The 52,541-nt window shown below is 72.8% G+C and carries 57 protein-coding genes, 1 tRNA gene and 2 pseudogenes (2 of these 60 cut by a window edge); 27 read left to right on the top strand and 33 right to left on the bottom strand.

Going from position 1 to position 52,541, the window contains the following annotated elements:
* The 5 genes from ACZ4VA_RS07145 to ACZ4VA_RS07125 all read right to left on the bottom strand — a co-directional run.
* On the bottom strand, positions 1 to 470 hold the 5' portion of the coding sequence (locus tag ACZ4VA_RS07145; RefSeq protein WP_468080207.1) for a BlaI/MecI/CopY family transcriptional regulator. 298 nt of this gene lie to the left of the window's left edge; the window shows 470 of its 768 coding nt (coding positions 1–470); the start codon lies at positions 468 to 470; its stop codon lies off the left edge, out of view.
* 690 nt (positions 471 to 1,160) lie between these two features.
* Positions 1,161 to 1,970, bottom strand: a complete 810-nt coding sequence (locus tag ACZ4VA_RS07140) for an SDR family oxidoreductase (RefSeq protein ID WP_468080205.1) — start codon at positions 1,968 to 1,970, stop codon at positions 1,161 to 1,163.
* Positions 1,971 to 2,553: 583 nt separating this feature from the next.
* On the bottom strand, positions 2,554 to 2,829 hold the full coding sequence (locus ACZ4VA_RS07135) for a DUF5133 domain-containing protein (protein WP_356167969.1): 276 nt from the start codon (positions 2,827 to 2,829) through the stop codon (positions 2,554 to 2,556).
* Between the two features lie 150 nt (positions 2,830 to 2,979).
* Complete coding sequence (locus tag ACZ4VA_RS07130; RefSeq protein ID WP_468080202.1) at positions 2,980 to 3,441, bottom strand: ANTAR domain-containing protein; 462 nt, start codon at positions 3,439 to 3,441, stop codon at positions 2,980 to 2,982.
* The gene (locus tag ACZ4VA_RS07125; protein WP_402378716.1) at positions 3,438 to 3,797 is read right to left on the bottom strand and encodes a helix-turn-helix transcriptional regulator; all 360 of its coding nucleotides are present in this window, start codon (positions 3,795 to 3,797) and stop codon (positions 3,438 to 3,440) included. The genes ACZ4VA_RS07130 and ACZ4VA_RS07125 overlap by 4 nt, the downstream gene beginning before the upstream one ends.
* 131 nt (positions 3,798 to 3,928) lie before the next feature.
* On the opposite strand from ACZ4VA_RS07125, the gene ACZ4VA_RS07120 reads away from it, so the two are divergent.
* The 3 genes from ACZ4VA_RS07120 to ACZ4VA_RS07110 are packed head-to-tail and all read left to right on the top strand — an operon-like array spanning position 3,929 to position 5,547.
* The gene (locus tag ACZ4VA_RS07120; RefSeq protein WP_468080200.1) at positions 3,929 to 4,951 is read left to right on the top strand and encodes an ANTAR domain-containing protein; all 1,023 of its coding nucleotides are present in this window, start codon (positions 3,929 to 3,931) and stop codon (positions 4,949 to 4,951) included.
* Positions 4,948 to 5,304 (top strand): STAS domain-containing protein, encoded by a 357-nt coding sequence (locus tag ACZ4VA_RS07115; protein ID WP_355786994.1) that lies wholly within the window; start codon positions 4,948 to 4,950, stop codon positions 5,302 to 5,304. The genes ACZ4VA_RS07120 and ACZ4VA_RS07115 overlap by 4 nt, the downstream gene beginning before the upstream one ends.
* Before the next feature lie 57 nt (positions 5,305 to 5,361).
* The gene (locus ACZ4VA_RS07110) at positions 5,362 to 5,547 is read left to right on the top strand and encodes a hypothetical protein (protein ID WP_355786997.1); all 186 of its coding nucleotides are present in this window, start codon (positions 5,362 to 5,364) and stop codon (positions 5,545 to 5,547) included.
* A gap of 39 nt (positions 5,548 to 5,586) precedes the next feature.
* Here the strand turns inward: ACZ4VA_RS07110 and ACZ4VA_RS07105 are convergent, their stop codons facing one another.
* Complete coding sequence (locus tag ACZ4VA_RS07105; protein ID WP_355787000.1) at positions 5,587 to 5,925, bottom strand: DUF6233 domain-containing protein; 339 nt, start codon at positions 5,923 to 5,925, stop codon at positions 5,587 to 5,589.
* A gap of 91 nt (positions 5,926 to 6,016) precedes the next feature.
* On the opposite strand from ACZ4VA_RS07105, the gene ACZ4VA_RS07100 reads away from it, so the two are divergent.
* Positions 6,017 to 7,033, top strand: a complete 1,017-nt coding sequence (locus ACZ4VA_RS07100) for a DNA polymerase Y family protein (RefSeq protein WP_468080197.1) — start codon at positions 6,017 to 6,019, stop codon at positions 7,031 to 7,033.
* A gap of 154 nt (positions 7,034 to 7,187) precedes the next feature.
* On the opposite strand, the gene ACZ4VA_RS07095 is transcribed toward ACZ4VA_RS07100, so the two are convergent.
* Positions 7,188 to 7,658, bottom strand: a complete 471-nt coding sequence (locus ACZ4VA_RS07095; RefSeq protein ID WP_356167957.1) for an STAS domain-containing protein — start codon at positions 7,656 to 7,658, stop codon at positions 7,188 to 7,190.
* Between the two features lie 313 nt (positions 7,659 to 7,971).
* On the opposite strand from ACZ4VA_RS07095, the gene ACZ4VA_RS07090 reads away from it, so the two are divergent.
* Together ACZ4VA_RS07090 and ACZ4VA_RS07085 are read left to right on the top strand one after the other, a co-directional pair.
* Positions 7,972 to 9,264, top strand: coding sequence for a PP2C family protein-serine/threonine phosphatase (locus ACZ4VA_RS07090; protein WP_356167954.1), 1,293 nt, complete (start codon positions 7,972 to 7,974; stop codon positions 9,262 to 9,264).
* Positions 9,265 to 9,471: 207 nt separating this feature from the next.
* Positions 9,472 to 10,251 (top strand): hypothetical protein, encoded by a 780-nt coding sequence (locus tag ACZ4VA_RS07085; RefSeq protein WP_468080194.1) that lies wholly within the window; start codon positions 9,472 to 9,474, stop codon positions 10,249 to 10,251.
* An 82-nt stretch (positions 10,252 to 10,333) separates the two neighbouring features.
* On the opposite strand, the gene ACZ4VA_RS07080 is transcribed toward ACZ4VA_RS07085, so the two are convergent.
* Together ACZ4VA_RS07080 and ACZ4VA_RS07075 are read right to left on the bottom strand one after the other, a co-directional pair.
* A complete protein-coding gene (locus ACZ4VA_RS07080; protein ID WP_468080192.1) occupies positions 10,334 to 11,053 on the bottom strand; it encodes a DUF6585 family protein in 720 nt (239 codons plus the stop codon).
* Positions 11,054 to 11,310: 257 nt separating this feature from the next.
* Positions 11,311 to 11,910 (bottom strand): peptidase dimerization domain-containing protein, encoded by a 600-nt coding sequence (locus tag ACZ4VA_RS07075; RefSeq protein ID WP_468080190.1) that lies wholly within the window; start codon positions 11,908 to 11,910, stop codon positions 11,311 to 11,313.
* A gap of 32 nt (positions 11,911 to 11,942) precedes the next feature.
* On the opposite strand from ACZ4VA_RS07075, the gene ACZ4VA_RS07070 reads away from it, so the two are divergent.
* The 3 genes from ACZ4VA_RS07070 (at position 11,943) to ACZ4VA_RS07060 (ending at position 14,036) form a co-directional block, all read left to right on the top strand.
* Positions 11,943 to 12,815 carry a LysR family transcriptional regulator gene (locus ACZ4VA_RS07070; protein WP_468080188.1) on the top strand — a complete coding sequence of 291 codons (873 nt, stop codon included), beginning with the start codon at positions 11,943 to 11,945 and terminating at the stop codon, positions 12,813 to 12,815.
* A 78-nt stretch (positions 12,816 to 12,893) separates the two neighbouring features.
* The gene (lexA, locus tag ACZ4VA_RS07065; RefSeq protein WP_355795539.1) at positions 12,894 to 13,571 is read left to right on the top strand and encodes a transcriptional repressor LexA; all 678 of its coding nucleotides are present in this window, start codon (positions 12,894 to 12,896) and stop codon (positions 13,569 to 13,571) included.
* A 210-nt stretch (positions 13,572 to 13,781) separates the two neighbouring features.
* Positions 13,782 to 14,036 carry a DUF6158 family protein gene (locus tag ACZ4VA_RS07060; protein WP_356167941.1) on the top strand — a complete coding sequence of 85 codons (255 nt, stop codon included), beginning with the start codon at positions 13,782 to 13,784 and terminating at the stop codon, positions 14,034 to 14,036.
* A gap of 68 nt (positions 14,037 to 14,104) precedes the next feature.
* Here ACZ4VA_RS07060 and ACZ4VA_RS07055 read toward each other — a convergent pair whose 3' ends face one another.
* Both ACZ4VA_RS07055 and ACZ4VA_RS07050 read right to left on the bottom strand, forming a co-directional pair.
* Positions 14,105 to 15,193, bottom strand: coding sequence for a glutamate--cysteine ligase 2 (locus ACZ4VA_RS07055; protein ID WP_468080185.1), 1,089 nt, complete (start codon positions 15,191 to 15,193; stop codon positions 14,105 to 14,107).
* Between the two features lie 59 nt (positions 15,194 to 15,252).
* The gene (locus ACZ4VA_RS07050; protein ID WP_355794944.1) at positions 15,253 to 15,597 is read right to left on the bottom strand and encodes a hypothetical protein; all 345 of its coding nucleotides are present in this window, start codon (positions 15,595 to 15,597) and stop codon (positions 15,253 to 15,255) included.
* A gap of 225 nt (positions 15,598 to 15,822) precedes the next feature.
* Between ACZ4VA_RS07050 and ACZ4VA_RS07045 the strand changes: the two genes are divergently transcribed.
* Positions 15,823 to 16,749 carry a coiled-coil domain-containing protein gene (locus ACZ4VA_RS07045; RefSeq protein ID WP_356239888.1) on the top strand — a complete coding sequence of 309 codons (927 nt, stop codon included), beginning with the start codon at positions 15,823 to 15,825 and terminating at the stop codon, positions 16,747 to 16,749.
* Between the two features lie 111 nt (positions 16,750 to 16,860).
* Here ACZ4VA_RS07045 and ACZ4VA_RS07040 read toward each other — a convergent pair whose 3' ends face one another.
* Positions 16,861 to 17,679, bottom strand: a complete 819-nt coding sequence (locus ACZ4VA_RS07040) for an NAD(P)H-dependent oxidoreductase (protein WP_389389955.1) — start codon at positions 17,677 to 17,679, stop codon at positions 16,861 to 16,863.
* A 97-nt stretch (positions 17,680 to 17,776) separates the two neighbouring features.
* On the opposite strand from ACZ4VA_RS07040, the gene ACZ4VA_RS07035 reads away from it, so the two are divergent.
* Positions 17,777 to 18,730, top strand: a complete 954-nt coding sequence (locus ACZ4VA_RS07035) for an MmyB family transcriptional regulator (protein ID WP_468080181.1) — start codon at positions 17,777 to 17,779, stop codon at positions 18,728 to 18,730.
* 58 nt (positions 18,731 to 18,788) lie between these two features.
* Here ACZ4VA_RS07035 and ACZ4VA_RS07030 read toward each other — a convergent pair whose 3' ends face one another.
* Positions 18,789 to 19,427 carry a LysE family translocator gene (locus ACZ4VA_RS07030; RefSeq protein WP_468080179.1) on the bottom strand — a complete coding sequence of 213 codons (639 nt, stop codon included), beginning with the start codon at positions 19,425 to 19,427 and terminating at the stop codon, positions 18,789 to 18,791.
* A gap of 528 nt (positions 19,428 to 19,955) precedes the next feature.
* On the opposite strand from ACZ4VA_RS07030, the gene ACZ4VA_RS07025 reads away from it, so the two are divergent.
* The 5 genes from ACZ4VA_RS07025 (at position 19,956) to ACZ4VA_RS07005 (ending at position 25,010) form a co-directional block, all read left to right on the top strand.
* Positions 19,956 to 21,317, top strand: a complete 1,362-nt coding sequence (locus ACZ4VA_RS07025; protein ID WP_356167927.1) for a cytochrome P450 family protein — start codon at positions 19,956 to 19,958, stop codon at positions 21,315 to 21,317.
* Positions 21,318 to 21,460: 143 nt separating this feature from the next.
* Positions 21,461 to 22,012, top strand: a complete 552-nt coding sequence (locus ACZ4VA_RS07020; protein WP_355796205.1) for a cysteine hydrolase family protein — start codon at positions 21,461 to 21,463, stop codon at positions 22,010 to 22,012.
* Positions 22,009 to 22,941 carry a GlxA family transcriptional regulator gene (locus ACZ4VA_RS07015; RefSeq protein WP_388905122.1) on the top strand — a complete coding sequence of 311 codons (933 nt, stop codon included), beginning with the start codon at positions 22,009 to 22,011 and terminating at the stop codon, positions 22,939 to 22,941. Before ACZ4VA_RS07020 ends, ACZ4VA_RS07015 begins: the two co-directional genes overlap by 4 nt.
* A 178-nt stretch (positions 22,942 to 23,119) precedes the next feature.
* Entirely contained in the window at positions 23,120 to 23,350 is a 231-nt protein-coding gene (locus ACZ4VA_RS07010; RefSeq protein WP_356167922.1) for a putative leader peptide, read from the top strand.
* A 220-nt stretch (positions 23,351 to 23,570) separates the two neighbouring features.
* Complete coding sequence (locus ACZ4VA_RS07005; RefSeq protein ID WP_356167919.1) at positions 23,571 to 25,010, top strand: sulfatase family protein; 1,440 nt, start codon at positions 23,571 to 23,573, stop codon at positions 25,008 to 25,010.
* Between the two features lie 29 nt (positions 25,011 to 25,039).
* Here the strand turns inward: ACZ4VA_RS07005 and ACZ4VA_RS07000 are convergent, their stop codons facing one another.
* The gene (locus ACZ4VA_RS07000) at positions 25,040 to 26,227 is read right to left on the bottom strand and encodes a N(5)-(carboxyethyl)ornithine synthase (protein ID WP_355794104.1); all 1,188 of its coding nucleotides are present in this window, start codon (positions 26,225 to 26,227) and stop codon (positions 25,040 to 25,042) included.
* A 541-nt stretch (positions 26,228 to 26,768) separates the two neighbouring features.
* Here ACZ4VA_RS07000 and ACZ4VA_RS06995 point away from each other — a divergent pair.
* A complete protein-coding gene (locus ACZ4VA_RS06995; protein WP_468080175.1) occupies positions 26,769 to 28,277 on the top strand; it encodes an MFS transporter in 1,509 nt (502 codons plus the stop codon).
* A gap of 13 nt (positions 28,278 to 28,290) precedes the next feature.
* Here the strand turns inward: ACZ4VA_RS06995 and ACZ4VA_RS06990 are convergent, their stop codons facing one another.
* The 5 genes from ACZ4VA_RS06990 to ACZ4VA_RS06970 all read right to left on the bottom strand — a co-directional run bounded on the left by ACZ4VA_RS06990 (position 28,291) and on the right by ACZ4VA_RS06970 (position 30,697).
* Complete coding sequence (locus ACZ4VA_RS06990) at positions 28,291 to 28,608, bottom strand: hypothetical protein (protein WP_356167913.1); 318 nt, start codon at positions 28,606 to 28,608, stop codon at positions 28,291 to 28,293.
* A gap of 63 nt (positions 28,609 to 28,671) precedes the next feature.
* On the bottom strand, positions 28,672 to 28,893 hold the full coding sequence (locus ACZ4VA_RS06985) for a DUF6199 family natural product biosynthesis protein (protein WP_388905129.1): 222 nt from the start codon (positions 28,891 to 28,893) through the stop codon (positions 28,672 to 28,674).
* A gap of 205 nt (positions 28,894 to 29,098) precedes the next feature.
* A complete protein-coding gene (locus tag ACZ4VA_RS06980) occupies positions 29,099 to 29,902 on the bottom strand; it encodes a DUF899 domain-containing protein (protein ID WP_356175458.1) in 804 nt (267 codons plus the stop codon).
* Positions 29,874 to 30,257 (bottom strand): ArsR/SmtB family transcription factor, encoded by a 384-nt coding sequence (locus ACZ4VA_RS06975; protein ID WP_355794940.1) that lies wholly within the window; start codon positions 30,255 to 30,257, stop codon positions 29,874 to 29,876. The genes ACZ4VA_RS06980 and ACZ4VA_RS06975 overlap by 29 nt, the downstream gene beginning before the upstream one ends.
* The gene (locus ACZ4VA_RS06970; RefSeq protein ID WP_355794937.1) at positions 30,254 to 30,697 is read right to left on the bottom strand and encodes an SRPBCC domain-containing protein; all 444 of its coding nucleotides are present in this window, start codon (positions 30,695 to 30,697) and stop codon (positions 30,254 to 30,256) included. The genes ACZ4VA_RS06975 and ACZ4VA_RS06970 overlap by 4 nt, the downstream gene beginning before the upstream one ends.
* Before the next feature lie 173 nt (positions 30,698 to 30,870).
* Between ACZ4VA_RS06970 and ACZ4VA_RS06965 the strand changes: the two genes are divergently transcribed.
* Positions 30,871 to 31,857 (top strand): NAD-dependent epimerase/dehydratase family protein, encoded by a 987-nt coding sequence (locus ACZ4VA_RS06965; RefSeq protein ID WP_452924327.1) that lies wholly within the window; start codon positions 30,871 to 30,873, stop codon positions 31,855 to 31,857.
* 15 nt (positions 31,858 to 31,872) lie between these two features.
* On the opposite strand, the gene ACZ4VA_RS06960 is transcribed toward ACZ4VA_RS06965, so the two are convergent.
* From ACZ4VA_RS06960 to ACZ4VA_RS06940, 5 genes are all read right to left on the bottom strand, one after another.
* The gene (locus ACZ4VA_RS06960) at positions 31,873 to 32,832 is read right to left on the bottom strand and encodes an alpha/beta hydrolase (protein WP_389389946.1); all 960 of its coding nucleotides are present in this window, start codon (positions 32,830 to 32,832) and stop codon (positions 31,873 to 31,875) included.
* Between the two features lie 220 nt (positions 32,833 to 33,052).
* Positions 33,053 to 34,051 carry a type I glyceraldehyde-3-phosphate dehydrogenase gene (gene gap / locus ACZ4VA_RS06955; RefSeq protein ID WP_356175468.1) on the bottom strand — a complete coding sequence of 333 codons (999 nt, stop codon included), beginning with the start codon at positions 34,049 to 34,051 and terminating at the stop codon, positions 33,053 to 33,055.
* Between the two features lie 97 nt (positions 34,052 to 34,148).
* A complete protein-coding gene (locus ACZ4VA_RS06950; protein WP_356175471.1) occupies positions 34,149 to 35,105 on the bottom strand; it encodes a GlxA family transcriptional regulator in 957 nt (318 codons plus the stop codon).
* A gap of 103 nt (positions 35,106 to 35,208) precedes the next feature.
* A complete protein-coding gene (locus ACZ4VA_RS06945; RefSeq protein WP_468080169.1) occupies positions 35,209 to 36,198 on the bottom strand; it encodes a magnesium and cobalt transport protein CorA in 990 nt (329 codons plus the stop codon).
* Positions 36,199 to 36,306: 108 nt separating this feature from the next.
* Entirely contained in the window at positions 36,307 to 37,242 is a 936-nt protein-coding gene (locus ACZ4VA_RS06940; protein ID WP_468080167.1) for a LysR family transcriptional regulator, read from the bottom strand.
* Between the two features lie 109 nt (positions 37,243 to 37,351).
* Here ACZ4VA_RS06940 and ACZ4VA_RS06935 point away from each other — a divergent pair, with 109 nt between their 5' ends.
* Together ACZ4VA_RS06935 and ACZ4VA_RS06930 are read left to right on the top strand one after the other, a co-directional pair.
* Positions 37,352 to 38,188: an inositol monophosphatase family protein gene (locus ACZ4VA_RS06935; RefSeq protein WP_468080165.1), complete on the top strand. Its 837-nt coding sequence runs from the start codon at positions 37,352 to 37,354 to the stop codon at positions 38,186 to 38,188.
* Between the two features lie 81 nt (positions 38,189 to 38,269).
* Complete coding sequence (locus tag ACZ4VA_RS06930) at positions 38,270 to 38,899, top strand: NAD(P)-dependent oxidoreductase (RefSeq protein ID WP_355794581.1); 630 nt, start codon at positions 38,270 to 38,272, stop codon at positions 38,897 to 38,899.
* Positions 38,900 to 39,019: 120 nt separating this feature from the next.
* On the opposite strand, the gene ACZ4VA_RS06925 is transcribed toward ACZ4VA_RS06930, so the two are convergent.
* On the bottom strand, positions 39,020 to 40,573 hold the full coding sequence (locus tag ACZ4VA_RS06925; protein ID WP_468080163.1) for an FG-GAP repeat domain-containing protein: 1,554 nt from the start codon (positions 40,571 to 40,573) through the stop codon (positions 39,020 to 39,022).
* A 115-nt stretch (positions 40,574 to 40,688) separates the two neighbouring features.
* Positions 40,689 to 42,087, bottom strand: a pseudogene (locus tag ACZ4VA_RS06920) (M1 family metallopeptidase).
* A 177-nt stretch (positions 42,088 to 42,264) separates the two neighbouring features.
* Here ACZ4VA_RS06920 and ACZ4VA_RS06915 point away from each other — a divergent pair.
* The gene (locus ACZ4VA_RS06915) at positions 42,265 to 42,537 is read left to right on the top strand and encodes a DUF3253 domain-containing protein (protein WP_355782170.1); all 273 of its coding nucleotides are present in this window, start codon (positions 42,265 to 42,267) and stop codon (positions 42,535 to 42,537) included.
* A gap of 21 nt (positions 42,538 to 42,558) precedes the next feature.
* Here ACZ4VA_RS06915 and ACZ4VA_RS06910 read toward each other — a convergent pair whose 3' ends face one another.
* On the bottom strand, positions 42,559 to 43,419 hold the full coding sequence (locus ACZ4VA_RS06910; protein WP_355782167.1) for an SDR family oxidoreductase: 861 nt from the start codon (positions 43,417 to 43,419) through the stop codon (positions 42,559 to 42,561).
* Positions 43,420 to 43,530: 111 nt separating this feature from the next.
* Positions 43,531 to 43,842, bottom strand: coding sequence for an NIPSNAP family protein (locus tag ACZ4VA_RS06905; protein WP_356175491.1), 312 nt, complete (start codon positions 43,840 to 43,842; stop codon positions 43,531 to 43,533).
* A 276-nt stretch (positions 43,843 to 44,118) separates the two neighbouring features.
* On the opposite strand from ACZ4VA_RS06905, the gene ACZ4VA_RS06900 reads away from it, so the two are divergent.
* The 3 genes from ACZ4VA_RS06900 (at position 44,119) to ACZ4VA_RS06890 (ending at position 45,766) form a co-directional block, all read left to right on the top strand.
* Entirely contained in the window at positions 44,119 to 44,592 is a 474-nt protein-coding gene (locus ACZ4VA_RS06900) for an ATP-binding protein (RefSeq protein WP_356175494.1), read from the top strand.
* 127 nt (positions 44,593 to 44,719) lie between these two features.
* Positions 44,720 to 45,334: an RNA 2',3'-cyclic phosphodiesterase gene (gene thpR / locus ACZ4VA_RS06895; RefSeq protein WP_388905145.1), complete on the top strand. Its 615-nt coding sequence runs from the start codon at positions 44,720 to 44,722 to the stop codon at positions 45,332 to 45,334.
* 123 nt (positions 45,335 to 45,457) lie between these two features.
* Positions 45,458 to 45,766 (top strand): hypothetical protein, encoded by a 309-nt coding sequence (locus ACZ4VA_RS06890; protein ID WP_356239923.1) that lies wholly within the window; start codon positions 45,458 to 45,460, stop codon positions 45,764 to 45,766.
* Positions 45,767 to 45,804: 38 nt separating this feature from the next.
* On the opposite strand, the gene ACZ4VA_RS06885 is transcribed toward ACZ4VA_RS06890, so the two are convergent.
* Both ACZ4VA_RS06885 and ACZ4VA_RS06880 read right to left on the bottom strand, forming a co-directional pair.
* A complete protein-coding gene (locus ACZ4VA_RS06885; RefSeq protein ID WP_468080159.1) occupies positions 45,805 to 47,205 on the bottom strand; it encodes an FAD-dependent oxidoreductase in 1,401 nt (466 codons plus the stop codon).
* Between the two features lie 549 nt (positions 47,206 to 47,754).
* Positions 47,755 to 48,183 (bottom strand): DUF7144 family membrane protein, encoded by a 429-nt coding sequence (locus tag ACZ4VA_RS06880; protein WP_388905148.1) that lies wholly within the window; start codon positions 48,181 to 48,183, stop codon positions 47,755 to 47,757.
* A 268-nt stretch (positions 48,184 to 48,451) separates the two neighbouring features.
* Here ACZ4VA_RS06880 and ACZ4VA_RS06875 point away from each other — a divergent pair.
* Positions 48,452 to 48,525, top strand: a tRNA-Met gene (locus ACZ4VA_RS06875).
* 72 nt (positions 48,526 to 48,597) lie between these two features.
* Here the strand turns inward: ACZ4VA_RS06875 and ACZ4VA_RS06870 are convergent.
* Entirely contained in the window at positions 48,598 to 49,488 is an 891-nt protein-coding gene (locus ACZ4VA_RS06870; RefSeq protein WP_468080157.1) for an NAD(P)-dependent oxidoreductase, read from the bottom strand.
* A gap of 81 nt (positions 49,489 to 49,569) precedes the next feature.
* A complete protein-coding gene (locus ACZ4VA_RS06865; RefSeq protein ID WP_468080155.1) occupies positions 49,570 to 49,992 on the bottom strand; it encodes a PPOX class F420-dependent oxidoreductase in 423 nt (140 codons plus the stop codon).
* A gap of 379 nt (positions 49,993 to 50,371) precedes the next feature.
* Between ACZ4VA_RS06865 and ACZ4VA_RS06860 the strand changes: the two genes are divergently transcribed.
* Entirely contained in the window at positions 50,372 to 50,713 is a 342-nt protein-coding gene (locus tag ACZ4VA_RS06860; protein WP_468080153.1) for an alpha-amylase, read from the top strand.
* Positions 50,714 to 50,800: 87 nt separating this feature from the next.
* On the opposite strand, the pseudogene ACZ4VA_RS06855 reads toward ACZ4VA_RS06860, so the two are convergent.
* Positions 50,801 to 50,920: pseudogene (locus tag ACZ4VA_RS06855) on the bottom strand (HAD domain-containing protein); the annotation flags it as partial.
* Between the two features lie 394 nt (positions 50,921 to 51,314).
* On the opposite strand from ACZ4VA_RS06855, the gene ACZ4VA_RS06850 reads away from it, so the two are divergent.
* On the top strand, positions 51,315 to 52,541 hold the 5' portion of the coding sequence (locus ACZ4VA_RS06850; RefSeq protein ID WP_388905151.1) for a discoidin domain-containing protein. The gene runs 1,320 nt beyond the window's last position; 1,227 of the gene's 2,547 nt are visible here — the first part of the coding sequence; its start codon is at positions 51,315 to 51,317; the stop codon falls past the right edge of the window.

Here is a 52,541-nt window from a genome sequence, read left to right as displayed (position 1 = left end):
GGGGCCGCGGTCTTCGCGGCCGGCTTCGCGGTCGAGGAGGCCTTCGTCGAGGAGGTCTTCGCGGACGGGGAGGACTTCTTGGCCGCGGGGGCCTTGGCGGGAGCCTTGGTGGCGGGCTTCTTGGCCGCGGGCTTCCGGGCGCTCGCGGAGGCCGCCTTCTTCGCCTTGCTCTGCTTCGGCTCGGACTTGGCCTGCTTCGGTTCGGCCGTCGCCTGGTGGGGCACGGTCGGCGTGGTCTTGGTGTCCAGCCGCGCGACCGACTCGGCGGCGGCGATGTTCCCGGCGCTGAGCGCCTGCTGCATGGTGACCAGCACGGTGTGGTCGTGCCGCAGGGCCTGGAGCTGCTCCTGAAGGGCCTCGATCTCGGTACCGATGCGCTCCTGCTCCTTGACGTTCCGCTCCAGGTCGCCCGTCACCTGGGCGATGTACTGCGACGTCAGTTCGGTGGAGCGGGCTTGGGTGTCGGTCATGTCAGCGGCCTTTCTCGAATTCGCGGCCCCGGCGTGTGAATGAGGGCACCTGGGCCACGAAGGGATGGGGGTTGTCTCCCGTTTGCGATGACTGGACTCGGCTGCAGTCGCAACCACTGCGGCAGGCACCAGCCTAGAGATAGTACGCATGAGTGGAAGGGAATGTGCCCTGCTCAGTGATGCCCACCTCAATTCACCGGCTTCACAAGCCGGGTGAGGGGGGCGGCCCGCGGGGGTGCCGGCAGGGGGTACATGTCGCTTTCCGTACGCGTCCATGAACCCCCCTGACCTGGGAAGTCAGTTGATGGGAAGGGGAGTCGGTCATATTCCGTCTGCAAAGCCGGAGGCTCGCTTTCCCTGAAGTGACGGACCTGCCGGGGTGAACAGAAGTACCCATGTCGAAGTGACACTTCTCAGGTCACTCACACATCGGCGACTCGGTATGAGGATGTGGAAGAGCTGTGCGCGGTCTCCCTGATGACATGCGAGAGGCGCACCTTCCCGAACCGGTGACCGAGTCACCGGTGAGCCGGTACCACTGACGCCGGCGGGAAGGTGCGCCTCTTGTGTGCGACCCCGGTGGCATTCCTCAAGTCCCCTTGCCAGAACTCGAGTTGACGTGACGGACGGTGAAGTCGGGGGTCACGGACACCCGGTCATGTCAGGGGCGCCCGCGATGTGTCCCCTGACTCAGGGGCGCCGCCAGTCGTCGCTCTGGAGGTGCGAGCCGGCCTGCGGACCCATCCGTACCATCCCGCCGTCCGCCACCCAGGAGGCACCGGTGACGTACGAGGCGTCCGGACCGGCGAGGAAGGCGATCACGGCGGCCACCTCGCGCGCGTCGCCGGGGCGGCCCAGAGGGATGCCGGGCCGGCGCTCGGTGTGCACGTCGGTGTCCTCCTGCCCGGTCATGGGTGTGGCGATCTCACCGGGTGCCACCGCGTTGACGGTGATGCCGTGCTCACTCAGTTCCAGTGCCATCACCTGGGTGAGCAGACCCAGGCCGCCCTTGGCCGCGCAGTACGGGGCGGCGCCCACCCGGGGCTGGTGCTCGTGCACGGAGGTGACATTGACGATACGGCCGCCCTCACCCTGGGCGATCATGAGGCGGGCCGCACGCTGACCGCACAGGAACGGACCCACGAGGTCGACGTCGAGGACGCGTCGTACGTCGTCGAGCCGCAGGTCGAGGAAGGGTGTGGCGGTGCCGGTGCCCGCGTTGTTGACCAGCACGTCGAGGCGGCCCAGTCGGTCGGCCAGCTCGTCGATGATGTCGGCGGCCTCGGGGAGCCGGGTGAGGTCGAGTCGGGCCACGGCGGCGCGCCGGCCGAGGGCGCGGACCTCGTCGGCCGTCCTCTCGGCGCCCTCGTGGTCGCTGTGCCAGGTGATGCCGACGTCCATGCCCGCCTCGGCGAGCCGGACCGCGGTGGCCCGGCCGATGCCGGAGTCGGCGCCGGTGACGATGGCCGCCTTGGCGGGGGAGTCGGGGGACGCGCTCATCGATGCCTCCTCGCGGCCGTGCCCGTGCGCGCCGACTGACCTCGGCCACCGCTGTCACGGCCGTACATGTGTGGGGGAACGGGGTGTCGCAGTACCCGGGGGCGTACCGGCGAAACGACGGCCGATGTCCGCCGACTACTGATTGCTGACTGCCGGGTGCCGGGTGGCGGCCATCGACTGCCGGCGCGGGCGAGGCTCGTGCGCCTCACGAACCCCGGCGCGGGTGTGTGCCTGACAGTCAGGAGATGTCTCGTGCCGTGGTCATCCTCGTCTGCTCCTCGTCCGGTCATGTGCGACGCGCGCCCGGTGTGCGCCCGCGTCATCGGCTGACCCGGCATGGGTTCCCGTCCCGGGCCGCCGGTAACTGGCGCGGAGACGACCGTGCCCGGTCGGCGCAACAAACCGGCAGAGGATCCCGTGCGACGTGTCATGTCGCGGCGTACACGGAAATGGCCCGGCGCACATGAAAGACGCGCGGCGCACGCGGAAGAGGTGCGGTCCGAGTCCTTCCGCACTTCGGACCGCACCTCTTCACGGGACTTCCGCCACCGGCGCCGTGTGCCCCACGGGGGTGGTTCGACGGCTAGAGAGCGGCCAGGCTCTCCTCGTCGGCGGTGCGGCTGCCCGCCATGGGCGCGGTGACGACGGAGTCGTCGAACGGGCGGGCGCCGGGCAGCCGGTGGCGGGCGGCGATGAGGGCGGCGTCGATGTCACGCGTGCCGGTGGCGACGCACAGGGTGTACGTGACGTCGTCGAGGCGTCGGCGGGCCTCCTCGTTGCCGTCCTCGGCGTGCAGCGCGCTGAGGGCTTCGTACTGGGAGATGAGGTTCGCCAGAACGGCGGGGTGGGCCATCAGCATGGTCGTTCTCCTTCACAACGACGCCTTGGACAGGCGGTGTCCGCGGTGGGGGCACAGCCCGGATACCCCGGTCGGTGCCTCTCACGCCTCAACTCTCACTTTCTTCCGCAGGCGCCCGTCGGCCCACGGCGGCAGCCCGGTCCTGTCCGGTCACGTCCCCGTCTCCCGCGTGCCCAGTTCGTGCTCCAGTCGCTCGCGTACCTCGGCGGGCAGTTCGCCGGTGCGCGCCCAGTCGACGATCAGTTCGGCCACGTGCCGCAGCTTGATGTTGGTGTTCTGCGAGATGTTCCGCAGTACCTCCCAGCCCGCGTCGGGTGAGAGCCGGCCCACCGCCAGGACGACGCCGATGGCCTGGTCGACGACGGCGTGCGAGCGCACCGCCTCCTGGAGTTGGAGGTTCTCGTCCTCCAGGCGCGACATCCGCACCGCGTCCTGCTCCGCCCGCGGGGACGACTGCCCGCCGGCAGGCTCCGCTGCCGCCGGGGCTGAGGTGTCGGAGGTCAGCGATTCCCTCAACTCCCGTCCGGTTGAGCCGCGTACGGCGTCGCCGTCCTGCGGCCCGGGGGACCGTCCGTCCCTCCGGGCGCCGTCGCGGGGCGGTGTCGTGGTCATCGCTCGGCTTCCCGGGGCTGTCCCTGTGTCCCCGCCGTCTGCAGTTCCCGGGGTCGCCCGTCGTGCTGAGCGATGAGTGTCAGCAGGTCCGAGACGGTGAGCCCGGCGTCGGCGGGGTGACGAAGGATGGTGCCCCGTTCGATGCGGTACGAGTTGGAGCGCCCCTGCCGGGTGTGCGTGAGATAGCCGTCCCGTTCCAGGTCGGACACGATCTTCTGGACGGCTCGCTCCGTCAGCCGGCAGCGCGCGGCGATGTCGCGGATGCGGGTCGTGTTGTCGTCGGCGATCGCGGCCAGAACGCGGGCGTGGTTCGTGAGGAACGTCCAGCCGACGTGCGTCTCAGGTACTCCTCCCATGCCGCCAGGATAGGACGTTCGATTCGCGTATACAAAAGGGTGAAAGAGATTTCCTGTATCTCTTGACGTGTACGCTGTGCCGGGCCGAGTCTGGAGAGGCGGAGACGGTGGATGCCTTGGGAGCGACTGCCATGCAACAACGTGCGCATCCCGCGCAGCTCATGAGCGGAGACGGCCACGTCTCCGCGGCCCCCGCCTCGCCGGCGCGCGCGGGCGGACCCCCGCAGCTGACGGTCCGGGCGGTCCCCGCCGGTGACCGGACGGTCGTCACCGTGCGCGGTGAGATCGACATGGACACCGAGGAGATGCTCGAACACCGGCTGGGTGCGGCCCTCGCCGGTTCGGCCGGTGGCATCGACCTCGACATGGGCGGGGTCGTCTTCTGCGACTGCTCCGGGCTCAACGTGCTGCTGCGTCTTCGCCGACGGGCTCTGGAGGCAGGCAGGACGGTCGTCGTCCGGACGGCCGGTGTCGCCGTGCACAGGCTGCTCTCGATCACCGGCGCCGTACCCCTGTTCACCTGCGCGGGTGAGGGCGAGGGGCCCGACCGGAGCGGCGACGCGTACGCACCGGCCGGCGCCGCACACCCCGCGGGGGGAGAGCCGGAGGGGACGCCTGAGCCTGTCGTACGAGACGAAGGGCCCGGTGCCGCACGCCCCGAGGGCGGGGAGCCGGAGCCCATGCCTGAGCCTGTCATACGGGACGCGGAGCCCGGTGTCACGCGTCCCGTCAGCGGTAAGCCGATGCCCGGCCCTGCCGCGGCGGACGCGGTGGCGCATGCCGACGTCCGCGGCGGGGACGCCGGCACTCGCGCCGACACAGCCCCGGCATCCGGTGACGTGAGGAAGTCCGGGAGCGGCGTCGGGCAGGAGCCGTCCGTCGAACTCCGGCAGTTGCGGCGGGCGATGCGGGCACGGCCCGTCATCGACATGGCCCGCGGGATCCTCATGGCGTCCTTCGGACTGAGCGCCGAGGCCGCCTGGAGCGTCCTGGTGTCGGTCTCGCGGAACACCGACACCGAACTGCACGACGTGGCCGGCGATCTGGTGGACGCCATCACGGCGGACGCCCTCCCCGAGCGGGTCCGGCGCCAGCTGATGACGGCCGTCGCCAAGGTCCATGTGCCCGTGGCGGCCCGCGGAGGGGTGGGATGAGCCCGGTGCCGCCCGGACGACTGTCGGTCACTCGTTCCACCACTCCCGACGGCGTGACGGTGCTGGCGCTCGACGGTGAGGTCGACCACACCACCGGCGGGGAGTTCCGGCGCGCCTTCCGGGCGCCGCGCGACCTCGCGAGTCCGCGCACCGTGGTGGACCTGAGTCAGGTGTCCTTCATGGACTCGGCCGGCGTCAACGCCCTGATCCTCGCTCACCGGAACGCCGTCGCCGCCCAGGGCTGGGTGCGCCTGGCCGCTCCGTCGCAGTCGGTCCTGCGGGTCCTGCGGATCGTCGGGGTCGACTCCGTGATCGACTGCCACGGCTCGCTCCAGCAGGCGCTGCGGAACTGAGGCCGCCGGACCGGCGGCCGGGTCGCGGGCGGGGGAGCGGCGTCGTAGACAGAGGGCATGAGCGAGCGTGAGACGTACCACCCCGGCCAGATCGTGCCGGACAGCGGCATCTACGAGTGCGACTGCGGTGGTGAGCACCACTGGAGCACGGACGTGCGCGGTCACCGGTTCCCTCCGCTGCCCGCGGGCTGCGCGGGGGAGTACTGGGCACTGAAGACGGAAGCGCACCCGGACGAGGGGTGACGGCGCCATCCCGCGGAGAGCGGGCCCGCCGCACGCGCCCTACTCCAGGATGCCGAGCTCCAGTTGCGGTTCGCAGTGGGTGCACGCCCGCAGTCCCGAGGCGAGCAGGCTGCGCGCCTCCTCGCGGCTGACGGGACGGCGCCGTTTGCCCGCCGCGTAGCAGTCGCCCGCGTGGAGTTCGACGGGCAGGCGGCCCTCGCCGATGCCCAGCTCGACGATCCAGTCCGGCGCGGCGGGGCGGCTGCTGCGGCCCTGTTCCCGCTCGGCCTCCCTGCTCCGGACGGCCGCGATCTTCCGGTCGATGCGCTCCAGCCACATGGCGTGCCAGACCCGCAGGGTCAGCAGGCGTGCCAGGTCGGGCGGCAGGTCATCGAACATGTATCCGATTCTAGATCCAGACCGGCGGGGCCTCGCCACCTCGCGTGTTCGAATTTATGTTCGATAGTCTGGGGAGCAGGAGGTGGGTGTCATGACCGCAGGTACGGAGGCACACCGGACGTCGGGGGTGGCGAGCGTGATGCATGTGCGCTGCCCGGACGCCGTGCCGGAGGAGGTCTACCGGCAGGTCCTGGAGCAGTTGTCGGAACTCTCTCCCGTGGTGCAGGCCCTGCCGCCGACCGCCGCCCTGGTGGAGCTGAAGGGTGCCCTGCGCTACCACGGCACGGACGCCCGCAGGCTGGGGGAGGTGCTGCGCATCCGGACCATCTCCCGGCTGGGCGTCGACGTCCGCGTCGGCGTCGGCCCGACGATCACCGTCGCGGCCACCGCCTCGGGCCAGGTCGCCGCACCCGGGGGCGTCCTCGCGGTGACGCCCGACCAGGTGACGGACTGGCTGGGCCCCCTGCCCGTCGAAGCCCTCCACGGCATCGGGCCGCGCCAGGCGGCCGCGCTGCGGGATTACGGCGTGCACTGTGTCGGCCTGCTGGCCTCGGTCCCTCCGGCGACCGTGCAACGCGTCCTGGGCGGCCGTGCGGGACGGCTCGCCGCCGACCGGGCCCGCGGCATCGATCCCCGCCCGGTCGCGCCCCGCGCCCTCCCCGCCTCGGCCCGCGTGCAGCGGTCCTTCACTCAGCACACCCTGGACGGCGCCGCTGTCCGCGCGGCCCTGCTGGACCTCGTCGTCGAGCTCGGGCACCGGCTGCGCCGACGGGGCCAGGCGGCCCGCGGCCTGACGCTGACGCTCCGGTTCGCCGGGGGTACGTCCTGGGAGCGGACCCGTCGCCTGCCGGCCGCCTCGGCCCACGACGAGGACCTGCGGATGACCGCCTACCGCCTGATCGACGCCGCCGGACTCCAGCGCGGCCGTCTGACGGGCGTCGCGCTGAGGGCCGAGGACCTCGTCGACGCCGGCCAGGTCGCCGAGCAGATCAGCCTGGACGGGGCGCGCGAGGCCCGGCTGGTCGCGGAAGAGGTCAGCGACCGCATCCGCGACAAGTTCGGTCCTGACGCGATCGGACCGGCCGCCCTGCTCGGCAAGGCTTCCTAGGCGTACCTGGCGACCGCGGAGTCCGAGGTCGCGATCGCCGAGGACCGGCTTCGCTCCCCGCCGGAGGCGATCGCCTCGACGGGTGGCCGTCTCGCGCGCCGGTGCCGGGTGAGTGAGTACTCCGCCCGTCCGCGACCAGGCCAGAAAGGTTTCTTCAGGAGGTGGGCGAATCCGGCCCGTCGTGCCCGTGCGGGTCGTGCCCCCGCGTGCTGTGCCCGTGTCCGGGGCCGAGCGCGTCGCGCCCTCGTCCGTGCGTGTCGTGTGCGTGCCCGGCGGGCCGGTCGCGGGCCGTGTCGCGCAGGGGCAGGCGGGTGAGCGAGCCGGTCGAGTCCAGGACCGCTTCGACGCTGGGGCTGGTGCGGGTGATCAGTAGGCTGACGCCGATCATGTGCAGGGCGTCGCTGACCCCGAGGAGCGTGTAGAGGCCGCCCGCGTCGCAGAAGGCGACATCCGAGAGGTCGACTTCGAGATCTCCGCCGGTGAGCTCGGGAACGGCCCGCCCGATGGCCTCCCGGAGCCGGGGGCCCGTGTGCACGTCGAGTTCGCCGGAGACGCGCAGCAGAATGCCGCCCGGCCCCTGTTCGGCCTGGCGGACCTGCAGTCGCCGTACCGTCTCCCGGCGCACACCCGTCACTTTCCGACCGGCCGTGCCGGTCATGACTGCAGTCGGCCGCTGCTTTCCCAACGGCCATGGCTCCTCCCGGCGTGCCGGCGGAGCCGCGGCTCTCCTTCCCCGCAATACGCCTCGCATGCCTCGGGGAGGGCGATCGTCCCGATCGGCGTGGCTGGCACGTGACGGGCGCGGCCCTGCCCGCTGCGACGAGAGGGGCGCGTACAGCATGCAACGAACGAGGCCGCCGACGCACTCGAACGCCCGCGCGAGGTGAGCGACGTACGGTGGCTGATAGGGAAGCGGACCCGGCGGGAAGGCTGGGCGGGTGGACGACTTCGACGTGGATGTGGCGCTCCAGCAGGCGCTGGACCGTCTCACCCTCCTGAACGACATCGCCGACGCGCTGTCGAGCACGCTGGACGCGGTGGAGGGGCTGCGCCGGGTGTGCCGCATCGTGGTGCCGCGGCTGGCCGACTGGGTGATGGCGGACCTGCTCGACGAGGAGGGCCGGCTGGAGCGGATCTGCCTGACCCACCACGACCCGGCCGTCCTCCTGGCCGATCCGACCGGAGCGCTGCCCGAGGTGCCGGCCGTCGCGACCGGTCCGCTGTCCCGGGTCCTGCTGGGTGCCGGACCACTTCTCCTGTCGGCCGAGGACGTGCCGACAGCCGACCAGGCGAGCGATCCGCTGCACGCGGTGAATCTCGAACTCTTCGCCCGGCTGGGCGGGGACAACCTCATCGTCGCGCCGCTGCGTGCCCGGCGCCGGGTGCTCGGGGCGTTCACCATCGTCCGCCACACCGGCCGTCCGGCCCTGCGGGAGGCGGACCTGGCGCTGGTCGAGGACCTCACGCACCGGATCGCGCTGGCTTTGGACAACGCCCGCCTGCACAGGGAGACGCAGAGGATCGCCGAGCGGCTGCAGCGCTCCCTCCTGCCCGAGCTGCCCGACATCCCCGGGCTGGAGATCACCGCCCGTTACGCGCCCGCCGCCACCGGCGCGGACGTCGGAGGCGACTGGTACGACAGCTTCCTTCTGCCGCGGGGCGACACCACCCTGATCATCGGCGACGTCACCGGCCACGACCTGCGGGCGGCCGTCACCATGAGCCAGCTGCGCAACATGCTGCGTGGCATCGCGTGCGACCGGCAGGAGCCACCCGCAAAGATCCTGCACCGCTTCGACATGGCGGTGAGCACCTTGTACGAGCACACGACGGCGACCTGCATCTACGCCCTGCTCAAGGGACCTTCCGGCGGGCCGTGGCAACTGCACTGGGCCACGGCCGGGCATCCGCCGCCGCTGCTGATCACCGATCAGGGCGACACCCACTATCTCGAAGACGCCCACGGCCTGCTGCTCGGCGTCCGTCCCGCCGAGGGACGTGTGGACGCCCAGCACCCGCTCCAGCCCGGCAGCACGATCCTGCTCTACACCGACGGTCTTCTCGAACGGCGCGGTGAGAACCTCGACGACGGCCTCACCCGGCTGCGCCAGCACGCCGCGGCCCTGCACAGCCGACCGCTCGACGCCCTGTGCGACGAACTCCTCACCGGGCTCGCCGCCGACTCCACCGACGACGTGGCCCTCCTCGCGCTCCGCCTGCCCACGACCTGACGAGCAGTCACCTCGCGGCGCGACACCGTCCGCAGTCACGCGAGTGACTGGCGATGCCTACGGCGCTGGAGTCGCGGTGCGCCGCACGCCCGCCCGCAGTGACGTTCTCCGGCCGTGGTACGCAGTACACAGAGGCAGGAGACGGGCAACGGGACGGGTGGGGCGTGAGCCTGGTGGGCACGATCGCGGGACGGGGCTCTGTCTGACATGAACCGGATCTCCGGGCCCTCCGGCCGGGCGTGGGCGGCGCTGGCGGTGCCGCTCGCCCTCATCCTGCTGATCCTGTCGGCCCAGGGCCCCCTGTCGCACGAGCGGAGCGGACGCCTGCACGCGCTGGGCGGGGCCCTGAAGGACGTGTCCTTGCCCGGCGGGGTGACCGCCGCCCTCTCCGAGTGCGGCAGTACCCGCTCTCCCCGGCCGGTGCCGAGGGGGGAGGGCGAGGAGCCCGCCGCCGTGCCCTCGCTGTCCATCGGGTCCTACGAGTACTCGGGCAAGGGCCCGCACGCCGACGGGTTGTCGACCTTCACCGTCACGGTGCGCCTCGATCCCGGCCCCCGGCCGCTGTTCCTGCCCGACACGGGCAAGGGCACGGTCGCGAGGGGACAGGCCACCATCGACATCCAGGGGCCGCGCGGCGAGGGCCGTATCGCTTCCGCGCGCGGCCTGACGGCACGGGTGGTGCGGGGCCCGGCCGGCAAACCCGTGCCCCGGCCGGAGTCGGGTGTCCACCGCTTCGCGCGCACCGGCGACCTGGCCCTCGAAGTCGAGCTGCCCGCACGCGCGGTCTGCCCGGGGCGCTCCCTCGCCGATGTCGGCCGGTGCGACCCGGGGGGCAACCGGATCGAGGACTGCCCCGTCGTCGCGGTGACGCTCGCCGACGAGACGGTACGGCTGCACCGGGCCGCCGAAGCCGGGTTCTCGGCCCCCGGCCGCTTCAGCGACCGCCTCGTGGCGGTGTTCTACGAGGAGAGCGTCGCGGGGGCGTGACCCGGCGGGGCCGGCCGCCGGCGCGGCCCGCGGGCGGCCGTCGGCCCGCGCCGCTACTCCTGACGGAGGTTCTCGGCGAGGTTCAGGAAGAGGCCGACGTTCGCGATGTCGCTGACGGGGACGGTGGCCCACGGGGTGGAGGTGTCCCGGCGCAGCACCCGGACCACACCCGCGGAGACCTCGAAGGGGCGGATGTTCGTCCACGGAAGCTGCCCGGCGCCCTGGGCGCCGAGCGAGGCGAGCGCGACACCGAAGGGCCGAAGGCGACCGTCTCACCGGCGAGGACCGCTTCCAGGACGGTACGGCCCTGGGCGCGTACGACGGCGTCCTGCATCCAGGGGCCCCACACCTCGGGGTCGGCATAGAAGTCGGTGACGGCGGCGCCCGCGTGACCGACTTCGGAGGACAGTGCCGTGTAGGTGTGGGTCGTGGTGGTCGGCAGGCCGTTGACGATCTTCAGGACGATCTCCTGGTAGAGCCGGACGGAGTCCCAGCGGATCGCGGTCACGGTGTCGCCGAGGCGCGGATGCACGATCATGCCGTGCTCGAACAGGTACAGCCGTTTCGCGGCCTGTTTCCGGCTGAACTCCGGGGTGCGGCGCAGCCACCAGAGGAACGCCAGGCCCGGCACCACGAAGAAGAGCAGCTGGAGGAGGGTGACGACGTAGAGCGCGAGGAGAAGCCTGTGCATGCGCTTGGGCGCGAACTCGCGCTCCAGGCGCCCCAGTTGACTCTGCTCGGCGAGTGCGGCCACGGCCGGGGGCAGGTGAGCGGTTGACGGCGGGGGAGGGGAGGACGGCATGGGAATCCTTCGCTTGGCGGGAACGGGCATGCCTCGGCTCGATATGCCGGGGCGGGCGGGGGAGTTCAGGATCGGGACCGCTCGATCAGGCCGGCGAGGAGCCGGGCCCGGGGCGCCATGTGTGAGACCAGGACGTGCTCCGTGTCCGCGTGGGCGCCGCTGCCCACGGCTCCGAGGCCGTCCAGCGTGGGGCATCCGGCGCTCGCCGTGTAGTTGCCGTCCGAGGCTCCGCCGACCGCGCGCCCGCGCAGAGGGCCCTACCCCGCCTCGAAGTTGAGCCGGGACGCGAGGGCGAAGAGCGCGGCGGACGACTCCGGTTCCATGGGTGGCCGCCGAGCACCGCCGAGCACTTCGAGCCGCGCACCGTGGGTCCTCACCCTCAACTGCCTTACGAGGCTGTCGATCCGGTCCTGTGCGGCGCGGGTCGGCACCCGGACGTCGACGGAGACGCGTGCCGGCGCGGGCACGGTGTTCACGGTGCTGCCGGCGGACACGAGCGTCGGCGTGACGGTCGGCGCGCCCAGCGGTGACGTGTCATGACTCAGGGCGGCGGAGAGTCCGGCGAGGGCGAGGACCTGATGTGCCGCCTCCACCGTGGCGTTGACCCCCTTCGCCGGATCGAGTCCGGCGTGGGCGGCCCTGCCGTGCACGACGACCTCGTACCGTGAGGTGCCCTTGAGGGCGGTCTTGAGGGCGCCCTCCCCGTCGGCGGACGCGTCCAGTACGAAGGCGGCCACGCAGCGACGGGCCGCCTGCTCGATCAGCTCGCGGGAGGTGGGGGAGCCCCTCTCCTCATCGCCGTTGACCAGGACGCACACACCGCCCGGGGTGGGCAGGGAGGCCAGGGCGTGGAACATCTGCCGACGCACTCGACTACACCCAGTCCGCGGTGTCCCGACGGATCGCCTCGCTGGAGGGACAGGCCGGCGGCCCGCTGTTCGACCGCCTCCCGCGCGGGGTGCGGCTCACCCCCGCGGGCCACGCCCTGCACGGCCACGCGGTCGGCGTACTGGAGCGCCTGGCGCGAGCGGAACGCGAACTGGCCGCGATCCACGCGGGCCGAGGCGGCACCCTGCGCACCGGGGCGTTCTCCACCGCGAACATCTCACTCGTCCCCGCCGCGCTGCGCGCGTTGGCCGCCGCCCGGCCCGATGTCGAGGTCATCGCGGCCGAGGGCCGCAGTCACTCCTCGATACGGCACCTCGCGGACGGCGCACTCGACCTCGCGGTGGTCAGTGACTACCCCTCCGGACTGCCCACGGCCGAGGGCGTCACGACGACGCCCCTGTGCGAGGACGAACTACTGGTGGCGCTGCACCGCGACCACCCCTCGGCCGGCCGTGATCCGGTCGACCTATGTGAGCTGCGCGACGAGTCGTGGATCCAGGACGCGCCCCCGGACGGCCACACCACGCTCACCCAGGTGTGCGCCCGCGCGGGCTTCACCCCGAGGCGGACCGTCCGCATCGCCGAGTGGACAGGCAAGTTCGGCCATGTCGCCGCGGGACTCGGTGTCGCCCTCGTGCCCTCGCCGGCCTCCTGGGCGGTCCCCGCCGAGCTCGTCCTGCGCGGGCTCGGCGACCTCGCCCCGCGCCGCACCGTCCATGTCGCCCTGCCGGACCACCCGCTGTCGGCGGCCCTCCTGCTGCGGGACCTGCTGCGCGAGACCGCGCGGCACGACGGCCTCGCGGACGGCGCACCCCGTCTGGTCGCCCACGTGACCGTGACCGGGGGACTGACGCGCGGCGGGCGAATGCCATGATTCGGGAGGGGCGTTCCCTTTGGGTGGGATGGCGGGTTAGGGTCGCGCTCAGTGAGATCTTGAGTCGAGGTGGTCCTGATGGAGAAGACGGCAACAGCGCGCCGGGGCAGGCCGGCGGGCGTCCGCTCCGTCGAAGGTGAGCTGACGGCTCGTCAGGCAGCCATCGTCGAGTTCATCGCGGACGAGGTCACGCGCCAGGGCTACCCGCCCTCGATGCGGGAGATCGGCAAGGCCGTGGACCTGGCCAGCACCTCGTCCGTCGCCCACCAGCTGATGGTCCTGGAGCGCAAGGGCGTCCTCTACCGCGATCCGCACCGGCCGCGGGCCTACCGCGTGCGGCCCACCTGGGCGCCCGACCTGAACGGTGCCGCCGCCGGCAGGCCGCCGGCCGAGGTGCCCCTCATCGGGCGGATCGCCGCCGGTGTGCCCGTCCTCGCCGAGGAGGCGATCGAGGACGTCTACCTGCTGCCGCGCCAACTCGTCGGCGAGGGCGACCTGTTCGCCCTGACCGTGGCCGGCGACAGCATGGTCGAGGCGGCCATCTGCGACGGCGACATCGTCACCGTCCGCCGTCAGGACAGCGCCGACCACGGCGACATCGTCGCGGCGCTGATCGAGGACGAGGCCACCGTGAAGCAGTTGCACCGACGCGACGGCCAGGTCCTCCTCATGCCCCGCAACGCCGCGTACCAGCCGATCCCCGGCGACCAGGCGGTCATCCTGGGCAAGGTCGTCGGCGTGCTGCGCCGCCTCTGACCGGAGCCGCGGACCGTACGCGGCGGACCGGGCCCGCCATCTCCCCGCCGCCTGGATCCGATCGCCCCTCGACCCGTCCCGCTCCGCCCGGCGAGGCACCCGGGCGGCCCCGCGGCGTGTTTGCTCCCCGGTGATCGGGTGACCCGAGGCAGCCCGGGCGCACGTACCGGCCGGAGGTGCGCCGCGGACCCGACCCGTGAGGAGTTCACTGTGTCCACGTCGAAGCAGGGCAGCGGGGCGGCCGAGGGACTGGATCCCTCGCTGCTCGACGACCAGGAGCTTGTGCGCGAACTGGAGAGCGTGCACCGCACCCGCCACGACACGTTTCTGCACGGCTCGAACGACGCCCTCGCCGCGCACACCCACAGGACGGCGGCCCTGGAGGACGAATACATGCGGCGCAACCCGGACCGGGCCGTGACGGCGGGCCGTACCCGCGAGGGGGCCCGGGCCCGCGAGGCATGAGCGCGGGGCGCACGCGCCGGCCGTACCGTGCGCGTGCGCCCCGCGGGACCGGGTGGGTGTGCGGAGCCTCAGGACTGGGTGCGGCGCACGCACTCCGTGACCACGGCACCCAGGCTTCCGGTCTGCTCCAGCAGCTCGCGCTGCACCCGGGCGCCGTTGCCGTGCCGTAGCAGGTCCGCGACGGCCTGCCGCGCCCGCTCCGCGTCACCGCTGTCGTCGAGCGCGGCTCCGGCGTGGTCCAGAAGCGCCCGTACGACCTCCGCCGCGGGCGCGGGCTTCATGGTCAGCGGGTGCAGCAGGTCCCCGTCGAGGCCGGACCGGGCGGCCCGCCACGCCGCCAGCCGCAGCAGCTCGACGCTGTGGTCCAGCGGCTCGACTCCCGCACGCCACTCACGTGCCGCCGTCTCCACGAGCCCGCGCGCGAGGGTGGCGATGAGCGCGGCGGTGCTCGCCTCCAGGCAGACGTCCGAGACGCGCAGCTCGACCGTGGGGTACTGGTCGGAGAGCCGGGCGTCGAAGTAGACCATCGCCTTGTCCAGGGCGACGCCCGTCGCGACCATGTCGGCGACCCGCTGGTGGTACCGCTCGGCCGACCCGAAGAGCGCGGTGGGGCCGGCCATCGGCCAGCGACCCCAGACCCGGCTCCGGTAGCTGCTGTACTGGCTGTTCCTGCCCTGCCAGAAGGGGGAGTTGGCGCTGATCGCGGTCAGGACGGACAGCCACGGGCGGATCCGGTCCACGACGGCGACACCCTCGTCGTCGGACTCGACGGACACGTGGACGTGACACCCGCACACGAGTGTCTCCTGCGTCGCCAGACCGAACTCGCGCGCCATCCACTGGTACCTGCTGTTCATGCTCACCGACGGACTCACCGGGAGCGGAGACGTGGCGAGCGCCACCACGGCCGCCCCGGTCTCCTCGGCGAGCCGCTGCGCCTCCTTGCGGCAGCGCACGATCTCCGCCGCGAGATCACCCATGTCCGACTGCGGATGCGTGGCGAACTCGAGCTGCTGCTGGTGCAGCTCCTTCTCGAACGTCTCCTCGTCCGGGTCGTCCCTGGCGGCACGGGCGAGTACGGCCGCGGACAGAGCCTGCGGTTCTCCCGTCTCCGGATCGACCAGGAGAAGTTCTTCCTCGACTCCGACGGTGCGCACGTGATGCGGCCTTTCTCTCTGCGGGGGGGTGCTTAGGACGGCAGGGGGAGCACCGGGCGCTAGCCGGCCCTTCGCGGGCCTGGGACGTGACGCGTCCGGGCGGCCTTCTCGCCCTGCACGAACGGATCGATCTCCGGGTCGTAGGTCCCGGCGTGGTCGGCCAGGGCGTCGGTCACCCGCTCCCACTCCTCCACCTCGGCCTCCGCGCGTACGGCCTCGCCGCCGGTGAGCGAGTGGGACCTGGCGGCGTGCCGGGCGGCGTCGCGCGCGGCCTTCGACTCGTGGTGCGACATGCCCGTGGCCCGCCGGCGTACGTCCTCCCACGCGGCTCGCTCGTCCCCGGTCGGCCCGTCCGCGGGGGGCGCGGTGTCGCCGGTGTTCTCACGCTGCTGTTCGAAGCTCACTACTCGTCCTTGAGGTCGGCGCGGCTGCCTGCCCTTCAGGGTTCCGACTGCCCGGGAACGGCAGACGGACACCATCCGGCCAGGCCGCCGGTGCCGTGCCGGTGGAGGTGCCGCTTCCAGCAGGCGGCGCCCTCCCCGGAGGCAGCAGCAGAATCCGCGCATCAGGGGCGAAGCTGAGACTATCGGTAGGAATCAGCCCGTTCCGGAGAAAGGACGCCGGTGGACGTGGACGCTGTCGCCGACGAGCTCTACGGGCTGCGGCCGGACCGGTTCACCGCCGCGCGAGCCCAGCGGGCCGCGGCGGCCCGCACGGCAGGCGACCGGGAGCTGGCCGACAAGATCAGCGCGATGCGCCGCCCCAGCCTGTCCGCCTGGTCCTGCAACCTCCTGGTGCGGGAGCGGTCCGACGAGATCCAGCCCCTCGTCCAGCTGGGCGAGGCACTTCGGCAGGCGCACCAGGAGCTGGACGGCGAACAGCTGCGCCGGCTCGCCGGTCAGCAGCAGGCACTGATCAGAGCACTGGCCCAGCAGGCGGAACGGCTCGCGGCGGACGCCGGACACCCCCTCGGTGAGGGCGCCCGGCAGGAGGTCCGGGACACCCTCCAGGCGGTCCTCAGCGATCCCGACGCGGCCCGGGAATGGGCCGCGGGCCGGCTCACCAAGGCTTTGAGCCCGGCCGTGGGCTTCCCCGCCGTACCCCAGGCGCCGGCGGCACAGCCGAAGGCGCCGCCACGGAGAAGCCAACCGCGGACGAAGGCCAGCGAACCGCGCGAGACCGACCGGGCGGACGACGCGGCCCGGCGGCGGCGCGAGAAGCAGCTCACCGAGGCCCGCCGGGCCGCCGAGGACGCCGGACGCGACCTGTCGGTCCGGGAGACGGAGGCGGCGGAGGCCGCCCGCGTGGCTCAGGAGGCCGCGGAGCTTGCCGAGACCTTGCAACAGCGCGTCGGCGAGCTGCGGCGGCGCATCGGCGAGCTGACCGAGGAGCTCGGGAGCACGGAGGACGAGCAGCGCCGGGCCCGTGCCGCCGGACGCGAGGCACGCGAGCGGGAACGCGCGGCCCGGAAGCGGCTGAGCACCGCCCGGGCCCGGGCGCAGAAGGCGGCGGACGAACTGGAACGCCAGGCAGGTGCCGACGGACGCGACGGGTGACGGCCACCGGTCCTGACCGGGGTGCCGACCGTCCGGCCCGTCACCGCGCCGGTCGGGCTCCACGCCGCGAGGTGCGAACCGACGCGGCCTGACCGGCGATGCGTACCGGGGTCAGCTCTCGTGGTCCGCGCCCGCGCGGGCGTCCGGACGGACGTGGAGGTCCGGCCCGCTCGTCCCCGGCTCCTCCACGCCGGGCAGCAACCGCATGTCGTGGTCGTAGTCCCCGCCGACCAGGGACCGGAACGGGACCGGCTCGTCCGTGAAGAGCCCGTCGAGACGCCGCGCGTACGCCCGCGTCGTCTCGGCGAACCGCCGCGCGCTCACGTCGTGCGCGTCGTACACCGCGAAGGGCTCGAGCGGCGCCATCCCGGTGAACCAGAACAGGCCGTGCTGCAAGGGGTGCAGGACGTCCGCGAGCCGGCCGTGGATGCCCCGGTCGGAGAACGCCGACTCCCTCGCTCCGGCCGTCACCGACACCAGCGCCCGCCGTCCCGCGAGCGCCCCCTCGCCGTACGGCGGCGGCACTTCGGGGCCGTAGCCGAACCCGGCGGTGAACACCCGGTCGATCCAGCCCTTCAGGATCGCCGGAACGGAGAACCACCACATGGGGAACTGCAGGATCACGGCGTCCGACCAGCGCACCTTCTCCTGCTCCGCGGCGACGTCCGCCGACAGCCGTCCGGCAAGCGTGGCCCGCTCGGAGACGGTCATGACGGACAGCCGCCCGTCCATGGAGTGGTCGGGGAAGTCGTCGGCGTCCACGGTCGCCTTCCACTTCATCGCGTACAGATCGGACACCCGCACCTCGTGCCCCGCGTCCCGCAGCCGGCCGACCGCGAAGGCGGCCAGGGCCGAGTTGAGCGAGCGCGGCTCCGGGTGGGCGCTGACGACGAGGATCTTCTTCCGCTGCTGCGGCACGGCTTCTGTCATGACGCCACGTTCGCCCGGGCCCGCGCGGACAACCAGCACCCCCTTCGACGTCGGAACCGTGATCCTGGTACCGGGAGGGCCACGCATACTGGACGGCATGGACGGGGTGGACCGCATCGGGCGAACGGACGGAACGGACAGCGGTGCCGGGGACGGTGACGAACTCCGCACCCCCGGCGTGAGGGGCGGCCCCGGGGACGCGGGGCAGGCGCTGGGCGGTTTTCTGCGCGCGCGCCGAGGCCGTATCGCGCCGGAGCGTGTGGGGCTCTCCGGCGGCCGCCGGCGCCGGGTACGGGGACTGCGCCGCGAGGAGCTGGCCCAGCTGGCCGGCATCAGCGTGGACTACTACGTACGCCTCGAACAGGGGCGGGCCACCCAGCCGTCCCCCGAGGTGCTCGACGGACTGGCCGACGCGCTCGCCCTCGACGCGGCGGAGCGCCGGCACCTGGTCACCCTCGCCGGGGCGCGGCGCGGCCCGGCGCCCCGTGCCCGGGTCAGCCCGCTGCTGCGGCGCCTCCTGGACGGCATGGCGCGGTTCCCCGCCTTCGTCACCGACCACCGGCTCGACGTGGTCGCCTGGAACGCGCTGGGGGCCGAGCTGATCGGCGGTCTCGGGGAGCCGGGCCGCCGGCACGCGAACAACGCCCGGTACCTGTTCCTGGACCCCGTGTCCCGGGCGGTTCATCCGGAGTGGGAGGCGCGGGCGGGAGAGGCCGTCGGCCAGTTGCGGGTCGCGGCCGGCCGCTATCCCGACGACACGGAACTGACCGCGCTCATCGCCGAACTGTCCTCGCGCAGCGCCGACTTCCGCAGGATCTGGGACTCCGGGGAGGTCGTGATGTGCGGTGCGGGCCGCAAGCGGCTGTGCCATCCGGTGACGGGGCCGCTCACCCTCGACTACGAGACGCTGCACGTACCGGCCGAGCCCGGGGAAACGGGCCTGGTGGTCCATGTGTTCAGCGCCGCGGAGGGCGGTGCGGACGCTCGCGCCCTCGACCGGCTCGTGGCTGCGGTGACGGGCACGGCCGGCCTGGCCCGGCCAACCGCGTGACGCCGGACGGGAGTCTCGGCCGGTAACCCCTCCGGCCCGCCGTTGTGATGTGCGGGACTCAGTCCTTGCGGCCGGTCCCCGCGACGGTGACGCCGAGGCCGATCATCGTCAGCCCGCCGACGCCGCCGATCATGGAGAGCCGCCGCGGGGAGTCCGCGAACCAGTTACGCGTGGTGGCCGCGACCAGTCCCCAGACGCTGTCGGACGCCAGCGCGATGACGTTGAAGACCAAGCCGAGCACCAGCATCTGGAGCGTGACGTGTCCCTGGCCCCGGTCGACGAACTGGGGCAGTACGGCGGCGAAGAACACGATGGTCTTGGGGTTGGCCACCCCGACCGCGAAGCCGTCCCACAGTGTGCGCAGGGTGCCGTGAGAGGGGCCGTCACCGGTGAGCGAGGCGCGCAGCGAGCCGCGCTGCCGCACCGCCTTGACGCCCAGGTACACCAGGTAGGCCGCGCCCACCAGCTTCAGCAGCGTGAAGACGAGGACCGAACGCTCCACCACGGTGCCGACCCCTAGCGCCACGGCCACCACGAGGACGTACGCGCCGACGGTGTTGCCCACCACGGTCGTCAGTGCCGCGCGGCGCCCCTGGGCCAGCGCCCGGCCGATCACGAACAGCACGCTGGGGCCGGGGACGACGATCAGCAGGAACGACATGGCGGCGAAGGCCAGCAGTCGGTCGGTAGACACCATGCGGTCATGAAACAGGGGAACCACCTGCGCGCGCAGCCCAATTTCCGTGGGTACCGGGGCCGCTCTCGGGGGTGCGGCTGAGGTGCCAGGGCGCGCGAATGAAACCGGTTGGTCCAAATGTTTCGATCTCTCGTCGCCCTCCCTCCCGCCACCGCCGTGGAACGGGCCAGAATCCGTGCGTAAGGGGGCGTTGTAAAAACCAGCTATCCGGTTTTATTCTTTGGGAGTTCCACGGCTCGTCCCGCCGGGGCATCGACCGGTCGGCGGGCGCATCTCCGCGTATCGCTCTCCACGTGCTGCTGGTCGGCCCCATGGGCCCTTGAGAACGAGGTTGCTCCCGTCCGGCCGGCGCGAACGCCGTGGCTTCCCGGAGTGCCGTGAGCCCTTGCCGCTCTGGCGGGGCTCGCGTCCGGTGCTCGTGATCGTCCTTGGTTCGACCGCACCAGGGCGCGCCGTGTGCGCGCCGTTCGATCCGTCCGTGGTTCTTCGCTGTTCTTCGGTGGTTCTTCGCCGTTCTAGGGGGTTGTGATGTCTGGTGTCGTCGGGTGTCCGTTCGCGGTGGACGCATTGGGGCAGGACGTACAGGGGGAGGCGGCACGCTGGGCCGAGGCGGGCCCGGTCGTACGGGTGACGCTGCCCGGAGGGGTCGAGGCCTGGGCGGTGACCGGCCTGGAGACCATCAAGGAGCTGCTGCGGGACCCCCGCGTGTCCAAGGACGCCTACCGGCACTGGCCCGCCTGGCAGCAGGGCGAGGTCGGCGCCGAGTGGCCGCTGGCGATCTGGGTGTCCGTGCAGAACATGGTCACGGCCTATGGGGAGGACCACCGCCGGCTGCGCAGGCTGGTCGCCTCGGCGTTCACGGCACGGCGGGTCGAGGGCCTGCGGGGCCGGATCGAGGGGATGACCGAGGGCCTCCTCGACGAGCTGGCGGAGCGCGCGGCGCACGGGCCCGTGGACGTGCGGCGGACGTTCGCACAGGAACTCCCGGTCCGCGTCCTGGCCGAACTGTTCGGCATACCGGGCCAGTTCCAGGACGCGCTCGCGCGGATCATCGCCGGCTTCTTCGACACCGGCCTCACCCTCGAACAGGCCCAGCGCAACGGCGTGGACCTGTACCGGACGCTGAGCGCGCTGATCGAGCTCAAGCGGCAGAGCCCCGGGGACGACCTGACCAGCGCGCTGATCGCGGTACGGGACGGGGACGGGGACCAGCTGTCGGAGAAGGAACTCGTCGACAACCTGATCCTGCTCTACACCGCCGGCTACGAGACCACGGTGAACCTGCTCGACCACGCCGTGGCGCTGCTGCTCCAGAACCCCGGCCAGCTGGACCTGGTGCGCGCCGGCCGCGCCTCCTGGGCGGACGTCGTGGAGGAGGCGCTGCGGGTCGAGACCCCGGGAGCCAACGGCATCCTGCGCTACGCCGTCGAGGACATCGAGATCGGCGGCGTCGTGATCCGCAAGGGGGACGCGCTCGTCATCTCGTTCCTGTCGGCGGGACGCGACGCGGACGTCCACGGCGCCGACGCCGGTGTCTTCGACGTGACGCGCCCGACGCGCCGGGAGCACCTGGCGTTCGGCTTCGGCACGCACTTCTGCGTCGGCGCTCCGCTCGCGCGGCTGGAGGCGCAGGTGGCCCTGGAGGGGCTGTTCACCCGGTTCCCGGAGATGACGCTCGCCGTGCCGGCCGAGGAGCTGCGGCCCCTGGAGTCGTTCATCTCCAACGGGCACCGTGAACTCCCCGTGTCACTGGGCGACCCGGCGGACCGGGCCGCGGGTGCGGGTGCGAGTGCGAGTGCGGAGGACGGTCGTCCGGCCGACACGGGAACGAGCGTCGTGCGTGCGGTCGGCTGCCCGGTCGGCGCGGGCGCGGTGCCCGCCGGAGCCTGACGGCCGTGTCGTCGGCGGGGTGGCGGAGACGTGGACGGCGCGTCTCCGCCACCTCGCCGCCGGGGTCCGGTGACCGGATCGTTCCGGTGGCGGCCCTGATCGAGCCTGGGGGCGACGGCTCGGACCAGGTCAGAATGGGTGACATGAACCGAGCGCTGATAGTCGTCGATGTCCAGGAGTCGTTCCGAGCGCGCCCACTGTGGGCGCAGATCTCCAACCCCGAGATCGCCGAGCGGGTCAACCGGCTGGTCGCGCTGGCACGCGCCGCCGGAGACCTCGTGGTGTGGGTCCTGCACACCGAACCGGGCAGCGGTGACGTGTTCGACCCGGAGTCGGGACACGTACGCCTCTTCGAGGAGCTGGGAGCGCCGGCGGAGGGCGAACCGGTCCTCCACAAGACGTCGCACAACGCGTTCACCACGACCAACCTCCAGCAGGTGCTGACCGAGGCGGGGGTCACGGAGCTGTGGGTGTGCGGCATCCGTACGGAGCAGTGCGTGGAGACGACGACCCGGCTGGGCAGCGACCTCGGGTACGGCATGGTGTTCGTCACCGACGCCACGGCGACGAACGCCATCGGCGACCTGTCCGCCGCGGCGATCGTGGAGCGGACGGAAGCGGTCCTCCGCGACCGGTTCGCCCGCATCGCCACGGTGGCGGAACTCGAAGCCGAGCGGAAGGCGCCGGCTGCGTGAGCCGCGTCGTCTTCGTCCTCCTGCCCGGCGTCCACCTGCTCGACCTCGCCGGGCCGGCCCAGGTGTTCAGCACGGCCGCGGACTTCGGGCGCTCCTACGTGCTCGACTACGTGGCCGAGGAGGAGCAGGTCGTCAGCGCCCAGGGCCTGCCGCTGACCGCCCGCACCCGGTGGCCCGAACTGACCCGGGACGACCTCGTCGTCGTACCGGGCTGGCGGGCGCCGACACTGCGCGGGGGTCCCGCGCCGGACGAGGCCACCCTCGGGCACCTGCGCGCGCACCACGCCCGCGGAGGCACCGTCGCCAGTGTCTGCGCGGGCGCCGAGGCGCTCGGCCGGGCCGGCCTGCTGGACGGGCGCCGGTGCACGACCCACCACGACGTGCAGGAGGAGCTGGCGGCCCGTTACCCCCGCGCCCTCGTCGTGCGGGACGTCCTGTTCACCACGGACGACCGGGTCGTCACCTCGGCGGGCATCGCCAGCGGTATCGACCTGGCCCTGCACCTGCTGGCCGTGCGGCATGGCCCCGGCCTCGCGGCACAGGTGGCCCGCGACATGGTGGTGTACGCCCGCCGCAACGGCCACGAGCCCCAGGCGAGCGCCATGCTGCGGCACCGCTCGCACCTGGACGACACCGTCCACCGCGTCCAGGACCTGATCGACGACCGGTTCACCGAACCGCTGCCCCTGAGTACGCTCGCGGCGTCGGCGGGCGTCAGCGAACGCACCCTCACCCGCCTGTTCGGCCGCGCCACGAACGGACTGACCCCGCTGCGCTACCAGCAGACCCTGCGCCTGGAGCGGGCCGAGTACCTGATCGGTCACGGGTCGACGCTGGAGACGGCCGCGCGTGAGGTCGGCTTCGAGGACGCCCGCATGCTCCGGCGTCTGAGGTCCCGCCCGACGCCCGGTGACCTCGCCCAGCTCTGACGGAGCCGCATACGCCATGTCGTGTGCCGTGACGCTGCGGGTTCACTGTCGGCCGACCACTGACACGTAGCGTCCTGCCGGGAGCGAGGGCGGAGCGGGCTCGCTGCGCGTGCGGGTCGGTAGCGATGGCCATGTGGCCTCAGGGCGAGGCCAGTTGCTCCACCTCGCCGCTGGGTGGATGGCAACCGGCTTCGCAGTCACGGGAGTTGGGGACGAGCGGCGCTCGTCGGCCCGCCGGCGCCGGGGGCTCGGCGGTCCGCACTGTGGACCGCCCGTTGACACGTGTTGCCGGGCTTCGGCAGGCTACGCGATCATGCAGCTCGCCAGTGGCCTCAGCGTCACGCTCGTGCGGCGCCGTCACGTCGACCTCGGTCGCATGGCGAGCGCCATCTGTTGCTGCGCCCTCTAGGCTCCGTCCGCCCGGGCCGCACCTAGACAGCATCCGGCCCACGTAGGCCAGTTGTGCCGTCGCGCCAGGACCGCCGCACGACTCTCGTCACCCGCTCCGGGCCGCCGCGTGCCGCCCGCCCGGGTTCCTCCCCTGTGTTCCGCCGACCCGTGCGGGACGGCCGCCGTCACGCCCGCCTGCCGGGTGTCCGCCGCTGCCCGCGCCGAGGAGTTGCCTCGCCATGCCCTCCCCTTCACCCGACCGGTCCGCCCTGTCACGACGCGCCTTCGGCGGCGCGATAGGCGCCGGAGCCGCCACCGCCGCGGTGGGCCTGCCGGCTGCCCCGGCGCACGCGCAGCCCGCCGACGCCGGACAGCACCACGAGCAGCCCTTCCGCGCCGAGACCGGCCGGCACGCGCGGCGGCCCAACATCCTGTTCATCCTCGGCGACGACCTGGGCTGGGCCGACCTGTCCAGCTACGGCGCGCCCCACATCAAGACCCCGCACCTGGACCGACTGGCCCGGCAAGGAGTGCGGTTCACGGACGCCTACGCGGGCTCCGCGACCTGCTCCCCGACGCGCTTCAGCCTCTACACCGGACGCTATCCGGGACGGACCAAGGGCGGCCTCGCCGAGCCGATCGCCGACCGGTCCGACGGACTCGACCCGACCCATCCGACCCTGGCCTCGCTCCTCAAGGGCGTCGGCTACGCGACCGCGCTGATCGGCAAGTGGCACTGCGGCTACCTGCCGGACTACTCGCCCACCAAGTCGGGCTGGGACGAGTTCTTCGGCAACTTCGGCGGTGCGCTGGAGTACTACTCCAAACTCGGACTCGGCGGTGAGTACGACCTCTACGAGGGGGACGCCGAGTACAAGGACCTGCGCTACTACACGCGGATCCTGACCGAGCGGGCCAGTGAGTACGTGCGCCGCGACCACGACCGGCCGTGGCTGCTCAACCTCAACTTCACCACCCCGCACTGGCCGTGGATCGCCGACGGCGACGAGGAGGAGAGCGCCGAGATCGTCCGCCGCATCAAGTCGGGCCAGGGACTGAGGGCGTTGCTGCACACCGACGGCGGATCGGTGGAGAAGTACACGGAGATGGTCCAGGACCTCGACCGCTCGGTGGGCCGCGTCCTCAAGGCACTGAAGGAGTCGGGACAGGAGGAGGACACGCTCGTGTTCTTCGGCTCGGACAACGGCGGTGAGCGCTTCTCCTACCAGTGGCCGCTGTCCGGCGAGAAGTCCTCGCTCCAGGAGGGCGGCATCCGCGTGCCGTCCGTCGTGCGCTGGCCCGCACGTCTGAAGGGCGGACAGGTCAGTCACGTGCCGGTCTTCTCGCCCGACTGGACCGCGACGCTGCTGGAACTGGCCGGCGCCCGCCCGGATCCCGGCCACCCGCTGGACGGCGTCAGCCTCGCCGGATACCTGCTGCGCGGCGAGAGCGTGCCGGAGCGGGACCTGTTCTGGCGGGTGCGGGGCGAGCGGGCGGTGCGCCGCGGCCCGTGGAAGTACTACCGGGGCAAGGGCGGCACCGACCAGCTCTTCGACCTGTCCCGGGACGCGCGGGAGCAGGCCGACCGCTCCGCCGAACACCCGGCGCTGCTGGCCGAGTTGAGGGCCGTGTGGGAGAAGGTGAACGCGGGGCTGCTGCCGTACCCCTCCTCCTCCTGACACGTCCGGCGGGAGCCGGTCCGGCTCGGTCAGGCCGGACGCGCGGGGGACCGCGGCGCCTCAGCGGGTGCCGCGGTCCCGGTGGCGTGCGGATAGGCGGCCGCCCGGTGCTGGAACGAGAGGATCTTCGGGTTCTGCACGACGCCGTCGCGGATCTCGATGGCCTTGCTGACCGTCACGTCGGCGTCCCAGGCGTCGGGGCCGCTCATCACCTTGCGCAGATAGGGGATGAGCGCCTCGCTGATCTCCCAGGTGGCGGAGTTCCACAGGTGTGAGGGGCTGTGGTCCACGCCGTAGTAGTGGCAGCCGGGGCCCACCGTCGGCATGGGGTCCTCGAAGGTGGTCGGCCTCGCCCACTCGAAGCCCATGCCCTCGTCGCAGGAGACGTCGACGAAGAAGGTGCCCTGCCGGAAGGCGTCGAGCTCCGCTTCGTTGACGAACATCAGCGGCGCGTCGGTGTCCTGCCTTATGCAGTTGACGATGATGTCGAACCCGGCGAGGTACTCCGCGAGCGGGACGGGCCCGTTCGGGGTGAGCGCCTGGAGGTGCGAGGGATCGCCGTCGCGCTCCTCGAAGTGCCCCATCACGACCGACGGCATCGGCGAGGCCACCGCCGCCGCGGCCCGCTGGGTCAGCACCGTGACGTCCGAGACGCCCATGGCGCCCAGGCCCGTGACCGCTCCGCGCGCCGTGGCGCCGAAGCTGATGACCACCGCGCGCAGCCTGCGGCCGTAGCTGCCGGTCAGGCCGCCGAGCTGGAGGGCGTGCAGCACCGAGCAGTAGCCGGCGAGCTCGTTGTTCTTGTGGAACACGTGGACGCTGAAGGCGCCCGTGGAGGTCCAGTGGTTCATGGCCTCCCAGGCGATGACGGTCAGTCGCCGGTCGATGCCGATCTGCGTCATCTTCTCGTCCTGCACGCAGTGCGGCCAGCCCCACAGGACCTGGCCCTCGCGCAGCGCGTCGATGTCCTCGTGCACGGGCTTGGGCAGCAGCAGGACGTCGCACTCGGCGAGGAGCTGCTCGCGGGTGCGCAGACCGCCCACGAGCGGCCGCAGGGCGTCGTCGCCGACGCCGAACCGCAGGCCGTAGCCCTCTTCGAGGAAGATCTTCTCGCGCACGTCGGCGTCGACCTTGTCGAGGTGACGCGGGTGCAGGGGCAGCCGGAACTCGTTCTCCTTGCGGGAGGTGGCGAGTACTCCCAGACTCATCAGGCTCATGGCGTTCTCGTCTTTTCACTTATTCGTCGGTACGGGGGCGGCGCGTCCCCGCTGCGGCTGAGCGGTCGGCGGTCGTGGCTTCGGGCGATCGCGGGTGCCGGGGCCGGACGTGCGGGCATTGCACGGCTGGGGCCCGACCGGTCCGGAGGGGTCACTGCGGGCGGGCAGGGCCGCCACGGGCAGGAAGTCCGCTACTGGCGGGCGCGGGCCGGGCTGCGGAGGGCGGGGCGGGAGTGCGAGCCGGTGAGCATGGGGCGGCTTCATTTCCGGCCGGACCACACGTGTCCGGCGATTGCCGTTCCCCGAGGGCGACGCCGATACGGATGACGGCGTGCGAGGTGCGCTCGGTACCGCAACCGTACCTCCGCCGGGACCCCGCGAGAGCCGGCCCCGCCGTCCCCGGCGCCGGGGACGGCGCGCCCCCGCGTCGTCCCGCCCGCCGTTTGAGTTTGTTTGGGCCGTTGTGTACGGGTGACGCATACATGGATGTGACGCCCGGTTCCCGGTGGGTGCGGGCTCGGTCCGGTGGAAAGGGGCATGCGTGAAGCGCGGTGCGCGGGCGGGTGAGCCGGCCCAGGACGGACGGCGGACGGGTGAGCGCCCTGACCCGAACCGGTGGCGGGCCCTGTGGGCCACCCTGGTCGCCGGGTTCATGAGCCTGCTCGACGTCACGATCGTGGCGGTCGCCCTGCCGTCCCTGCAGCGCGACCTCGGCGCGTCGGCGGCGTCCGTGCAGTGGGTCGTGTCCGGCTACGCCCTGGCGTTCGCGCTCGCGCTGGTGACGGCGGGCCGCATCGGTGACGCCGTCGGCCGGCGTCGTGTCTTCCTGTGGGCGCTGGCGGCTTTCGTGGTGTGCAGTGCCGTCGCGGGCGCCGCCCCCTCGATCATGTGGCTCGTGGTGGCCCGCCTCGCGCAGGGCGTCGCCGCGGGCTGCCTCGCTCCGCAGAACTCCGCCCTGATCCAGCAGATGTTCGAGGGGGAGGAGCGTGGCCGGGCCTTCGGCCTGTTCGGTGCCACCGTCGGGATCTCCAGTGCCGTCGGCCCCGTGACCGGCGGCCTCATCCTCGCCCTGGCCGACGGCTGGCGCTGGATCTTCTACGTCAACGTCCCGGTGGGCGCGCTCGCGCTCCTGCTCGGCAGCCGTCTCCTGCCCCGGGTGGCACCCGGCCGCCGCGGACACCTGGATCTGCCGGGCGTCGCCCTGCTGGGCGCCGGAGTGCTGGCGCTCATGCTGCCGCTGGTCCTCGCCGAGGCCGACGGTATCCGCCGGCTCTGGTGGCTGTTCCCCGCCGGGCTGGCGCTGCTGGCCGCTTTCGCGAGGTGGGAGCGGCGGGTCGCGGCCCGGGGCGGGGAACCGCTGCTCGATCCCAGGCTGCTCACCGAGACACCGGGCTACGCGGCCGGTGCGGGCATCGCCACGCTGTACTTCGTCGGGTTCAGCGGGGTGTGGCTGGTGTTCGCGCTCTTCTTCCAGAACGGGCTCGACTACTCACCGCTCCGCTCGGGTCTTTCCGTGACCCCGTTCGCCGTCGGCTCGGCGGCCGCGGCGGTGGTGGCGGGGCGGCTCGTGGAGCGGCTGGGCAGGCTGCTGACGGTGCTCGGCCTCACCGGTGTCGTCCTCGGCCTGGGCGCGGCCGCCCTGATCCTGAAGTTCGTACCGCCGGGGACGGCCGTCTGGTGGGCGGCGCCCGCCCTGTTCGTCGGGGGGATCGGCAGCGGCTGCGTCATCTCCCCGAACGTCACCATGACCCTGCGCGACGTCCCGGTGCGGATGGCGGGAGCGGCGGGCGGCGCCCTGCAGACGGGGCAGCGCCTGGGCGGGGCGGTGGGCACGGCGGCTCTCCCGGGACTGTTCTACCTCGTCCTCGGAGCGAACGGCCACGACTACCGCACCGCCGTGGCGGTGTCCGTCGGCACCGGGATCCTCGCCATGCTCGCCGCCCTCGCGGCCGCCGTCCTCGACTGGCGCCGCGACCGGGGGCCGAACGGGGGCACCGGCCCGGCGGACCGGGCGGGCGGTCACAGCCACACCCACGCGAGCCGGTGCTGACCCGTCCCGCGGCCTAGAACTCGCGGTCGATACCCGTCACGGAGGCCGGGCCCAGCGGTGCGTCCTGCTCGGTGAACCCGCTGTCCCGCAGCGCGCCGGAGACGAGCCGCACCGCCTCGGTCTCCGCGCTCGACGCGTCCGCGGCGTCCACCTCGACCCGCACGGAGAACATGCCGCCGTCCTCGACGGTCAGCAGGTTCAGCTCCTCGCTCTCGCCCAGGTCCGTGTTCTTCGGGTCCTGCGGGCGCAGCCGGCGCACCACGTCGGCGCGCGCGGTGTCGCTGACGCCGTGCACGAAGGTACCGGGGACGGTGATGATGAAGGTGGTCACAAAGAACTCCTTACGTGTACGCCCCCGCCGCGGCAGGGGCGTCGAACTTGCCGTGGGCCGCCGTCACTGTCCCTGGAGATTCTGGACGAGCATCCAGGCGGCGCCCGCGAGAAACACCGCGCCGGAGATCCGCATCATCAGATAGCCCTTGCGTGTCGGCTCGGTGGCGTCGTAGTCCCGGACGAAGGGCCGCTGCAGGGGACGGTTGGCTCTCCACAGCAGTCTCGGGCGGACGACCTGTATCAGGCCCACTACCAGGAACACGCACAGCATGACGGTGACCAACGGATCCTCCCGAGGTGCGCCGGGCGTGGGACGCCCGAGACTCTGTCGGTTGCGTGGCCGTTCGTGTACCCCGCATCACGGCGGGCACCCGGAACGGGTTTCGTCCGGGCGCCCGCTCCCGCGGTCGACCCGGCGCGGTGAGGTGCGGGCACGCCGGGTGGCCGGCGGCGCTCCGTGGAGCGCCGCCGGCCACCGTGCGCGGAGGTCACCCGCAGCAGCTGTGCCGCGCGGGCGCGGCGGGTTCGGGCGTGCTGTCGTACTCGTCGTGGCGGCGCCACCAGAAGCCGTTCTCGTTGCGGCCGAGCGGCGCGCGGTCGAGCCACTGGTACATGCCCCACAGCGCGTCCACGCCCCGCTCGTACGCCGAGTAGGTGTGGTACACCTCCCCGCCGTCGCGTACGAAGGCGCTGACGCCCGGGCCTTCCTGCCGGTACGTCGCCCAGTCGGTGCCCACGCTCGCGGCGATCTCGTCGAGGAAGGGGGTCTCCACGCCCTCCGGCGGCCGGAAGTCCACGGTGCGGAAGTTGTAGTCGACGGCTCCCGACTCCCACTGCTCCCGGGTGTGCGAGGTCTTGAAGTCGTAGGCGAAGTCACCTCCGGCGGTGGACACCCAGGGGAAGCTCCAGCCCATCCGCTCCTTGTAGCGGCTCAGTCGGGCGAGCGGCGCCTGCGAGACGGCGCACAGCGTGACGTCGTGGTGCGCGAGGTGGACGACGGAGCCGTCGAAGCCGTCCGCGACGGCCGAGCAGGACGGGCACCCCGCCGTGTACTCGGGTCCGAACATGAAGTGGTAGACGATCAGTTGGGAACGTCCCGCGAAGAGGTCCGGGAGGGACACGGTGCCCTCGTCCGACTCGAAGCGGTACTCCTTGTCGATCCGGACCCAGGGCAACTCCTGCCGCCGCCGCGCCAGTTCGTCGCTGCGCCGGGTCAGCTCCTTCTCCGCTTCGAGCAGTTCCAGCCGCGCGGAGAGCCACTCCTCACGGGTTCCGGTCCGGTGAGCGGTCATGACCTGCCTCCTGTCGCTCCGCCGCCTCGGCGACGCGTTTGATGTTCGCCAGCCTGCGGTCCCACTCGCTCGCGAGTGCGGCCATCCACCGCGCCGTCGCGTCCAGGGCCGCGGGGCGCACCGCGTACCGCACCTCCCGGCCCACCCGGCCGCCGGTCACCAGCCCGGCGGCGTCCAGCACGGCGAGGTGCTTGACCACCGCCTGCCGGGACACCGGCAGGCCTTCGGCGAGGGTCGTGGCGGTGGCCTCACCCTGCGCGGCGAGCAGTTCGAGCAGGTGCCGCCGGGTCGTGTCGGCGAGCGCGACGAGGACGTCGTCGACCGCCGCGGCGGCACCGTCACGTTCCTCCGTCACACCGACCGTTCCGCGCGCGTCTTGAGGGCGTCGAGCTCGAGCGGCCAGCCCTCGCTGTGGTCCTTGTGGTTCTGGACGCGCAGGTCCTCGGCGCCGGCCAGCTGTGCGAACCCGCTCTCGACGACCCGCAGCCGCGTCCGGTCGCCCTCCTGGGCCAGCGTGAACTCCACGAGGGTGCTGTTGTCCTCGCGCAGCTCCTCGCCGGGGAACGCGCTGGTCCAGCGGTACGACAGATACGTCGGCGGCCGGACCTTCTCGACCCGCACCGGGAAGTCGCCGTGCTCGGGGTTCCGCGCCACCATCGTCTCGCCCTCCCGGGCCACGGTGCCGGGCAGGCTCGCCTTGTCGGCCACCCAGAAGCCGGGCTGCGCCACCAGCGACCAGACGCGCTCCAGGGGTGCCTCGATCAGCGTCTCGCGTTCGATCCGGTCCTCGCTCATGGCCGTACTCCTTGCTTCGTCGTCGTCATCGAGTGCAACTCCACGGTTGCACGTCGAACCGTCATGCGCAACCCCAGAGTTGCACGTTCGGATGCGCGCCTCCCGAGCGGCACCCGATCTGCTGTCAGCCGATTGCTCTGGGCGCCCGGCACCGCCGCTGCTTGGCTGTGGACATGGAGATCCTGATACTCGGCGGTACGGCCTGGCTGGGACGCGAACTGTCGCGTCAGGCGATCGAGCGCGGCCACCACGTGACCTGCCTCGCACGGGGCGAGAGCGGCGCGGTCGCGGACGGAGCGGTCCTGGTGCCCGCCGACCGGCGCGAGCCCTCGGCGTACGAGCCGCTGCTCGACCGGATCTGGGACGCGGTGATCGAGGTGTCCTGGCAGCCGGGGTTCGTCCGCGACGCGCTGGGCGCGCTGGGCGCCAGGGCGCGGCACTGGACGTACGTCTCCTCCATCAGCGCCTACGCCTCGCACGCCGAGCCGGACGCCGACGAGTCCGCGGCCCTGCTCGCCGCCACCGACCTCGCCGAGGCCGACCGTGCCCTCTACGGGGAGGCGAAGGCCGCCTGCGAGCAGGCGTCGGCCGCCGCCGTCGGCGACCGGCTCCTCGTCGCCCGCGCCGGCCTCATCGGGGGTCCGGGCGACGACAGCGGGCGATCGGGTTACTGGGTGGCCCGCGCCGCACGCGATCCGCACGCGCCGCTGCTGGTCCCCGGCAGGCCGGCCCTGCCGACACAGGCCGTGGACGTACGCGATCTCGCCGCCTGGCTGCTGGACAGCGCGCGGGACGGGACCACGGGCACGTACGACGCCGTAGGCCCGGCCGTACCCCTGGGGGAGTGGATCGAGTTGTCGCGGTCCCTGGGCGGGCACACCGGTCCCGTCGTCACCGCCGAACCGGCATGGCTGCTCGCCAACGGCGTGGCCGAGTACATGGGGGAGGAGTCGCTGCCGATGTGGGTGGCCGACCCGGACTGGCAGGGGTGGTCGGCCCGGAGCGGGGCGGCGGCGCGGGCGGCGGGTCTGACCCACCGGCCCCGGGCGGACCTGCTCGCCGACACCCTGGCGTGGGAACGCGGGCGGGGCCTGGACCGGCCCCGGCGGGCCGGTCTCAGCGCGCGGCGCGAGCGGGAGCTGCTCGACGCGCTGGGCTGACCGTCCCGCCGGGGTTCAGGAGCCGAGCAGGCGTCGCAGCCACGCCAGCCGGGCCGCGCGGGCCTGCCGGGACAGGGCCGCCTCCGGTACGAGCGCGTCGAAACCGTGGAAGCCCCCCGGCCACACGTGCAGTTCCGCCTCCCCGCCGGCCCGCCAGATGGCCTCGGCGTAGCCGATGTCCTCGTCGCGGAAGGTCTCCGCGGAGCCCACGTCCACGAAGGCGGGCGGCAGGCCGCTCAGATCCTCCGCCCTGGCCGGGGCGGCGTAGGGGGAGACGTCGCCGGAAGTCCGCCGCTCGCCCAGCAGCGCGGTCCAGCCGGTGTCGTTGGACGCCCGGTCCCACATGCCCCGGTCGGCCATCTGCCGGGCGGAGAAGGTGTCGTTGCGGTCGTCGAGCATCGGACACATGAGGAGCTGCCCCAGCAGCCGGGGGCCCTTCTCGTCGCGGGCGCGCAGGGCCAGGGCGGCGGCGAGCCCGCCGCCGGAACTCTGCCCGGCCACGACGATCCGGTCGGGGTCCCCGCCGACGAGGGAGGCGTGGGCGGCGGTCCACTCCAGGCCCGCGTAACAGTCGTCGATTGGGGCGGGGTGCGGGTTCTCGGGCGCGAGGCGGTACTCGACGGAGACCACGACCAGCCCCAGCTCCTCCGCCCAGTCGAGCGGTCCGTCGACGCCGACCCGGTTGTCACCGGTGACCATGCCTCCGCCGTGCACGAAGTACACGACGGGCAGCGGGCCCCGGGCGGCGGCAGGGCGGCAGACCAGCAGGGAGACCGGGGGCGCGCCGGGGGGACCCGGGACCTCGCGGTCCTCCACGGTGAAGGTCCCCTCGCGGCTCAGCACCTCGTCCGTGGGCCGGAGCGCGGCCCCGACCTCGCGGCTGTCGGGCACCAGGTCGGGCGTGAGCGGGGACGGCGCGAACTCCGCGAGGGCGACGGCGAGTTCCCTGTCGAAGGGCGGGGGTGTCATGGTCACGGCTCACACTCTCCAGGTCGTGGCGCGCAGGTCGCGGAGCGACGCGCGGGTCGGCCGGATCGCGGTGAGGCGGTGACCGGCCCCGGGCCACCTTCTGTGCTGCCCCGTCACGAGGCAGTCATGTCGGCGACCCGCCGGCGGCCCGTACGTGCTGTCCGGCGGCCGGAGACCTGCCGCGCTCCGGCGCCGGACCCTGGTCGGTGCTACCGCTCGTCAGCCGTCAGTGGCCGGCGAGCAGTTCGAGCGTGTCGATGACACGGTTCGAGAAGCCCCACTCGTTGTCGTACCAGGCGACCACCTTGATGTGGCGGCCGTCGACACGGGTGAGAGCCGAGTCGAAGATCGAGGAGGCCGGGTTGCCCGTGATGTCCGAGGACACCAGCGCGTCCTCCGAGTACTCCAGGACGCCCGCGAGGGGGCCCTCCGCCGCGGTGCGGTACGCGGCCAGCACCTCCTCGCGCGTCACGTCGCGGGCGACGGTCGTGTTGAGCTCCACGATCGAGCCCACGGGGACCGGCACCCGGATCGAGTCGCCGGACAGCTTGCCGTCCAGGTTGGGCAGCACGTGCCCGATCGCCTTGGCGGCACCCGTCGTCGTCGGCACGATGTTGGCCGCGGCGGCACGCGCGCGGCGGGCGTCGCGGTGCGGGCCGTCCTGGAGGTTCTGCTCCTGCGTGTAGGCGTGCACCGTCGTCATGAAGCCGTGCTCGATGCCGGCGAGCTCGTCGAGCACCGCGGCCAGCGGCGCGAGCGCGTTGGTCGTGCAGGAGGCGTTCGAGACGATCGTGTGCGTCGCGGGGTCGTACGCGTCGTTGTTGACGCCGAACGCGAGCGTGACGTCCGCGCCGTCGGAGGGCGCGCTGACGAGCACCTTCTTCGCGCCCGCGTCCAGGTGGGCCCGCGCCGCCTCGGCCGAGGTGAAGCGGCCGGTCGCCTCCAGCACGATGTCGACCTCCAGCTCCGCCCAGGGCAGCTTCGCAGGTTCCCGTTCGGCGAGCACCTTGATGCGACGGCCGTCCACGACGAGGGTGTCCCCGTCGGCGGACACGGGCCGGCCGAGCCGCCCGGCGGTCGTGTCGAAGGCGAGCAGCCGCGCGAGGGCTGCGGGTTCGGTGAGGTCGTTCACGGCGACGACCGTGAGGTCGCTGTCGCGTTCGAGCAGGGCGCGCAGCACGTTGCGTCCGATGCGGCCGAATCCGTTGATGGCGATGCGAGTCATGAGTGGTGTCCCTTCGTCTCCCCACCAGGTTCGCGTGCGCCCGCCCGGCGTGGCAGCGGCGTGAATGCCACGATCCGAAAGGATCGCGCCAGGGCCCCTACCGGTCCTGCGCGAAGGTGCGCCGGTACTCGCTCGGAGTGGTGCCGAGGACGCGCTGGAAGTGCAGCCGCAGATTCACCCCGGTGCCCAGGCCGACGTCGGCGGCGATCTGCTCGACACCGCGCTGCGAACGCTCCAGCAGCTCACGGGCCATGTCGATGCGGGCGCGCATCACCCACTGCATGGGCGTGTAGCCGGTGTCCTCCACGAAGCGGCGCGAGAGCGTGCGCGGTGACACTCCCGCGTGCCGGGCGAGCACGGTGAGGGTCAGGGGCTCGTCCAGCCGGTGCAGCGCCCACTCGCGGGTTGCGGCGAACCGCTCCCCGAGCGGCTCGGGCACACTCCGGGGCACGTACTGCGCCTGCCCGCCGCTGCGGTAGGGGGCCGCGACCAGCCGCCGGGCCGCGTGGTTCGACGCGGCCACCCCGAGGTCGCCGCGCAGGATGTGCAGGCACAGGTCGATGCCGGAGGCGGCGCCCGCCGAGGTGAGCACGCTGCCCTCGTCGACGAACAGCACGTTCTCGTCGACCCGGACGAGCGGACGCTTCATGGCGAGGGCCCGCGTGTAGTGCCAGTGCGTGGTAGCGCGTCTGCCGTCGAGCAGACCCGTGGCGGCGAGCGCGAAGGCACCGGTCGAGATCGCTGCGAGCCGCGCGCCCCGCGCGTGGGCGGCGATCAGCGCGTCCAGGACCTCCCGCGGCGGGTCGTCCCGGTCCGGGAACCGGTACCCGGGGACGAACACGATGTCGGCCCACGCGAGCGCTTCGAGGCCGTGCGCGACGGCGTACGACAGGCCGTCGCCGCCGGTCACGAGCCCCGGCGCCGCGCCGCACACCCGTACCTCGTACGGCATGCTCGCCCGGGTCGTGAACACCTGGGCGGGGATGCCCACGTCGAGCGGTTTCGCACCCTCCAGCACGAGGACGGCGACGCGTTTCAGTCGGGAAGCTGGCACGGGAGAAGCCTACGAGGGGCACGGCGCCGGGCCGTTCGCCCGCACCGGCGGCGGGACGCGCGTGGGCCGGGGAAGCCGGACTCGGCCGTCCCGCCCGCCGGACTCAGAGCCAGCCGTTGCGGCGGAAGGTCCGGTGCAGGAGGGTGGCGGCGGTCACCATGACGGCGACGGCGAGCGGATAGCCGTACGTCCAGCTCAGTTCCGGCATGTGCGCGAAGTTCATGCCGTAGATGCCGGCGACGAGGGTGGGGGTGGCCAGGATCGCGGCCCACGCCGAGATACGGCGCATGTCGTCGTTCTGCCAGGTCCCCACCCGGGCGAGATGGGCGTCGAGGACGGAGTTCAGCAGCTCGTCCAGGGAACGCACCTCGGTGTCGGTGCGGTGCATGTGGTCGGCCACGTCGCGGAAGTACGGCAGCATCTCCTCGGGCCACTCCGCGCGGGGCCCGGCGAAGTCCTGCACCACCGGCACCAGCGGCCGCACGGCGTCCTGGAATTCCAGGACCTCCCGCTTGAGCGAGTAGATCTGCTCGGTCAGGTCCTCGCGGCCCGGCGCGAAGACGCTGCGCTCCAGCGTCGTCAGGTCGGTGCGGACCTGCACGGACGCGTCGAGGTAGGAGTCGACGACGGTGTCCAGGACCGCGTGCAGCACGGCGGCCGGGCCGAACCGCAGCATCTCCGGTGTGTCGTCCAGCCGCCGGGACGCCTCGGCGACCGGATCGGCCGAGCCGTGGCGGACGGTCAGCGCGAACCGGGGCCCGGTGAAGACCATGACCTCGCCCGTCTCCACGTCGGAGCCGTCCGCGACGTACCAGAGCGTCTTCAGCGCCACCACGAGCACGTCGCCGTAACGCTCCCGCTTCGGGCGCTGGTGCGCCTGGACGGCGTCCTCCACCGCCAGGGGGTGCAGGCCCAGCGGACCGGCCAGTTCCGTCAGGTCGGACGGGTCCGGATCGTCCATCTGGACCCAGCAGAACTCCTGCTCCCCGACCCGCTTCAAGCTCTCCAGCACGGCCTTCAGGCCGCCGTCGGTCTGCTCGCAGTCGACCTGCTCGGGTGCGCCCTGCGACTCGCGGTAGATAAGACACCTCATGACACACACCTGCACCGACGCGGCGATTGCATGCCTGCGTGGCGGGAAGGAAACGCCGCTGCCCGGGAAGCGCGTCCCCGGTCGAGGCAAGGTGCCGCACGCACACGCTCAGGCCCCCTCGGGTCCCTCGCCGTCCTCGTCGGCGGGAGAGCACGCGTCCCGCAGGGCCGTGCGGGCATGCGCGCGCAGCCAGGCGTGGGCCGGGTCGTTGTCGTAGCGCCGGTGCCAGGCGAGGTGGACGGGGATGCGGGGCATGGGCAGCGGCAGCGGCCGGACGACGAGGCCGAGACCGTCCAGCAGGGGCCGGCTGACGAGTTCGGGGACCGCCGCGACGAGGTCGTGATGACGGACGAACTGCAGCGCCGTGGCGTTGGTGGGAGCGGCGGCCACCACCCGACGGGTCATGCCCCGGGCCTCCAGAGCGTCGTCGAGGGGGTCGCGCAGCCGTCCCCGCCGGGAGACGGTGATGTGCTCGGCGGACGCGTAGTCCTCGAGGGTGAGCGGTCCGTGGCACAGGGGGTGCGCCGGGCGCAGGACGAGGACGAGCCGGTCGTGGCCCACGGCCTCGTGGCGGACGTCGGGCGAGGAGGGTTCACCGGCGCCGGCCTCCAGGTCGACGTCCCCTCGCCGCGGGTCCTGGGTGTCGGTGGCGGCCTCGGCGAGGAAGCGCAGTCGCGCACCGGGGGCGTCGGCACGCAGGGCGCCGAGCAGGGCGGGACCGGCCGCGGCGGCGAGGGCGTCGTGCCATTTCAGGACGAAGGTCCGCCGCAGCGCCGCCAGGTCGACCTCGGTGTGCGGGGACAGGACCGCCTGGGCCTGCTGCACCAGCTCGTGCACGGTCGCGCGCAGGGCGAGGGCACGTGGGGTGGGGGTCATCGTCCGGCCGGTGCGCACGAGGATCTCGTCCCCGGTGGCCCGCCGGATGCGGCCCAGGGTGCGGCTCATGGCGGGAGTCGAGACATGGAGGCGGGCGGCGGCGTCCGTCACGCTGCCCTCCTCCAGCAGCGCGTCGAGCGCGGTGAGCAGATTCAGGTCCAGTTGCATATGGGTAAATCCAGTCGTAACTAGATTGCATTTGATGTTAATGATGCCTGGTCCTAACGTCGAAGGCGAGCGGCCGGGAGGCCGCACCCCACTTCGTCTGGAGCCCTCCATGAACGCCGTTTCCGACTCCCGTACCGCCGCCTCCGCCGAGTACGCCGACCTCGAAGCGGTCCTGGCGGACGCCGAGACCGCCGTGCGGGCGGCGGGCGCGCTCCTGCGCGACCGCCACGACGAGGCCGCCCGCCCCGGCGACCTCGACGAGATCGTCCGCGCCATCGACGCCAACGACGAGGCGGTCCTGGCGCTCGTCCAGCAGCCGCTGCTCGCCGCGCGGCCCGGGTCGCGGTGGGCCGAGGACGAACTGGCCGGCGGCCCGCTGCCCGAGGGCGAGTGGTGGGTGGTGGACGCGGCCGAGGGCAACATCAACCACATCCACGGCATGACCGAGTGGGGGGTGACCGCCACCCTGGTGCGCGACAACGCCCCGGTGCTGACCGTGGTCCACCTGCCGCTGACCGGCGACACCTACACCGCGCTCCGCGGCCGGGGCGCCTTCCTCAACGGCGAGCGGCTGCGCGCGTCCACCAAGACCGACCTGAAGGCCGCGCTGGTGGGCACCGGACAGGCCAAGCCGGGGGAGGAGGAGGAAGCGCTGCGGCGCATGGGCGCCTCGGTGACGGCGATGTTGCTGAACGCCCTGGTGGTCCGGGTCTCGGTGCCCGCCACGATGCAGCTCATCCAGGTCGCGTCCGGACGCATGGACACCTTCTGGCAGTTCTCGGACGTGCGCTCCGGCCTGCTGCCCGGTGCGCTGCTGGTCTCCGAGGCGGGCGGCTCGGTCACCGGCACGAGGGGAGAGCCGTGGACCCTCGGCGACGAGGACTTCCTCGCCTCGGCGCCCGGCGTGCACGCCGCCGCGGTCGCCGTCCTGTCCGCCCTGAACTGACCCGGCCCGCCCGTCCGATCCGGGCCGGGGGCGCACCGCCCCGGCCCGCCCCCTCCCACCGGCACCACGACTGGAGACCTCGTGAAGATCGCCGTACTCGGTTCCACCGGCAGGACCGGCCGTCTCGTGGTCGCACGCGCCCTGGAGCGCGGCCACGACGTCATGGCCCTGGCCCGCACGCCCGAACAGGTCCGGGCGCCCGCCTCGGGAAAGCTACGGGTGGTCCGCGCTGACGTGACCGATCCCGGCAGTGTCGCCGCCGCCTTGGCGGGAGCGGACGTCGTGGTCAGCGGCCTCGGTGTCACCAGGAGACAGGACCCCTCGGTACTCGTCGACGGCGCCCGCCAGATCGCCTCGGCCGGACCCCGCGTCATCTGGCTGACCTCGCTCGGCATGGGCGCCACCACGGGCGCGCTCGGCGCCGTCAACGGAGCCCTTCTCAGACGCGTCCTGCGCCACGAGTGGGAGGCCAAGGGCGTGGCGGGCCGCGCCGTGCGCGAGGCCGGCGGGACCACCGTCCACGCCGGGCCGCTCACCGACGGGCCCTACCGGGGTGACGGAAGCCTCGTCGGCGCGGCGGGCTTCAAACCCCGTTGGGTGCCGCCCAGGGCCCCGCGTGCGGGGATCGCGGCCCTCATGGTCGCGGAGGCGGAGACACCCCGCTTCGCCGACACGGACACGGTCGCCCTGTTCGAGCCGGTGCGACGCTGAGCCGGCGTCCGCCGTCACGCGGGCCGCGGGCTGGGCGGGTACGGGCGAACAAGCCTCGCCTCTCCGGCCCGGAGCCCCGGGCGAAGTGAGCGGGCGGCGGCACGGGCGTCCGTCGTCCAATCACCCAGTGCCGAGCCGGCCCGTGGGCAAAAAATAGGCACCGTTCGCCGACGACCCCTCCGAGGTGCCAGGGAAGACCCAGTACCCGTTCTCCTCACGCGGACGGTTGTAGCCGACGTAACCCACGACCAGTTCATCCCGGCCGTCGGCGTCCAGGTCGGCCGGCGCCACGTCCCAGCCGAAGAAGTCACTGTCCGCCTCGTGCGAGGGACTGCCCGGCAGGTCCAGGACATGGCGGTCGAAGGAGCTCTGCGCCCGGGCCGACGGCCCCCGGTCGCTTCCGAGATGGACGGTGACCCTCCCGGCCGGGTGGCGGCGGCCGTACGCCGCCTCGACGAGGTCGTCCCGGCCGTCGCCGTTGACGTCGCCCACGGCCGCGGCCCGCAGTGCGGGGGCCTTCGCGGTCCGGCCGGTGGCGTCCAGGAAGCCCGCGCCTCCGAACCGTACTGTCGTCCCCTGGAGCACGTCGTCCGCGCCGTCCCCGTCGAAGTCCCCCAGCGACACGGGCCTGACGTCGAGCAGACCGCCCCAGGGTGCGATCCCCGGCGGGGAGCCGGCGTGCGCGAAGCCCTCCGCCGTGCCGACGTAGAGCTCCACATGGTCGGACGTCGCGGGCTCGTCGGCCTCGTCGGCCGGGTCCGGGTCGCCGACGACCGACTCGGCGAGCAGGTCCGTTCGGCCGTCACCGGTGAAGTCACCCCAGACCACCTGACGCGTTGTCACCGTTCCGCCGAGCGAGAGGTCCACCGCCGTCACGCGGGCCGGGTTGCCGTCCGCGCCGAACGGGCCGCGCAGCACGAAGAAGGTGTCGCAGCGGTGTTCCCGCGAGAGGTCCCACGGACTGCTCGGCGGCCGGAACGCCAGCGCGTCCGCGGTGCCGTCGCCTTGGACGTCGGTGACTCCGGCGGCGTCGAACTCCGGTAGCGTGCGCGAGAGTTCGGTGACGCTCTCGATGCCGTCCCCGCCGCCACGAGCGAGGTACTGCACGACGCGCTGTTCCCGCTGCCCCTTCTCCAGACCGTGGATGACGACGTCCGCACGGCCGTCGCCGGTCAGGTCCGCCGCGGGTAGCACACCGCCCGACCCGGTGCGGGGGTTGCCGGGCAACTCCTGCGTGAGGGCGTCACCCCGGGCGCGGAGGGAGACCCCGCGGGACGATGTGAGCCGGCCGCCCTTCGACCCGGGAAGGTAGGCGGGGTTGCGTCGCCAACCGCCCCCGCCGACCGGCCGGTACCAGCCGTCCACGAAGAGGTCGGTGACGCCGTCCCCGGTGATGTCGCCGGGGCGGGGGGCCGCGCCGGTCGCCGTCGCGCGGAAGTTCGTCTGCGCCCCGGTGGCCGTCGGCGGCGTGACGCACTCCCGCGGCACCTGGTCGTCGGCACCGTCACGCCGTACCTCCCCGCCGTCGCCGGCGCAGTTGCCGCGCGTGCCACACGCCTTGGGCGCCCTGCCGTCGGCACGGTGACGCGGGGCGTCGCCGGTGCAGCCGTAGCCGCCTGCCGCAAGGAGGACGACGGTGCAGCTCAGGGCGAGAAGGCGCGGGCGCGGACGCATCGCACGAGTATGCGCCCGGCCTCCTCGCGGGCCAAGGCCGGTTCGCTAGGCCCTGCGGCCCACCCCCGGGGCCTCGGTTCCTCGGTTCCGGTGCGGCGCGGTCCGTGTCGCCCCGTCACCGGATGCGGTGCGTCTCCCAGAAGGGGCCGAGGTCCTGGTCCGTCATGGACTGCGCGGCCCTCTTTGAAGTCCTCGGTGGTGGAGACGCCGTACCAGTGGTGCCGGGCGTACCGCTTCAGCAGACGCGCCATCGTGTCCGCGCCGAGGGTGCGCTCCAGGTCGGCCAGTGCGCAGGAACCGGCCGTGTAGACGAGGTGGTAGTCGCCGCGGTGCCGGGACCAGTGGTCCATACCGTTCGTGAGGGCGGTGCTGTCGTCCGGCCAGTACACGTCGGCCCAGCAGTCGCGGGTCTCCCAGCCGTAGAAGCGGGCGTTGGCGTACTGGGCGAAACTCTCGTCGAGCCAGGGCGAGGCGTACTCGTCGTTGCCGACGACGCCGTACCACCACTGGTGCGCCACCTCGTGGACGACGGCGCCGCCCTCCTCGGTGGTGCCGAGAAGGACGAGGCCGGGGTACTCCATGCCGCCGCCGAACCGGCCGGTCATCACGAGGTCGATCTCGCCGTACGGGTAGCGGCCGAACTGCCGGCCGAACCCGTCGACGGCGGCGACGGCGTCCGCGCGGTTGACACGCACGCCCGCCTCCGGGGTGTCCGGCGCCCAGTACGCGTTCACGACCACACCCCCGGGTGTGGTCTCCGTCGCCGTACGGAACGGGCCCGCGGCCCAGGCAAAGTCGCGCACCCGGTCGGCGGTCCCGGTCGTGACCGTACGGCCGGGACCGCCCGGGAGGCTGCGGGTGCGACCGGTGGTGGGCACCCTCAGGGCCGAGGGGTGGTCGAGGCGGACCCGGAAATCACTCGTCAGGGCGTAGAAGCTCTCGCCGAGCGCCACGTACGGGGCGAGGTGCCAGCCCTTCCCGTCGTGGACGGCGAGTACGGGCAGTGCGTTGCCGAGGAACCGGAAGGCGCCCTCGCGGCCGAAGCGCGCGTCGCGGTCGGGCACGGTGACCGACACGGCGAAGGTCAGGGTCGTCCGTTCGCCGCGGGTGAGCGGCTCGGGCAGGGCGATGCGCAGGGCCGTGCAGTCCACGGCGGGACGGGCCGGTCTGCCCCCGCGGACCCTCGACACCGTGACGGGAGAGGGCGTGCCGGGCGTGCCGCACCCGTCCTCGCCGTTGCCCCACAGCCGCAGGTATACCTCGCGGAGCGGCCGCTCCGACGCGTTCCGGAACGACACCCGCTGCTGGCCGGTCCAGTGGCCGCCGTCGGCGTCGGAGCGCAGGTCCACGTCGTACCGCGCGCGGTCGGGAGTCGCGGCGCCCCCGGAAACCCCCGGCGTGGCCGCGCCGGCACCCTGCACACCGGCGGCCGAGACGAGCAGGCCGAGCAGGACGAGCAGGACGGCGTACAGACGACGAGCGGACCCGGACGACCTCACGGCTGACGGTGACATGCCAGCCGATGCTGCCACATCTCCCCTGTCCGGCAAGGGACATGGCGGAACACGTTCACCATGCGCGGACGGGGACCTCGTCCCGGGAAGCTCACCCCGCGCCCGCGAGAGCGACCCGGGCAACGGTTCGGAGGTCGACGCTCCGCTTCTTCGCGTCGCCGTTGCGACACTGGTGGGGTGACCGACAAGGAACGGCAGACCGAGCGGCGCCTGGAGCGGGCGATCCTGGACCTGCTGGAACGACGCCGCCCGACCGCGACGATCTGCCCCTCCGACGCCGCGCGGACGGTGTACGAGGGCGAAGACGACGGCTGGCGCGAGCTGATGGAGCCGGCGCGCCGTGCGGCCCGGCGGCTGGTCGAGGCCGGCGAGGTGGAGATCACCCAGGCGGGCCGCCCCGTCGACCCCGAGACCGCGCGCGGCCCGATCCGCATCCGCCGCGTCCGCTGACCCCGCCGGTCGGCAGGCCGTTCAGTAGGCCGCGGCGTCCCGGCGCAGGAGTTCGGCGAGGGACGTCGCGGGGCGGCCGGTGAGGCGCGGGATGTCGTCGGTGACCCCGTCGAGCTCCCCGGCGGCGACGGCCGTGTACGTCGACACCCAGGCGTCGAGCTGCCAGTCGGGTGCGCCGTAGCGGGCACGGGAGCGGTAGGCCTCGTCGAGCGTCTCGGGCTCGTAGCGGACGGCGCGGCCGGTCGCCTCCGTCACCACGGCGGCGATCTCCGCGAACGTCAGGGACTGCGGCCCGGTGAGGTCGTAGCCGGCGCCGGCGTGCTCGTCGGCGTGGGTGAGGACGGCGGTGGCGGCCTCGGCGATGTCGTCCTGGGCCACGACGGCGGCTCGCCCCGTCCCGCCGGGGCCGCGGATGACGCCGTCCTCACCGACGAGTGCGGGCACGAAGTCGGCGTAGAGGTTGTCCCGCAAGAACGTGAACTCCAGACCGCTCGACCGGATGTGCTGCTCCGTGCGCCAGTGGTCGCGCGCGAGGGTGAAGGTCGCCTCCGGAGCCGCCCCGTAGAAGGAGATGTACACCAGGTGCCCGACACCGGCCTCGGCGGCGGCGTCGACGAACGCCCGGTGCTGCTCCAGCCGGTCGGGGGACTCGGCGGCGGAGACCATCAGGACCCGGTCGACGCCGCGCAGCCCCCGTACGACGGCGTCACGGTCCCCGAAGGCGCCGGGGACGACGGTGGCGCCGGGCAGCGAGGGAGCCCGCTCGGGAGTCCGGGCCAGCAATGTCTGCGGGATCCCGGCGTCCGCCAGCCGTCGGGCGACGCGTCCGCCCAGGCGTCCGGACGCGCCGGTGACGGCGTACGTGACATCGGTGGTGGCCATCTGGCAGACCCTTCGTTCCGGGGGAGGCCGGGGTGCACCCCGCCAGGCAGATGATCGTACGGCGGCGCCCCCGTCACCCCGTCGGCGCGCCGGGGGCCGGGGCCCGCCCGCCTACTGCGGAGCGTCCAGCGGACGCAGGAAGCGCCGCTCGTAGCGCTTGATGCAGCCGGTCCTCCGTGCCAGCTCCAGGGCCTCCTGGCACTCCGCGTCGGTCGCGCTGTCCGTCCGGTACCGCTCGTACGCCGCGAGGCCGGGGAAGGAGAAGAGGGCGTACGCGATGTCGCTGTCGCCTTCACTGGGCAGGAAGTAGCCGTGGTGGGTCCCGCCGAAGCGGTTGACGAGCCCGACCCAGCGGCGGCCGTACTCCTCGAAGTCCTCGATCCTGTCCGGGTCGATCTCGTACTTCAGATGAATGGTGATCACGAGAACGATTATGGGACATGAGGGATCGGGCCCGGCGGTCCGACGGTGCCGGCCCGGCCCCGCACGGCTGGGAAGATCGTGAGGCGGGTCCGCGGCCGACCCGAGTACCTTGACCTCGGCGATGGACCGCCACGCCCTCCTGTTACGTTCCCGTGGGCAGGCCGGAGGCGGCGCCTCCGGCCGGCCGAAGATCGATGTCGAGGATTCCGGTGTTCTTCGGCATCGGGGGTAGAGGCTGGACGGAAACGGTCATGGCTCAGGAAGCGGGCGGATCGCGTGGATGAGGCTGCCCGGGAAAGGGCTCAGCCAGGGGCAGACCGACTGGTCAGAGCCTCCGAGGCATACGAGGGCAGAGCCGGCGACATCGCCCGGGCGCGCGAGACGGCACGTGTCTTCATGAAGGAGGTGCAGTCCGACCACGGGTTTCCCGTGTCCGACCGCGCCATGGACATCGTCCAGCTGGTGGTCAGCGAACTGCTGACGAACGCCTGCAAGTACGCCCCAGGTCCGTGCCTGCTCGATCTGGAACTGGTGGGGGGCCGTGTGGAGGTCACCGTCTGGGACAGCGCCCCGGTCCTGCCGGTGGCGCGGGCCGCCGATCCGGGCCGCGTCGGGCAGCACGGTCTTGAGATCGTCATGGCCGTCAGCCAGAGCTTCGAGGTGCATCGGGCGCCCGTGGGCAAGCGGACCGTCGCGGCGGTCGTGCTCGCGGACGACCCGGACGGGGACGTCACCGGGCACCGTCCCTGAGGGGACCGGCCCGCGGCACGGCGGACGGACCCGGGCCGACGGTGACCGCAGACGCGGGACATTCCGCAAGGGTGCGGCGCCTGGGGCGCCGACGGCACCCCCGCCCGCGTGCGGTACCAAGTTCCGTATGAACGATCAGACCCGGCCGGCCACAGTGCGCGTGTTCATCGCCCTCGCCCCACCCGACGACGCGAAGGAGGAGCTGGCCCGGGAGCTGCGGTCCGCCTACGACACCCACCCCCACGTGCGGTGGAACCGCGTCGAGGACTGGCACATCACCCTGGCCTTCCTCGGGGAGCTGCCCCCGCGGACGGTTCCGCTGCTGCGCCCGCCCCTCGCCGGCCTCGCCGCGGACCGCGCCCCGCTCTCCCTCGCGCTGCGCGGCAGCGGCAGCTTCGACGACCGGGTGCTGTGGAGCGGGATCGACGGGGACCTCGACGGACTGCACGCACTCGCTGCCGACGTGCGTACGCTCGTCCGGAACTGCGGCATCACCTTCGCGGAGCGACCCCTGCGCCCCCACCTCACGCTGGCCCGCGCCCGCAGGGGAGACGCGGCCTCGGCGGGCGAGATCGCCGACGGGATCGCCGGATTCGCCGGCCGCCCCTGGCGAGCCGAACGCCTGCACCTGGTCGGCAGCAACCACGGCCGAGGTCACGGCCCCGTCCGGTACCGCGACATCGAGGCGTGGCCCTTCGGCACCGCGAGGCCCCCCGGGCCCGGTGAACCGGCGGCGGAGTGAGTACGGGGCGGTGGAGTGAGTACGGGCGGCGGACTGAGTGCTGGGCGGGCGTACTGACTACGCGCGACGGGCCGGCGCCGCTGTCGGGTGGCGCCCGGCCCGCTCGCTGGCAGACTCGTGCCGGTGACAGCGAAAGCGCGACCGGACCGCACCCCTGACGGGCGGTTCATCATCGTGGACGGACGGCGCTGGCGGGCGACGGACCCGGACATCCCCGAGGACGCCGCCGCCCGGCTGCGCTCCCACCTGATGGCGGCCCGGCGGGCGGTCGGAGCCGCCCGGCGTGCCGAGGACCCCGAAGCCGAGCGAGCCGCCCGCGCCCGCGTCCACCTGGCCAAGGTCGCCCTGGGGGAGCGCGGCACCCCCTGGTGGGAGCAGAGCGACGCGCAACGCCGAGCCCGCTGGAGCGAGGGCCTCGCGGAACTCGACTGACCGCGAACCACCGGGACGGGGAAGGCGGGCTCAGCCCGTCACGAGTCCGAGGTGCGGTCGAGCCGGTGGAGGATCTCCCGCTCGCGCGCGGTCAGCGGCGGCTCGGCCAGGGCCGGCAGCGGGGGACCGCCGAGCGCGGTCAACAGGACCCCGGGGCGGAGCAGTCGGGTGGGCCCGGCCTCCAGGCCCGTCACGTCCCACAGCGCGGCCGCCACGTCGTACGAACCGGTGGCCGCCCGGGTGACGCGTCGGCTGTACCCGGCGGCGAGCCGGTCGGCGAAGGTGGCCGTGGCGCCGCGCACGTCCGGGAACAGGACGTCCTGGCCGACCGCGAGGCTCCACGCGGCCTCCACGTGGCGGGCGGCGGCGCGCTGCACGGTGCGGGCGAGTCCGGGAGCGGCCAGCTCGGTGCGCCGCACCTCGCGGCTCAGGGCGAGGGCGCCGAGCGCGGCCACGGACATGCCCTGCCCGTAGGCCGGGTTGAACGTCGCCAGCGCGTCGCCGAGGACCACGAGACCGTCCGGCCACCGGCGGGCCTTCTCCAGGTACCGGCGGGAGTTGCTGGTGCTGCGGCTGACGGACACGCCGGTGAGCGGTTCGGCTCCGGAGATGAGCCGGCCCACGATCGGGTGCGGGAGGTCCAGCGTGTACTTGAGGAAGCCCTCGGGTTCGGCCGGGGGTTCGCCGCCCCGGGAACCGGCGAGGCTGACCATCCAGCGGTTGCCCTCGATGGGCACGATCACCGCGCTGCGGCCCGGCCGGGACACGTACGGGTTGGCCTGCACCACGGTGAGCGGGAACCGCTCGGCGCCCGGCGGGGTGCGGTAGATCCGGGTGGCGTTCACCAGACCGGAGTCCACGTTCCGCTCCTCGACGCCGGTGATGCCGAGGCCGGTCAGCCAGCTCACGACGCGTGAGCCGCGCCCGCTCGCGTCGACGACGATGTCGGCGCTCAGCTCCGTCTCGCCCGAGGCGGTCCGTACGCGGACGCCGTCGACCCTCGCGGCACTGCCGGTGAGGCCGAGGGCCTGCCCCTGGCGGATCTCGATGCCGGAGGTGTGGTCGAGGACGGCCTTGCGCACGACCCAGTCGAGCAGCGCCCGGCTGCAGGTGATCATGTGGTGGCGCTCGTGGCGCCAGCGGCGGAAGAAGCCCTCCGGGGTCAGGACCAGCATGCCGGTGCTGAGGGAGATCTCGTGGGCACCCGCGGCCAGCAGGTGCTTGCGCAGGTCCGCTGCCGGCAGCAGGTCCTCCATGGCGGCCAGGCCGCCGGGCATCAGGAGGTGCGCGTGACGCCCCTGGGGGACGCCCTTGCGGTGTTCCGGGCCGTCGGGCAGCTCGTCGCGGTCCAGTACGACCACCTGGTCGACGGCCCGGGACAGTGCCGCCGCCGCCAGCACACCGCCGAGTCCGGCTCCGATGACGACAGCTCTACGCATGGGGCTCCTCGAATCCGTCATGAGATGCCGCCACCGGTCCGTCGGCGTTCCGTGGTGACGACGTGTGAACGCCTCAGAAATCCCGGGGCCCGCATCACAGGATCACGTCGGCGACCTCGTGGTGAGAGCCGCGCCCGCCGGACGTCTCCGGCGGCGCACGGGGAGGCCAAGTGGGTCCGCGCGTACGGCTCGTGGTCGAGGAGGCCGTCGTGCGCCAACAGCCGCTTGATGACGGCTGTCTGACGCTGTATCAGCATCGCGGGAAGGGCTGCCGTTGGCGGGGGCACGGGTGTGGCGGCGGGGCGGCCGGCCCGCGCGGACGGGGCGCGCGAGGGGTGCGGTGCGTCGGACGTCGCGTCTGCTGCCACCGGGAGCTCTCCACCGCAGGTCGTGTCGTTGAAACTTGCGTTCGACGCGAGAGTAGCCGCTCCGCTCACCGGCGGTCGATGGTGTCGAGTGATCCTGGCCCGCACGGCAATCGGCCCGGGACCGGGAGCAGTTGCTCGCGGTCCCGGGCCGGTCCCGGGTGTGGGAGAGGTGACGGCGCGGTCATGCCTCCCTGTTACGGGGTGCGCACAGGGCCCAGATGATGAACCCGTTGATGGTGATGAGGGCCAGCGCCCAGAACGGCGCGTACGGCAGCCACAGGAAGTTCGACAACATGCTCAGGCCTGCGAGGGCGACGCCGACGACCCTGGCCCAGGTGGAGCCCTGGAAGAGGGCGAGCCCCGCGAGGAACACGACGACGCCCAGGATCAGGTGTACCCAGCCCCAGCCGGTCAGGTCGAACTGGAAGACATAGTTCCGTGTGTTGACGAAGACGTCGTCGTTGGCGATGGCGGAGATGCCCGCGAAGATGGCCATGAGACCGCCGAAGATCATCAGCACCGCGGCGAAGACGGTCCACCCGCCGACGAACGCGCGTGTCTCCGACCTCTGTCCCGTGTGGGGACGGGCTTGGCTCGCATGACTCGTCATGGTGCGCTCCTTCAGTGGATATGAGGGCCCGAAGCGCGAGTCCTCTACGCCGAACGGGCTCATTCCAATCTGTACCTGGAGAAGGCGTCCCGCATCTCAGAGCCGGAGGCCCGGTCGGGGGCCGAAGAGAAGCCCACCGAGCCGGGCACACTTCGTGATGACTGATCACTTTCCGTGAGCGAAGGGGACTCGGCGGCGGCCGTCGGTGCCGGCCGACGTCCGGCGTGGTCATCGGCCGTCTTTCCGTGGCGTAGGGTGGAGTCAACGACGCGGGGTGGAGCAGCTCGGTAGCTCGCTGGGCTCATAACCCAGAGGTCGCAGGTTCAAATCCTGTCCCCGCTACTCGAAGACGAGGGCCCGGCAGCCTAGGCTGCCGGGCCCTCGCGCATGCCGGGCCATTGCGGCCCGCCGGGGTCAGGCGTCGGCGTCCTCGTCGAAGCTGGCGTAGTAGGCGGCGGCCATGTCCTCCTCGCCGTGCCCCTGTGCGGCGGCGCGGGCCAGTCGTGCGGCGCCCGCCTCGGCGACGTCGAGACGGATGCCGGCGCGTCGGCCGGCCTCGACGATCAGGCGGGCGTCCTTCGCGGCGGTGGACACGGCGAACGCGGGCGGGGTCAGCCGCCCGTCGAGGATGAGGCCCGCCTTTGCGTGCAGGTAGCCCATGTCGAGCGGCCCGCCGGCGATGGCGTCGAAGAAGCCCTGCGGATCCACGCCGAGCGCCTGCGCCAGGGCGAGGACCTCACCGGTCGCGTTGGTGGCCGCGAGGACCCAGCTGTTGGCCACGAGCTTGAGCCGGGTCGCGCTGCCCTGCGCGCCGTCCTCGCCGGTCCACACCGTACGGGCGCCGACGGCGTCGAAGACGGGCGTCACCGTGTCCCGGCCGGCCTGCGGGCCCGCCGCCAGGACCAGCAGTTGCCCCGCCTCCGCGGGCTGGCGTGTGCCGAGCACGGGGGCGTCGTAGAAGACGAGCCCGTGCTCGCTCGCCAGGGCGGCCAGGCCGGAGATCGCGTCGACGCCCGCGGTGGTCGACTGCACCCAGGCCGTGCCCTCGGCGAGGGCGGGCGCCGCCTGCCGCATCACGTCGAGGACGGCCTCCCCGTCGTACAGCATGGTCAGGACGACGTCCGCGCCGCGCACGGCGTCCGCGGGGGTGTCGGCGACCCACGCGCCGTCGTCGGCCAGGGGCTCGGCCTTGTCGCGGGTGCGGTTCCAGGCCCGGACGGTGTGTCCGGCCCGGGCGAGGTTGCGGGCCATCGCCGCGCCCATGATGCCGGTGCCCAGGACACTTACGGTGAGCTTGTCGGTCATGACGTCAACTTCCTGCTCCGAGTGGTGCGTTGTCTGTTCCATGCTCTGTGGGGCCCCTGTCCGCCGAGGGGCGCCGGCCGGTCAGCCGGCTGCCTGGTCGTTGTCCTTGTGGCCGCCCCAGCCGTGCCAGCGGTCGATCTCGATCCAGCCGCTGACCCGGGCGCGGTCGCGCTGTGTGTACGGCCGGCCGAGGTAGTGCCGGGACAACCGGTCGATGTCGGCCAGATCCGCGTCGTCCCGCAGCTCGGTGACGCGCCCGATCAGCGTGACGTGGGTGTACCAGTCGTCGCCGTCGAGCACCGTCAGCGTGACCCTGGGGTCGTCGCGCAGGTGGCCGAGCCGTTTGCGGCCCTCGTCCATGTTCACCAGTACCCGGCCCTCCTCCCAGAGGTACCAGGTCGCCGTCGAGACCGGCTGCCCGTCCGGGCGCAGAGTGGTGATCACGGCGGGATGCGGCTTGCTCAGCATGGCGACCGTGGCCTCGGGCGGCGGCGGCTTCGACATGGCGTCTCCTCTTCTTCGCGTGGTGCCTGCGCGCCCTGGCGACCGACCGCACGGGGTGATCGACAGGACGCCGTTCCACGCTGCCATACCAGCGGTACGACGTGCTGTCCCGGCAACCGTGTCGCAGGCCGGGAAATATGAGGGTGCGGTCGTGGACGCCCTCACCTGACGGCGTGCCACACCTGGTACCCCGGTACGGCTTTGAGCTGCCGGTCCTCCGTTCCCCTCACGAAATGGTTGACCGCAACACCACGACTGAAAGAACATCCATGACTTTGCGCAAGACTTGCAAGGACTGTCAGAGTTGCCGGCCTCAACACCCCATGTCAGCACCGCTTTTGGCGCTGCTGCAAACACCGTCCCTCTGGAGAGTCGAGACATGTCCTTCCCGCGCCGCCTCCCTCTCGTCGCCGGCCTGCTGACCGTCCTCGCGGCGCTCCTCGCGAGCCTGGCGCCGGCTCACTCCGCCGACGCGGCCGACGGCCAGGACGGGAGCCCGTCCGTCCCCGACTGCGTCCGCTTCTACCCGAGTTGGCGGTACACCACCGTCGACAACGCCTGCACGGAGCAGGTGACGCTCACCGTGGTGTACACCGACGGCCAGGAAGTCCCGTGCCGGACCCTGCTGCCCGGCGACCTGGCGACGTTCCCCGGCTACGGCCCCCAGCTCAATCACGTCACGCGCCTCCGCGCCTGCCCGCCCGAGACCTCGCCCAAGTGAGCCCGGACCGGGGCGGCCGCGGCCGCTCCGGGAGGCCAGGGGTGAGCGGCAACTCGCGTGTACCGCACGCGGGTTGCCGCTCACCCTTCACAGGCCGCGCAGCCAGTCGCCCAGAACGCGGTAGTCCGCGTCGGTGAGCCCGAGCCGCGGATCGACGCGGTGGAGCAGGACCGGCGCGCCGTGGTGAGCGGCCACGTGGGTGTGGTCCCGGCATCGGGAAAACATAGTCGCTGTCCGGTCCGCGCCGATACATGGAAGCCGCGGGCAGGGCGCGCTCCGTCGGTGTTCAAGCCGTGAAGTCGGCGTGCCGGGGCGGGTGGTGGGCTCCTCGCAGGTCATATGGCCCGAGTCGTCCCTCGTCAGGGGCCCCTGGACGGGGCCGGTGCAAATAAGTCGTGTCGCAGGGGTTGCCGTCGCGTTGCCTCATTACTTAAATCAAACCCTGAACTAAGTAGCTGCGTACGACCGTTCATGCCGTCCGGGTCCACGGGCCCGGTCCGGGAACGCCCTGCGGTGCACACCCCGGGCGAGGTGTTTGTCATGCCTCGATCATGGTGCGGCACCGGAACCCGCTCTCCTTCATCCGCACGGAGTGGACCACATGAGATTCAGATCCTGGGGGATCGCGCTCGCCACAGCGGCAGCGCTGGTGACCATCCCCGCCCAGACGACCCCGGCGAGCGCGGCGGAGTCCCTGCTCTCGCAGGGCAAGACCGCCACGTCCTCCTCGGACGAGAGCGCCGGCACCGCCGCCTCGTACGCCGTCGACGGCAACACCGGAACCCGCTGGTCGTCGGCCGGCACCGACACCCAGTGGCTCCAGGTCGACCTCGGGGCGACGGCCACCATCACGAAGGTCGTCCTCAACTGGGAGACCGCCTACGGCAAGGACTACCGGATCCAGGTCTCCGGCAACGGCAGCACCTGGACGGACATCAAGACGGTCACCAACGGCGACGGCGGGACCGACACCCTCGACGTCTCCGGCCAGGGCCGCTACGTGCGTCTCTACGGCGTCTCCCGTGCCACGCAGTACGGCTACTCCCTCTGGGAGTTCCAGGTCTTCGGCGACGCGGGCGGCACGACGCCCACCGCGTGTGACACCACCAACGCCGCCAAGGGCAAGACGGCCACCGCCTCCTCCACCGAGAACGCCGGCACACCCGCCTCCAACGCCTTCGACGGTGACAACGGAACCCGCTGGTCGAGCCAGTCCTCCGACCCGCAGTGGGTCCAGGTGGACCTCGGCTCGTCCCAGGACATCTGCAAGGTCGACCTGAACTGGGAGGCCGCGTACGCCAAGGCGTTCAAGATCCAGGCCTCCGCCAACGGCCAGGACTGGACGACGCTGAAGGACGTCACCAACGGCACCGGCGGCACCGCCTCCTACGACGTGAGCGGCTCGGGACGCTACCTCCGCGTCCTCGGGACGACACGCGGCACCGTGTACGGCTACTCGCTGTGGGAGGTCGCCGTGCACACCGGCTCCGGGGGCACCGGGCCCATCCAGGGTGGCGGTGACCTCGGCCCGAACGTCATCGTCGTGGACCCGAACACCAGCGGCCTGCAGGCCAAGTTCGACCAGGTCTTCAGCAAGCAGGAGTCGAACCAGTTCGGCTCGGACCGCTACCAGTTCCTCCTCAAGCCCGGCACCTACAACGGCATCAACGCCCAGCTCGGCTTCTACACCTCGATCTCCGGACTCGGCCTGAACCCCGACGACACGAAGATCAACGGTGACATCACCGTCGACGCCGGCTGGTTCAACGGCAACGCCACCCAGAACTTCTGGCGTTCGGCCGAGAACCTGTCCATCAAGCCGGTCAAC

This window comes from Streptomyces sp. NPDC028308 (assembly GCF_055565855.1).
The sequence above is the reverse complement of the archived record's forward strand: the minus strand, read 5'-3'. Positions and strand labels throughout refer to the sequence as shown.

What these genes read in the sequence shown, in the direction of transcription:
- ACZ4VA_RS07075 (WP_468080190.1), bottom strand. Translation starts at nt 11,910, where the DNA reads ATGTTCCACGCCCTGGCCTCCCTGCCCACCCCGGGCGGTGTGTGCGTC.
- ACZ4VA_RS07105 (WP_355787000.1), bottom strand. Translation starts at nt 5,925, where the DNA reads ATGTTCGATGACCTGCCGCCCGACCTGGCACGCCTGCTGACCCTGCGG.
- ACZ4VA_RS07085 (WP_468080194.1), top strand. Translation starts at nt 9,472, where the DNA reads ATGAACCGGATCTCCGGGCCCTCCGGCCGGGCGTGGGCGGCGCTGGCG.
- ACZ4VA_RS06925 (WP_468080163.1), bottom strand. Translation starts at nt 40,573, where the DNA reads ATGCGTCCGCGCCCGCGCCTTCTCGCCCTGAGCTGCACCGTCGTCCTC.
- ACZ4VA_RS07115 (WP_355786994.1), top strand. Translation starts at nt 4,948, where the DNA reads ATGAGCCCGGTGCCGCCCGGACGACTGTCGGTCACTCGTTCCACCACT.
- ACZ4VA_RS06885 (WP_468080159.1), bottom strand. Translation starts at nt 47,205, where the DNA reads ATGCGTAGAGCTGTCGTCATCGGAGCCGGACTCGGCGGTGTGCTGGCG.
- ACZ4VA_RS06945 (WP_468080169.1), bottom strand. Translation starts at nt 36,198, where the DNA reads ATGAGGTGTCTTATCTACCGCGAGTCGCAGGGCGCACCCGAGCAGGTC.
- ACZ4VA_RS06935 (WP_468080165.1), top strand. Translation starts at nt 37,352, where the DNA reads ATGAACGCCGTTTCCGACTCCCGTACCGCCGCCTCCGCCGAGTACGCC.
- ACZ4VA_RS07135 (WP_356167969.1), bottom strand. Translation starts at nt 2,829, where the DNA reads ATGCTGATGGCCCACCCCGCCGTTCTGGCGAACCTCATCTCCCAGTAC.
- ACZ4VA_RS07035 (WP_468080181.1), top strand. Translation starts at nt 17,777, where the DNA reads ATGGACGGGGTGGACCGCATCGGGCGAACGGACGGAACGGACAGCGGT.
- ACZ4VA_RS07025 (WP_356167927.1), top strand. Translation starts at nt 19,956, where the DNA reads ATGTCTGGTGTCGTCGGGTGTCCGTTCGCGGTGGACGCATTGGGGCAG.
- gap (WP_356175468.1), bottom strand. Translation starts at nt 34,051, where the DNA reads ATGACTCGCATCGCCATCAACGGATTCGGCCGCATCGGACGCAACGTG.
- ACZ4VA_RS07010 (WP_356167922.1), top strand. Translation starts at nt 23,120, where the DNA reads ATGGCAACCGGCTTCGCAGTCACGGGAGTTGGGGACGAGCGGCGCTCG.
- ACZ4VA_RS06870 (WP_468080157.1), bottom strand. Translation starts at nt 49,488, where the DNA reads ATGACCGACAAGCTCACCGTAAGTGTCCTGGGCACCGGCATCATGGGC.
- ACZ4VA_RS07100 (WP_468080197.1), top strand. Translation starts at nt 6,017, where the DNA reads ATGACCGCAGGTACGGAGGCACACCGGACGTCGGGGGTGGCGAGCGTG.
- ACZ4VA_RS06910 (WP_355782167.1), bottom strand. Translation starts at nt 43,419, where the DNA reads ATGGCCACCACCGATGTCACGTACGCCGTCACCGGCGCGTCCGGACGC.
- ACZ4VA_RS07040 (WP_389389955.1), bottom strand. Translation starts at nt 17,679, where the DNA reads ATGACAGAAGCCGTGCCGCAGCAGCGGAAGAAGATCCTCGTCGTCAGC.
- ACZ4VA_RS06865 (WP_468080155.1), bottom strand. Translation starts at nt 49,992, where the DNA reads ATGTCGAAGCCGCCGCCGCCCGAGGCCACGGTCGCCATGCTGAGCAAG.
- ACZ4VA_RS07125 (WP_402378716.1), bottom strand. Translation starts at nt 3,797, where the DNA reads ATGGGAGGAGTACCTGAGACGCACGTCGGCTGGACGTTCCTCACGAAC.
- thpR (WP_388905145.1), top strand. Translation starts at nt 44,720, where the DNA reads ATGAACGATCAGACCCGGCCGGCCACAGTGCGCGTGTTCATCGCCCTC.
- ACZ4VA_RS07130 (WP_468080202.1), bottom strand. Translation starts at nt 3,441, where the DNA reads ATGACCACGACACCGCCCCGCGACGGCGCCCGGAGGGACGGACGGTCC.
- ACZ4VA_RS06940 (WP_468080167.1), bottom strand. Translation starts at nt 37,242, where the DNA reads ATGCAACTGGACCTGAATCTGCTCACCGCGCTCGACGCGCTGCTGGAG.
- ACZ4VA_RS07120 (WP_468080200.1), top strand. Translation starts at nt 3,929, where the DNA reads ATGCAACAACGTGCGCATCCCGCGCAGCTCATGAGCGGAGACGGCCAC.
- ACZ4VA_RS06980 (WP_356175458.1), bottom strand. Translation starts at nt 29,902, where the DNA reads ATGACCGCTCACCGGACCGGAACCCGTGAGGAGTGGCTCTCCGCGCGG.
- ACZ4VA_RS07080 (WP_468080192.1), bottom strand. Translation starts at nt 11,053, where the DNA reads ATGCCGTCCTCCCCTCCCCCGCCGTCAACCGCTCACCTGCCCCCGGCC.
- ACZ4VA_RS07140 (WP_468080205.1), bottom strand. Translation starts at nt 1,970, where the DNA reads ATGAGCGCGTCCCCCGACTCCCCCGCCAAGGCGGCCATCGTCACCGGC.
- ACZ4VA_RS06970 (WP_355794937.1), bottom strand. Translation starts at nt 30,697, where the DNA reads ATGAGCGAGGACCGGATCGAACGCGAGACGCTGATCGAGGCACCCCTG.
- ACZ4VA_RS06860 (WP_468080153.1), top strand. Translation starts at nt 50,372, where the DNA reads ATGTCCTTCCCGCGCCGCCTCCCTCTCGTCGCCGGCCTGCTGACCGTC.
- ACZ4VA_RS07000 (WP_355794104.1), bottom strand. Translation starts at nt 26,227, where the DNA reads ATGAGCCTGATGAGTCTGGGAGTACTCGCCACCTCCCGCAAGGAGAAC.
- ACZ4VA_RS06965 (WP_452924327.1), top strand. Translation starts at nt 30,871, where the DNA reads ATGGAGATCCTGATACTCGGCGGTACGGCCTGGCTGGGACGCGAACTG.
- ACZ4VA_RS07005 (WP_356167919.1), top strand. Translation starts at nt 23,571, where the DNA reads ATGCCCTCCCCTTCACCCGACCGGTCCGCCCTGTCACGACGCGCCTTC.
- ACZ4VA_RS07020 (WP_355796205.1), top strand. Translation starts at nt 21,461, where the DNA reads ATGAACCGAGCGCTGATAGTCGTCGATGTCCAGGAGTCGTTCCGAGCG.
- ACZ4VA_RS06880 (WP_388905148.1), bottom strand. Translation starts at nt 48,183, where the DNA reads ATGACGAGTCATGCGAGCCAAGCCCGTCCCCACACGGGACAGAGGTCG.
- lexA (WP_355795539.1), top strand. Translation starts at nt 12,894, where the DNA reads ATGGAGAAGACGGCAACAGCGCGCCGGGGCAGGCCGGCGGGCGTCCGC.
- ACZ4VA_RS07030 (WP_468080179.1), bottom strand. Translation starts at nt 19,427, where the DNA reads ATGGTGTCTACCGACCGACTGCTGGCCTTCGCCGCCATGTCGTTCCTG.
- ACZ4VA_RS07110 (WP_355786997.1), top strand. Translation starts at nt 5,362, where the DNA reads ATGAGCGAGCGTGAGACGTACCACCCCGGCCAGATCGTGCCGGACAGC.